Source organism: Streptomyces sp. NPDC093984, assembly GCF_044764595.1.
Classification (GTDB): domain Bacteria; phylum Actinomycetota; class Actinomycetes; order Streptomycetales; family Streptomycetaceae; genus Streptomyces; species Streptomyces cynarae.
The window spans coordinates 1-55,206 of sequence record NZ_JBIWIM010000021.1 but is presented as its reverse complement, the minus strand read 5'-3'; the positions used below and the strand labels follow the sequence as shown (position 1 = coordinate 55,206).

49 protein-coding genes and 15 pseudogenes (1 of these 64 only partly in view) are annotated in these 55,206 nt (G+C 69.0%); 34 read left to right on the top strand and 30 right to left on the bottom strand.

The genetic code is table 11. The features are described 5' to 3' along the window. The 4 genes from ACIRC0_RS36780 to ACIRC0_RS36765 all read left to right on the top strand — a co-directional run. A protein-coding gene (locus ACIRC0_RS36780) for a hypothetical protein (protein WP_403625581.1) crosses the window boundary here: on the top strand, positions 1-91 show its 3' portion. It extends 119 nt beyond the left edge of the window; 91 of the gene's 210 nt are visible here — the last part of the coding sequence; its start codon lies off the left edge, out of view; it ends in the stop codon at positions 89-91. Between the two features lie 10 nt (positions 92-101). After that, on the top strand, positions 102-794 hold the full coding sequence (locus ACIRC0_RS36775; protein WP_403625578.1) for a TetR/AcrR family transcriptional regulator: 693 nt from the start codon (positions 102-104) through the stop codon (positions 792-794). A gap of 210 nt (positions 795-1,004) precedes the next feature. Continuing rightward, positions 1,005-2,234, top strand: coding sequence for an acyl-CoA dehydrogenase family protein (locus tag ACIRC0_RS36770; RefSeq protein WP_403625575.1), 1,230 nt, complete (start codon positions 1,005-1,007; stop codon positions 2,232-2,234). A 1-nt stretch (position 2,235) separates the two neighbouring features. After that, the gene (locus ACIRC0_RS36765) at positions 2,236-3,018 is read left to right on the top strand and encodes an SDR family oxidoreductase (RefSeq protein WP_403625573.1); all 783 of its coding nucleotides are present in this window, start codon (positions 2,236-2,238) and stop codon (positions 3,016-3,018) included. Positions 3,019-3,166: 148 nt separating this feature from the next. Here the strand turns inward: ACIRC0_RS36765 and ACIRC0_RS36760 are convergent, their stop codons facing one another. Both ACIRC0_RS36760 and ACIRC0_RS36755 read right to left on the bottom strand, forming a co-directional pair. Next, positions 3,167-3,832, bottom strand: a complete 666-nt coding sequence (locus tag ACIRC0_RS36760) for a TetR/AcrR family transcriptional regulator (protein WP_403625570.1) — start codon at positions 3,830-3,832, stop codon at positions 3,167-3,169. Continuing rightward, positions 3,829-5,124 (bottom strand): PucR family transcriptional regulator, encoded by a 1,296-nt coding sequence (locus tag ACIRC0_RS36755; protein WP_403625567.1) that lies wholly within the window; start codon positions 5,122-5,124, stop codon positions 3,829-3,831. Before ACIRC0_RS36755 ends, ACIRC0_RS36760 begins: the two co-directional genes overlap by 4 nt. Positions 5,125-5,312: 188 nt before the next feature. Between ACIRC0_RS36755 and ACIRC0_RS36750 the strand changes: the two genes are divergently transcribed. The 6 genes from ACIRC0_RS36750 to ACIRC0_RS36725 all read left to right on the top strand — a co-directional run bounded on the left by ACIRC0_RS36750 (position 5,313) and on the right by ACIRC0_RS36725 (position 12,948). Beyond that, positions 5,313-6,071, top strand: a complete 759-nt coding sequence (locus ACIRC0_RS36750; protein WP_403625564.1) for an ABC transporter ATP-binding protein — start codon at positions 5,313-5,315, stop codon at positions 6,069-6,071. Beyond that, positions 6,068-6,856 (top strand): ABC transporter ATP-binding protein, encoded by a 789-nt coding sequence (locus ACIRC0_RS36745; RefSeq protein ID WP_403625562.1) that lies wholly within the window; start codon positions 6,068-6,070, stop codon positions 6,854-6,856. Before ACIRC0_RS36750 ends, ACIRC0_RS36745 begins: the two co-directional genes overlap by 4 nt. 5 nt (positions 6,857-6,861) lie before the next feature. Then, positions 6,862-7,743 (top strand): branched-chain amino acid ABC transporter permease, encoded by an 882-nt coding sequence (locus ACIRC0_RS36740; RefSeq protein ID WP_403625559.1) that lies wholly within the window; start codon positions 6,862-6,864, stop codon positions 7,741-7,743. Next, the gene (locus ACIRC0_RS36735) at positions 7,740-8,924 is read left to right on the top strand and encodes a branched-chain amino acid ABC transporter permease (protein WP_403625556.1); all 1,185 of its coding nucleotides are present in this window, start codon (positions 7,740-7,742) and stop codon (positions 8,922-8,924) included. The genes ACIRC0_RS36740 and ACIRC0_RS36735 overlap by 4 nt, the downstream gene beginning before the upstream one ends. A 5-nt stretch (positions 8,925-8,929) precedes the next feature. Further along, positions 8,930-10,207 carry an ABC transporter substrate-binding protein gene (locus tag ACIRC0_RS36730; protein ID WP_403625554.1) on the top strand — a complete coding sequence of 426 codons (1,278 nt, stop codon included), beginning with the start codon at positions 8,930-8,932 and terminating at the stop codon, positions 10,205-10,207. A gap of 308 nt (positions 10,208-10,515) precedes the next feature. Next, entirely contained in the window at positions 10,516-12,948 is a 2,433-nt protein-coding gene (locus ACIRC0_RS36725) for a SpoIIE family protein phosphatase (RefSeq protein ID WP_403625551.1), read from the top strand. A 76-nt stretch (positions 12,949-13,024) separates the two neighbouring features. Here the strand turns inward: ACIRC0_RS36725 and ACIRC0_RS36720 are convergent, their stop codons facing one another. From ACIRC0_RS36720 to ACIRC0_RS36710, 3 genes are all read right to left on the bottom strand, one after another. After that, positions 13,025-14,641, bottom strand: a complete 1,617-nt coding sequence (locus ACIRC0_RS36720; RefSeq protein WP_403625548.1) for a cation acetate symporter — start codon at positions 14,639-14,641, stop codon at positions 13,025-13,027. Beyond that, complete coding sequence (locus ACIRC0_RS36715) at positions 14,638-15,123, bottom strand: DUF485 domain-containing protein (RefSeq protein ID WP_403625545.1); 486 nt, start codon at positions 15,121-15,123, stop codon at positions 14,638-14,640. Before ACIRC0_RS36715 ends, ACIRC0_RS36720 begins: the two co-directional genes overlap by 4 nt. 152 nt (positions 15,124-15,275) lie before the next feature. Beyond that, positions 15,276-16,328, bottom strand: coding sequence for an alcohol dehydrogenase catalytic domain-containing protein (locus ACIRC0_RS36710; RefSeq protein WP_403625542.1), 1,053 nt, complete (start codon positions 16,326-16,328; stop codon positions 15,276-15,278). A 91-nt stretch (positions 16,329-16,419) separates the two neighbouring features. Between ACIRC0_RS36710 and ACIRC0_RS36705 the strand changes: the two genes are divergently transcribed. Together ACIRC0_RS36705 and ACIRC0_RS36700 are read left to right on the top strand one after the other, a co-directional pair. After that, on the top strand, positions 16,420-17,124 hold the full coding sequence (locus ACIRC0_RS36705; RefSeq protein WP_403625539.1) for a TetR/AcrR family transcriptional regulator: 705 nt from the start codon (positions 16,420-16,422) through the stop codon (positions 17,122-17,124). A 355-nt stretch (positions 17,125-17,479) separates the two neighbouring features. Beyond that, positions 17,480-18,299 (top strand): annotated as a pseudogene (locus ACIRC0_RS36700) (IS5 family transposase); the annotation flags it as partial. 108 nt (positions 18,300-18,407) lie between these two features. Here the strand turns inward: ACIRC0_RS36700 and ACIRC0_RS36695 are convergent. Both ACIRC0_RS36695 and ACIRC0_RS36690 read right to left on the bottom strand, forming a co-directional pair. Next, positions 18,408-18,794, bottom strand: a complete 387-nt coding sequence (locus tag ACIRC0_RS36695) for a VOC family protein (RefSeq protein WP_403625536.1) — start codon at positions 18,792-18,794, stop codon at positions 18,408-18,410. Then, entirely contained in the window at positions 18,791-19,084 is a 294-nt protein-coding gene (locus ACIRC0_RS36690; RefSeq protein WP_403625533.1) for an ArsR/SmtB family transcription factor, read from the bottom strand. Before ACIRC0_RS36690 ends, ACIRC0_RS36695 begins: the two co-directional genes overlap by 4 nt. Positions 19,085-19,136: 52 nt before the next feature. Here ACIRC0_RS36690 and ACIRC0_RS36685 point away from each other — a divergent pair, with 52 nt between their 5' ends. Continuing rightward, entirely contained in the window at positions 19,137-19,496 is a 360-nt protein-coding gene (locus ACIRC0_RS36685; protein ID WP_403625530.1) for an alpha/beta fold hydrolase, read from the top strand. Between the two features lie 671 nt (positions 19,497-20,167). On the opposite strand, the gene ACIRC0_RS36680 is transcribed toward ACIRC0_RS36685, so the two are convergent. Both ACIRC0_RS36680 and ACIRC0_RS36675 read right to left on the bottom strand, forming a co-directional pair. After that, positions 20,168-20,743 (bottom strand): hypothetical protein, encoded by a 576-nt coding sequence (locus ACIRC0_RS36680; protein WP_403625527.1) that lies wholly within the window; start codon positions 20,741-20,743, stop codon positions 20,168-20,170. Between the two features lie 278 nt (positions 20,744-21,021). Further along, the gene (locus ACIRC0_RS36675) at positions 21,022-22,215 is read right to left on the bottom strand and encodes a S8 family serine peptidase (RefSeq protein WP_403625524.1); all 1,194 of its coding nucleotides are present in this window, start codon (positions 22,213-22,215) and stop codon (positions 21,022-21,024) included. A 998-nt stretch (positions 22,216-23,213) separates the two neighbouring features. Here ACIRC0_RS36675 and ACIRC0_RS36670 point away from each other — a divergent pair. After that, positions 23,214-24,212 carry a hypothetical protein gene (locus ACIRC0_RS36670; protein ID WP_403625521.1) on the top strand — a complete coding sequence of 333 codons (999 nt, stop codon included), beginning with the start codon at positions 23,214-23,216 and terminating at the stop codon, positions 24,210-24,212. 77 nt (positions 24,213-24,289) lie between these two features. Then, positions 24,290-24,772 carry a hypothetical protein gene (locus ACIRC0_RS36665; RefSeq protein WP_403625519.1) on the top strand — a complete coding sequence of 161 codons (483 nt, stop codon included), beginning with the start codon at positions 24,290-24,292 and terminating at the stop codon, positions 24,770-24,772. Positions 24,773-25,453: 681 nt separating this feature from the next. Here the strand turns inward: ACIRC0_RS36665 and ACIRC0_RS36660 are convergent. Continuing rightward, positions 25,454-26,014, bottom strand: a pseudogene (locus tag ACIRC0_RS36660) (SAM-dependent methyltransferase); the annotation flags it as partial. Between the two features lie 149 nt (positions 26,015-26,163). Here ACIRC0_RS36660 and ACIRC0_RS36655 point away from each other — a divergent pair. After that, a complete protein-coding gene (locus ACIRC0_RS36655; protein ID WP_403625516.1) occupies positions 26,164-26,706 on the top strand; it encodes an SMI1/KNR4 family protein in 543 nt (180 codons plus the stop codon). A 141-nt stretch (positions 26,707-26,847) separates the two neighbouring features. Here the strand turns inward: ACIRC0_RS36655 and ACIRC0_RS36650 are convergent, their stop codons facing one another. Next, positions 26,848-27,282: a transposase family protein gene (locus ACIRC0_RS36650; RefSeq protein ID WP_403625513.1), complete on the bottom strand. Its 435-nt coding sequence runs from the start codon at positions 27,280-27,282 to the stop codon at positions 26,848-26,850. Between the two features lie 292 nt (positions 27,283-27,574). On the opposite strand from ACIRC0_RS36650, the gene ACIRC0_RS36645 reads away from it, so the two are divergent. Next, on the top strand, positions 27,575-28,696 hold the full coding sequence (locus tag ACIRC0_RS36645; protein ID WP_403625510.1) for an FAD-dependent oxidoreductase: 1,122 nt from the start codon (positions 27,575-27,577) through the stop codon (positions 28,694-28,696). Between the two features lie 789 nt (positions 28,697-29,485). On the opposite strand, the gene ACIRC0_RS36640 is transcribed toward ACIRC0_RS36645, so the two are convergent. After that, positions 29,486-29,656 (bottom strand): hypothetical protein, encoded by a 171-nt coding sequence (locus ACIRC0_RS36640; RefSeq protein ID WP_403625507.1) that lies wholly within the window; start codon positions 29,654-29,656, stop codon positions 29,486-29,488. A 306-nt stretch (positions 29,657-29,962) separates the two neighbouring features. Here ACIRC0_RS36640 and ACIRC0_RS36635 point away from each other — a divergent pair, with 306 nt between their 5' ends. Further along, positions 29,963-30,862 carry an NADP-dependent oxidoreductase gene (locus ACIRC0_RS36635; RefSeq protein WP_403625504.1) on the top strand — a complete coding sequence of 300 codons (900 nt, stop codon included), beginning with the start codon at positions 29,963-29,965 and terminating at the stop codon, positions 30,860-30,862. An 872-nt stretch (positions 30,863-31,734) separates the two neighbouring features. Then, complete coding sequence (locus tag ACIRC0_RS36630) at positions 31,735-31,938, top strand: cold-shock protein (protein WP_403625501.1); 204 nt, start codon at positions 31,735-31,737, stop codon at positions 31,936-31,938. A 326-nt stretch (positions 31,939-32,264) separates the two neighbouring features. On the opposite strand, the gene ACIRC0_RS36625 is transcribed toward ACIRC0_RS36630, so the two are convergent. Then, positions 32,265-33,098, bottom strand: a complete 834-nt coding sequence (locus ACIRC0_RS36625; RefSeq protein ID WP_403625499.1) for a helix-turn-helix domain-containing protein — start codon at positions 33,096-33,098, stop codon at positions 32,265-32,267. On the opposite strand from ACIRC0_RS36625, the pseudogene ACIRC0_RS36620 reads away from it, so the two are divergent. The 8 genes and pseudogenes from ACIRC0_RS36620 to ACIRC0_RS36585 form a co-directional block, all read left to right on the top strand. Then, positions 33,098-33,304: pseudogene (locus tag ACIRC0_RS36620) on the top strand (alpha/beta hydrolase fold domain-containing protein); the annotation flags it as partial. The gene ACIRC0_RS36625 and the pseudogene ACIRC0_RS36620 overlap by 1 nt on opposite strands. Before the next feature lie 104 nt (positions 33,305-33,408). Continuing rightward, positions 33,409-33,729, top strand: coding sequence for a GNAT family N-acetyltransferase (locus ACIRC0_RS36615; protein WP_403625496.1), 321 nt, complete (start codon positions 33,409-33,411; stop codon positions 33,727-33,729). Next, a pseudogene (locus ACIRC0_RS36610) lies at positions 33,729-34,174 on the top strand ((4Fe-4S)-binding protein). The gene ACIRC0_RS36615 and the pseudogene ACIRC0_RS36610 overlap by 1 nt, the downstream one beginning before the upstream one ends. 115 nt (positions 34,175-34,289) lie before the next feature. Beyond that, complete coding sequence (locus ACIRC0_RS36605; protein ID WP_403625493.1) at positions 34,290-34,706, top strand: MarR family winged helix-turn-helix transcriptional regulator; 417 nt, start codon at positions 34,290-34,292, stop codon at positions 34,704-34,706. A 64-nt stretch (positions 34,707-34,770) separates the two neighbouring features. Continuing rightward, positions 34,771-35,126, top strand: a pseudogene (locus ACIRC0_RS36600) (response regulator); the annotation flags it as partial. Next, a pseudogene (locus ACIRC0_RS36595) lies at positions 35,126-35,863 on the top strand (sensor histidine kinase); the annotation flags it as partial. The pseudogenes ACIRC0_RS36600 and ACIRC0_RS36595, both read left to right, overlap by 1 nt. A 37-nt stretch (positions 35,864-35,900) precedes the next feature. Then, positions 35,901-36,217 (top strand): annotated as a pseudogene (locus ACIRC0_RS36590) (UBP-type zinc finger domain-containing protein). 235 nt (positions 36,218-36,452) lie between these two features. Continuing rightward, positions 36,453-37,321 (top strand): annotated as a pseudogene (locus ACIRC0_RS36585) (IS5 family transposase). A 22-nt stretch (positions 37,322-37,343) separates the two neighbouring features. Here the strand turns inward: ACIRC0_RS36585 and ACIRC0_RS36580 are convergent. Next, on the bottom strand, positions 37,344-37,721 hold the full coding sequence (locus ACIRC0_RS36580; protein WP_403625490.1) for an ArsR/SmtB family transcription factor: 378 nt from the start codon (positions 37,719-37,721) through the stop codon (positions 37,344-37,346). A 97-nt stretch (positions 37,722-37,818) separates the two neighbouring features. Between ACIRC0_RS36580 and ACIRC0_RS36575 the strand changes: the two genes are divergently transcribed. Further along, a complete protein-coding gene (locus ACIRC0_RS36575) occupies positions 37,819-39,087 on the top strand; it encodes an MFS transporter (protein WP_403625487.1) in 1,269 nt (422 codons plus the stop codon). A gap of 37 nt (positions 39,088-39,124) precedes the next feature. On the opposite strand, the gene ACIRC0_RS36570 is transcribed toward ACIRC0_RS36575, so the two are convergent. The 8 genes and pseudogenes from ACIRC0_RS36570 to ACIRC0_RS36535 form a co-directional block, all read right to left on the bottom strand. Then, positions 39,125-39,256 (bottom strand): hypothetical protein, encoded by a 132-nt coding sequence (locus ACIRC0_RS36570; protein ID WP_403625484.1) that lies wholly within the window; start codon positions 39,254-39,256, stop codon positions 39,125-39,127. A gap of 291 nt (positions 39,257-39,547) precedes the next feature. Beyond that, positions 39,548-40,120 carry a dihydrofolate reductase family protein gene (locus ACIRC0_RS36565; RefSeq protein ID WP_403625481.1) on the bottom strand — a complete coding sequence of 191 codons (573 nt, stop codon included), beginning with the start codon at positions 40,118-40,120 and terminating at the stop codon, positions 39,548-39,550. 434 nt (positions 40,121-40,554) lie between these two features. Further along, positions 40,555-41,547, bottom strand: a complete 993-nt coding sequence (locus ACIRC0_RS36560; RefSeq protein WP_403625478.1) for a sigma-70 family RNA polymerase sigma factor — start codon at positions 41,545-41,547, stop codon at positions 40,555-40,557. Positions 41,548-42,504: 957 nt separating this feature from the next. Then, a complete protein-coding gene (locus tag ACIRC0_RS36555) occupies positions 42,505-43,101 on the bottom strand; it encodes a DUF5994 family protein (RefSeq protein ID WP_403625475.1) in 597 nt (198 codons plus the stop codon). 147 nt (positions 43,102-43,248) lie between these two features. Then, a pseudogene (locus tag ACIRC0_RS36550) lies at positions 43,249-43,578 on the bottom strand (hypothetical protein). A 172-nt stretch (positions 43,579-43,750) separates the two neighbouring features. Then, positions 43,751-44,322 (bottom strand): annotated as a pseudogene (locus ACIRC0_RS36545) (IS3 family transposase); the annotation flags it as partial. A gap of 208 nt (positions 44,323-44,530) precedes the next feature. Then, positions 44,531-45,082: a DUF5994 family protein gene (locus ACIRC0_RS36540; protein WP_403625472.1), complete on the bottom strand. Its 552-nt coding sequence runs from the start codon at positions 45,080-45,082 to the stop codon at positions 44,531-44,533. 157 nt (positions 45,083-45,239) lie between these two features. Next, a complete protein-coding gene (locus ACIRC0_RS36535; RefSeq protein WP_403625469.1) occupies positions 45,240-45,491 on the bottom strand; it encodes a hypothetical protein in 252 nt (83 codons plus the stop codon). 156 nt (positions 45,492-45,647) lie between these two features. Between ACIRC0_RS36535 and ACIRC0_RS36530 the strand changes: the two genes are divergently transcribed. Beyond that, positions 45,648-46,133 (top strand): DUF5994 family protein, encoded by a 486-nt coding sequence (locus ACIRC0_RS36530; RefSeq protein ID WP_403625466.1) that lies wholly within the window; start codon positions 45,648-45,650, stop codon positions 46,131-46,133. A gap of 6 nt (positions 46,134-46,139) precedes the next feature. On the opposite strand, the gene ACIRC0_RS36525 is transcribed toward ACIRC0_RS36530, so the two are convergent. After that, positions 46,140-46,271, bottom strand: a complete 132-nt coding sequence (locus ACIRC0_RS36525) for a hypothetical protein (RefSeq protein WP_403625463.1) — start codon at positions 46,269-46,271, stop codon at positions 46,140-46,142. A gap of 127 nt (positions 46,272-46,398) precedes the next feature. Here ACIRC0_RS36525 and ACIRC0_RS36520 point away from each other — a divergent pair. The 4 genes and pseudogenes from ACIRC0_RS36520 to ACIRC0_RS36505 form a co-directional block, all read left to right on the top strand. Beyond that, positions 46,399-46,626, top strand: a pseudogene (locus ACIRC0_RS36520) (DUF5994 family protein); the annotation flags it as partial. A gap of 85 nt (positions 46,627-46,711) precedes the next feature. Continuing rightward, positions 46,712-46,807, top strand: a pseudogene (locus ACIRC0_RS36515) (hypothetical protein); the annotation flags it as partial. A 271-nt stretch (positions 46,808-47,078) separates the two neighbouring features. Beyond that, a complete protein-coding gene (locus ACIRC0_RS36510; protein ID WP_403625460.1) occupies positions 47,079-47,312 on the top strand; it encodes a hypothetical protein in 234 nt (77 codons plus the stop codon). Positions 47,313-47,655: 343 nt separating this feature from the next. Next, positions 47,656-48,027, top strand: coding sequence for an STAS domain-containing protein (locus tag ACIRC0_RS36505; RefSeq protein WP_403625457.1), 372 nt, complete (start codon positions 47,656-47,658; stop codon positions 48,025-48,027). Positions 48,028-48,645: 618 nt separating this feature from the next. Here ACIRC0_RS36505 and ACIRC0_RS36500 read toward each other — a convergent pair. The 4 genes and pseudogenes from ACIRC0_RS36500 to ACIRC0_RS36485 form a co-directional block, all read right to left on the bottom strand. Beyond that, positions 48,646-49,167: pseudogene (locus ACIRC0_RS36500) on the bottom strand (transposase); the annotation flags it as partial. Then, positions 49,164-49,702 (bottom strand): annotated as a pseudogene (locus ACIRC0_RS36495) (winged helix-turn-helix domain-containing protein). The pseudogenes ACIRC0_RS36500 and ACIRC0_RS36495, both read right to left, overlap by 4 nt. 196 nt (positions 49,703-49,898) lie before the next feature. After that, a complete protein-coding gene (locus tag ACIRC0_RS36490) occupies positions 49,899-52,013 on the bottom strand; it encodes a GAF domain-containing SpoIIE family protein phosphatase (RefSeq protein WP_403625455.1) in 2,115 nt (704 codons plus the stop codon). Between the two features lie 972 nt (positions 52,014-52,985). Next, positions 52,986-53,141 (bottom strand): DUF6131 family protein, encoded by a 156-nt coding sequence (locus tag ACIRC0_RS36485; protein WP_403625452.1) that lies wholly within the window; start codon positions 53,139-53,141, stop codon positions 52,986-52,988. A 115-nt stretch (positions 53,142-53,256) separates the two neighbouring features. On the opposite strand from ACIRC0_RS36485, the pseudogene ACIRC0_RS36480 reads away from it, so the two are divergent. Further along, positions 53,257-53,687, top strand: a pseudogene (locus tag ACIRC0_RS36480) (IS5/IS1182 family transposase); the annotation flags it as partial. Here ACIRC0_RS36480 and ACIRC0_RS36475 read toward each other — a convergent pair. From ACIRC0_RS36475 to ACIRC0_RS36465, 3 genes are all read right to left on the bottom strand, one after another. Beyond that, a complete protein-coding gene (locus tag ACIRC0_RS36475; protein WP_403625594.1) occupies positions 53,600-53,806 on the bottom strand; it encodes a hypothetical protein in 207 nt (68 codons plus the stop codon). The pseudogene ACIRC0_RS36480 and the gene ACIRC0_RS36475 sit on opposite strands and share 88 nt — an antisense overlap. A 112-nt stretch (positions 53,807-53,918) precedes the next feature. Next, positions 53,919-54,092 (bottom strand): hypothetical protein, encoded by a 174-nt coding sequence (locus ACIRC0_RS36470; protein ID WP_403625449.1) that lies wholly within the window; start codon positions 54,090-54,092, stop codon positions 53,919-53,921. 126 nt (positions 54,093-54,218) lie between these two features. After that, on the bottom strand, positions 54,219-54,572 hold the full coding sequence (locus ACIRC0_RS36465; RefSeq protein WP_403625446.1) for a hypothetical protein: 354 nt from the start codon (positions 54,570-54,572) through the stop codon (positions 54,219-54,221). Between the last annotated feature and the right edge of the window lie 634 nt (positions 54,573-55,206).

Here is a 55,206-nt window from a genome sequence, read left to right as displayed (position 1 = left end):
CGCGGGCGCCTTGGCCGCCGCCGAAGCGGGACATCGAACCGTCGTTGGGCGCCCCTTGGGGGTTTGTGACTATGGCGTCGGTTTCAAGTAAAGTCCCGGGAATGGACACCACCGCGCCCGAGGAGATCGACAGCGAGACCGCACCGCCCATGGCGCCGCTCTCCCATCTTCGCGAGCCGCCCACGACGAAGCGCGGGGCGCGGACACGGGCGGCTCTGGTGAAGGCCGCGCGGAAGGTCTTCGAACGGGACGGCTACCTCGACACACGCCTGACCGACATCACCAAAGAGGCGCAGTGCGCGGCGGGGTCCTTCTACACCTACTTCGCCAACAAGGAAGAGGTGCTAGCCGCGGTCCTCCTGGAGGCGCAGGAGGACATGATGCACCCCGGCATGGGCCGGGTGCAGGACACTGACGATCCCTATGCGGTGCTCGAGGCGAGCAATCGCGCCTATCTCGAGGCGTACAGACGCAATGCGAAGCTGATGGCGCTGCTCGAGCAGGTCGCCCAGGTGGAGCCCGAGTTCCGGGACTTCCGCAGGCGGCGCGGGGACGCGTTCATCCGCCGCAATGCCCGCGGCATCGCCGAGCTGCAGGCGCGGGGGGTCGCAGACCGTGAGGTCGATCCGATGATGGCCTCCCGTGCGCTGTCGGGCATGGTCAGCGTCATGGCGTACAACGCATTCGTGGTCTGTGAAGAGCACGAAGAGGGTGCGCCGCCGGACTTCGAGGAGCTGGTGTCCACGGTCACCCGGCTCTGGGCGAACGCCCTGCGGTTCCCCGGTCACCGCTGAATCCGGGCCGCTTTGACCGCCTGCCTCCGCACGCCCGATACCCCGGGCGCCTTCACTCTGACGCTCGATCACTCCTGACGCTCGATCCCGTGAGCCGCTCACGCCCCTGGGTGTGGGCGGCTTCTCCGTGTGGGGCCGCACACCCATCTATTGAACCTGACGCCAGATTCAACTATACAGAGTGGGTCCCCCTACCTGTCAGGAGTCCGGATGTCCCTGTTCGACACGTCGGAGCGCGCCAAGAAGTACCAGGCGGATCTGCTCGAGTTCATGGATGCGCACGTCTACCCCGCTGAGGCGGTGTACCACGAGCAGATGCGCGCGTCGGGTGACCCGCACTTCCAGCCGCCGATCATCGAGGAACTCAAGGCGGAGGCGCGTCGGCGCGGGCTGTGGAACCTCTTCCACCCGCACCCGGAGTGGGGCCCCGGGCTGACGAACCTGGAGTACGCGCCGCTGGCGGAGATCATGGGGCGCAGTCACATCGCCTCGGAAGCCTGCAACTGCAACGCCCCCGACACCGGCAACATGGAGGTGCTCACGCTGTTCGGCAGCGACGAGCACAAGGAGAAGTACCTCAAGCCCCTGCTCGACGGGACGATGGCCTCGGCCTTCGCGATGACCGAGCCGCGGGTCGCCAGTTCCGACGCCACCAACATCGAGCTGCGGATGGAGCGCGACGGCGACGACTACGTGCTCAACGGCCGCAAGTGGTTCGCGTCCAACGCCCTGCACCGCAACTGCAAGGTGCTCATCGTCATGGGGAAGACGGACCCCACCGCCGCCCCGCACCGGCAGCAGTCGATGATGGTCGTCCCGATCGACGCCCCCGGGATCACGGTGCTGCGCGGCCTGCCGGTGTTCGGCTACCAGGACCGCGAGGGGCACGCCGAGATCGACTTCCGCGACGTACGGGTGCCGGCCAAGGACCTCCTCAAGGGTGAGGGAGAGGGGTTCGCGATCAGTCAGGCCCGGCTCGGTCCCGGTCGTATCCACCACTGCATGCGGGCCATCGGCGCGGCCGAACGGGCGCTGGAGCTGATGTGCCGGCGCGCGCAGTCACGCGTGACCTTCGGCAGTCCGCTCGCCGAGCGGTCCAACATCCAGGACTGGATCGCGGAAGCGCGGATCGACATCGAGATGGTCCGCCTGCTCACACTCAAGGCGGCGCACATGATGGACACGGTCGGGAACAAGGAAGCGCGCACCGAGATCGCCGCCATCAAGGTTGCCGCCCCGAACATCGCGTTGAAGATCGTCGACCGCGCGATCCAGGTGCACGGGGGAGCGGGAGTGACCGACGACTTCCCACTGGCCATGATGTACGCGGGGCTGCGGACGCTGCGGCTGGCGGACGGTCCCGACGAGGTCCACAAGCGGGCCATCGCCAAGCAGGAACTGCGGCAGTACCGCGACCAGGCCGCTGCGGCGGTGAGCTGAGATGGCGGGACTCGATCTCACCGGCCGAACCGCCGTGGTCACCGGAGCCTCACGCGGCATCGGGCTGGCCATCGCCCAGTCCATCGCCGCCGCCGGCGGAAACGTCGTCCTCACCTCCCGGTCCCAGGAGGCGGCGGAGGCCGCCGCGGCCCAGGTCGGGGGCACAGCGATCGGCATCGGTGCGCACGCGGTCGACGAAGAGGCGGCCCGGCGCTGCGTGGAATTGACGCTCGAACGCTTCGGAAGCCTGGACATCCTCGTCAACAACGCGGGCACCAACCCGGCCTTCGGACCCGTCATCGACCAGGACCACGGCCGGTTCGCCAAGATCTTCGACGTGAACCTGTGGGCTCCCGTCCTGTGGACGGGTCTGGCCACGCGGGCCTGGATGGGCGAACACGGCGGCGCGGTCGTGAACACCGCATCGGTCGGCGGCATGGCCTTCGAGGCGAACATCGGTTTGTACAACGCGTCCAAGGCCGCGCTCATCCACCTCACGAAGCAACTGGCCCTCGAGCTCTCGCCGACGGTCCGGGTGAACGCGGTGGCACCGGGTGTGGTGCGCACAAAGCTCGCCGAGGCTCTGTGGAAGGAGCACGAACAGGCCGTGTCCGCCGCGACGGCCCTGGGGCGCATAGGGGAGCCGGCCGACATCGCCTCGGCGGTCACCTTTCTCGTCTCGGACGCCGCGAGCTGGATCACCGGCGAGACGATGGTGATCGACGGCGGTCAACTGCTCGGTGACGCGCTCCCGTTCAGACAAGGAGCCGGTGCCGGCCTGTAGGGCGGACACCGTAGGAGTGACGCCGGAGCGGTGATCCGCTGGTCGAGACCCCGGCGTCGACTCGGCCCTTCCAGGCGCAGAAATCGGGGCGTGCGGAGTCGAGGGGGCCCGGACATGCGGCGCCCCGCCGGGGCATGCGCCGGGCGTTTCAGCCGGGCGGTGTCGACAGATGGATCAGGATGCCGCAGACCTCGTCCACGATCTCCCGGGCCTCCGCCTGGTCCTCGCAGTCCCCCAGCTCGCGCGCCGCCCCTCCGATGACGGTGGTCAGCACGCTCACCCGGACCCGGCCGGCGCGTCGCTGTTCGTCCACTTCCAGCAACCGGGCGTTGCGCCGTACCCAGGCGCGGTCCCACTGGCGGCGCAGCGCGTCGAAGCCGGCCGGGCCGTCGTCTTCCGCCAGGAGTCTGGCGAGCCGCCGGTTGTCCCAAGCTCCCCCCAGATAGGACCTGGCTCCGGCCACGAAGAGGGCGACGGGGTCGTCCACGCCACGGCTGCGCTCGGCGGTCAGCGTGGCCGCGGTCCGGCGCTCCTGCTCCTCCCGGAACTCCTCCCACAGGGCGAGGTAGAGCCCGCGCTTTCCGCCGTAGTGCTGGAAGAGGGTGCCCGCCGGGATACCGGAGCGCGCCGCGATCTCGGTGAGGCCGGCGTCGGTGTAACCGCGCTCGGTGAACACCTCCAGCGCGGCGTCCAGTAGCTCACGGCGGACGGTTCGGTCCTGCCCGGCGCGCCCCTCCGTCAGGCCCATGTTCCCCTGCCCGTACGGCAGTTGAGGTGCCGCCTCGGTCCCGGCGGACTCCACGATGCCGCTCATTGGTGATCCTCACCTTCTCCAGCCCCGTCGCGGATGGCCAGGGCGACCAGCAGTTCCAGGAGGTCGGCGATCCGGCGCGGATTGCGGCCGGTGCGTTCCTCGATCCGGCGCAACCGGTAGTGCGCCGTGTTGTGATGCACCCTCAACCGGTCGGCGGCCAGCCGCAGATTGAGGTCCGCCCCCGCGAACGCCCGTATGGTGGCGGCCAGCGTGTCGCCGCGTCTGCGGTCCTCCTCCAGCAGCACCCGCACACGGGGATCGACCAGCTGCCGGGCGAGGTCGTCGGCGCGCAGCGCCAGGTAGTCGAACGGCGACAGCCGCGGCAGCGCCGCCACCCCGCCCCCGCTCGGCACCAGGTCCAGGACGGCCCGCGCCTCCTCGTAGGCGCGCGGCAGTTCGGACGCGCCTTGCGCGACCGTGCTGATCCCCATGGAGAGCAGGGTGCCCTCCCGCGCGAGTCGCCGCTGCACGGCCTCGAAGTGGGCGCAGATGTCCTCGGCGTTCATGCCGGCCCGGACCACGGGCACGGCCACCACCTCGCCGTGGCGTACGACGACCAGGGTTCTGCCGGCCCATGGCCCGGCCACGATGATCGACGCGCTGGTCGCGTACCCGTTTTCGGCCGAGGTGACGTCCCCGGTGCGGGTGTCGCCGACGCACACCGCCACGACCGCCATCATCGGCGAGCGCGGTCCGATGCCGTACGCCTGCGCCGCGGCGGACAGCGGACCGTGCGTCGGTGCCACCCCGGCCAGGAGCCGGTCCAGGAGATCCCGTCGCTCCCGGTCCGCGTCCGCCACGACGTGCTGCTGGTACTCGACGTATGCCTGCGCGGCATGGGTGCTGGCGTAGTCGACGTACCGCATCAGCGGGGTGACGAGGGACAGCGCGGCCTGCTGGGCCTCGGCGGACGTGCCGGCGCACTCCAGCAGCGCGTCCCACATCACCTGCCGGCCGACCCGAAAGGCACTGATCCAGTCCTCCAGCGCGAATCCCGCGCGTGCCCGGCGCATGGCTGCCGCGCGACTGAAGAAGAGGTCCTCGGGAGCGATGTCACGGTCGCCGGCCAGCGCCGCCAACTGCATCCGGTAGTGCTCGAGCACCTGCTCCCGTACCTCGGCGAAGAACCGCTCGTCCTGCAGCGCGTACGACGGGATCTCGGCGCGCATCACCTCTACGGCGGTCCCCGCCACCTCCTCGACCCGGTCGTGGACGGCGTGCAGGATCCGCCGCCGCTCCCGGCGGAGCGGTTCGGAGAGTGGGGGAGTGCCCGGAGCGGGACCGCGAGGCATGGCGCCGATCGTCGCCGTCCGCCTCGTGTTCCGTCAACAGGCCCGGAGTGAGACATCCCGCCGTACCTGTGCGCGGCGCACAGTCCGGCGACCGGGAAGTTGGGTGCTCGCACCCAATGTGCGCCTCGAACGCCCCCACCTACTGTGACGCTCGCCCACCCCCCAGCACGTCGGAAAGGGCGTCACTCATGCTCACGGTCGACGGTATCACCGTGCGTTTCGGCGGGATCACGGCCTTGGACGGTGTCGCGTTCACCGTAGAGCCCGGCACCGCCGTAGGGCTCATCGGTCCGAACGGAGCCGGCAAGACCACCTTGTTCAACTGCCTCACCAGGCGCTGCACCCCGGATGCGGGAACGGTGCGGTTCGACGGCGAGGACCTGCTCGCCCTTCCGCCGCACGCCGTGGCCGGGCGTGGCATCGCCCGCACCTTCCAGAACCTCGGACTGTTCGCGCGGCTCACGGTCCGGGAGAACGTCATGGTCGGCGCCCACAGCCGGGGACGCACCGGCCACCTCGCCGCGGCCCTGCGGCTGCCCCGCGTCCGGCGAGAGGAGAGGGAACTACGTGACCAGGCGGACGACCTGCTACGACGGCTCGGCCTCGCGGACGTCGCCGACCACCCCGCCGCCGGGCTGCCGTTCGGCACCCTCAAACGTGTCGAACTCGCCCGGGCGCTCGCGGTACGGCCCCGGCTGTTGCTGCTCGACGAACCCGTCAACGGGCTCAGTCACGGAGAGGTCGACGAATTCGCGGATCTGGTCCGCTCGGTGCGCCAGGGCTTCGATCTCACGCTCGTGGTGGTCGAACACCACATGGGGTTCGTGATGGGCCTGTGCGACAAGGTGGTCTGCCTCGACTTCGGCCGCAAGATCGCCGAGGGCTCTCCGGCGGACATCCAGCGCGATCCCGCGGTCGTCGAGGCGTACCTGGGGGTGGCCGCATGAGCGAGTCCACCACCGACCGCAGGGAGCCGGACTTCCTCAAGGTCTCCGGCCTGCACGCCGGATACGGCCAGGCCCGCGTGCTCCAGGGCCTCGACTTCTCCGTCGCCCGCGGCGAGGTGTGCGCGATCCTCGGACCCAACGGCGCGGGCAAGACCACGACGCTGCGGGCGCTGTGCGGCATGGTCCGCGGCCGTGGCTCGGTCACCCTGAACGGCACGGAGCTGTTGGGCCGCTCGCCCGAGCAGGCCGCCCGGCTCGGCGTGGCCCATGTGCCCGAGGGCCGGGGCACCTTCAACGACCTGACCGTCGAGGAGAACCTGCGCATCGGCGCCCACCTGCGCACCGGTCTGCTGCCGCGGCGCCGTGCCGAGCGCGCGGCCGTGGCGGCCGACCTGGAGCGGATCCACGGCTACTTCCCCAAGCTGCGCCAGCGGTCGCGGCAGGCCGCCGGCAGCCTCAGCGGCGGGGAGCAGCAGATGCTCGCCATCGGCAGGGCGCTGATGCTGCGGCCCTCGCTGCTGCTCCTGGACGAGCCGTCCCTGGGGCTCGCGCCGCTGGTCACCCGCGAGCTGTTCGAGATCGTCCGTGCCGTCAACGAGGAGGAACGCACCACCGTGGTCGTCGTCGAGCAGAACGCCCAGCTCGCGCTGGACATCGCGCACCGGGCGCACGTACTGGAGGCCGGCCGCCTGGTGCTGTCCGGACCGGCCCAGCAGATCCGAGAGGACGGTCAGGTCGCCGAGGTGTACCTCGGTGTCTCCGTCCGCTCCCGGAAGGCCGGGTGAGCGCCGTGACCGATCTTCTCCAGCAAGTGGTGGAAGGACTGGGGGCCGGCGCGGTGTACGCCAGCCTGGCGCTGGCCCTGGTGCTGATCCACCGGTTCACCGGGATCGTCAACTTCGCGCAGGGCGAGCTGGCCATGCTCTCTACGTACGTCGCCTGGCAGCTGGTGGCGTCCGGGATGCCGTTCTGGCTGGCGCTGCCGGTCACCCTCGCGGTGTCCTTCGCCGGCGGCATGCTGGTCGAGCGGATCGTCATCCGCCCCGTGCGGGGCGCGCCCGAGCTGACGGTGGTCATCGTCACGGTCGGACTGTTCATCCTCGTCAACGCGCTGGCAGGCCTCATCTGGTCGTTCACCGTGAAGGACTTCCCGCAGCCGTTCCCCGACGGTGGGCTTGACCTGGCCGGGGTGCGCGTGGACTGGTCGACGCTCGGGATCCTCGGCGCCGTGGCCGTCGTGATGGGCCTGCTGTATCTGCTGTTCCAGCACACCCCCATCGGCCTGGTGATGCGGGCGGCCGCCTGCAACCCGGCCTCCGCCCGCCTGTCGGGCATCCGGGTGAGCCGGGTGCTGATGCTCGGCTGGGGGCTGGCGGCGACGGTCGGTGCGGTGTCGGGCGTGCTCGTCGCCCCGCTGCTGTTCCTGGAGCCCAACATGATGGGCGGAGTGCTGATCTACGCGTTCGCCGCGGCCACCCTCGGGGGCTTCGACAGCCCGGTCGGCGCGGTCGTCGGCGGCCTGTTCGTGGGCGTCGCCGAGACGCTGACCGGGGCGTACGTGGACGTCATCGGTGAGGACCTGAAGGTGGGCGTCCCCCTGGTGATCATCCTGGCGGTGCTGCTGGTGCGGCCCCAGGGCCTCTTCGGACGGGCGGCGGTGGAGCGCGCATGAGCACCGTCACAGCGGCACTCGGTACCGGCCGGGCCCGGCGCGTGCGGGCCGCACTCACCGCGCTGCTCGCGGCCGCAGTCGCCGGCTGCATACCGTTCTACTTCGCCCCCTTCCAGGTCTTCCAGCTGACCATGGTGCTCCTGTACGCCGTGGCGCTGGCCGGACTGAACCTGCTGGTCGGTTTCGGCGGGCAGATCTCGCTCGGGCACGGCGCGTTCTTCGCGGCGGGCGCCTATACGACGGCGGTCATGCTCGACCGGTACGACACCGGCCACCTGGCCACGCTGCCGGTCGCGGCCGCAGGATGCTTCCTCCTCGGCCTGGGGTTCGGAGTGCCCGCGCTGCGACTGCGCGGGCTGTACCTGGCCCTGGTCACCCTCTCGTTCGCGGTGTTCCTGCCGCCCCTGCTCAAGCGGCTCGAACCGGTGACGGGCGGCTCCATGGGCCTGACCGTGGACAAGCTGCAGCCGCCCGCATGGAGCGGGCTGGCCGAGGACCAGTGGATGTACTTCGTCGTCCTCGCCGTCACCGCGGTGGCGCTGCTGCTCGTCCGCAACCTGCTGCGGTCCCGGGTCGGCCGGGCCCTGCTCGCCGTGCGGGACAACGAGAGCGCCGCCGAGGTGATGGGCGTACGGCTGTCGCTGCACAAGACCCTCGCCTTCGCGTGGAGCGCGATGTTCGCGGGTGTCGCCGGGTGTCTGTACACCTGGGTGATCGGCTTCGTCTCGCCCGACTCCTTCAGCTTCGTGCTGTCCATCACGCTGCTGGCCGGCCTGGTGGTCGGGGGGCTGGCCTCGCTGTACGGCCCCCTGCTGGGGGCGGCGTTCGTGATGTACGTGCCGAGCGTGTCCCAGGACCTCAGCGAGGCGGCACCGGGCGTGGTGTTCGGCCTGCTGATCATCGCGGTGATGTTCGTGGCCCCGACGGGACTCGCCGGCCTGCCGGACCGTGTCCGGGCCGCTGTCGCCCGTCGCCGGCCCCACACCGCCGCGACCCTCGTCCGGACGCCCGAGGCCGTATCCGAGCCCGAGGCGGAGCCGAAGTCACCAGCCGGCTCCGCACCGGATGCGGAGCCGAAGTCCCAGGCCCCATCCGCACCCTCCGCGCCTCTCGACCCCGCGAACCCCGCCGTTGCCGACGCCGAACCCGTGGGCGCACCGCCCCGCACGGAAAAGGAATGACTCACATGCGCAAGACCACCGCTCTGCGGGCGGCCGCGGCCGCCACCGCCGCCCTGCTCACCGTCACCGCCTGCAGCAGCCGGCGAGGACAGGACGCCCAGGACACCGTCGCCGGTGGCGCGTGCAAGGGGCAGCAGACCACCGGCATCACCGACAAGACCATCAAGCTCGGCGGCATCTACCCGCTGTCGGGACCGGCCTCCGCGTACGGCACGATCAGCAAGGGCGTGGCCGCCTACTTCAAGTACGTCAACGACCAAGGCGGCATAGACGGCCGCAAGGTGCAGTTCATCGTCCGCGACGACGGCTACCAGCCGCCCAAGGCGGTCGAGGAGGCCCGCAGACTGGTCGAGCACGACAAGGTCTTCGCCGTGTTCCAGACCCTGGGCACGCCGTCCACCGCAGCGGTGTGGGACTACCTCGACAAGCAGAAGGTGCCGCAGCCCTTCGTCGCCACGGGCGCCTCCCTCTGGGGCACGGACCACAAGCACCCGTGGACCATCGGGTGGCAGCCCAACTACGTGGCAGAGGCACGGGTGTACGCCAAGTACCTCAAGGACGCGAGACCGAAGGCCAGGGTCGGGGTCCTCTACCAGAACGACGACTTCGGCAAGGACCTGCTCGGCGGGTTCGAGAAGGCCGTCGCCGGCAGCGGCGTCAAGGTGGTCGCCAAGGAGAGCTACGAGGTCACCGACCCCTCCGTCTCGGCGCAGATGGCGAACCTCGCCCGCTCCAAGGCGGACGTGCTGCTGGACGTCACCACCCCCAAGTTCGGCAGCCAGGCCCTCGCCGCCGATGCCAGGAACACCAGGTGGAACCCGCTGCACATCGTGAACAACGTGGCCTCGTCCGCCGCCGTGCTCCAGCCCGTCGGGTTCAAGAACGTCCAGGGCGTGGTCTCGGCGACGTACTTCAAGGACCCCGCCGACCCGCAGTGGGCGAACGACCCCGAGATGAAGACCTACACCAGCGCCCTGCACAAGTACGCCCCCGACGCCGACCCGGCCAACCAGTTCAACGCCTACGGCTGGGCCGTCGCCTCCAGCCTGCACAAGGCGCTGGACGCGATGAAGTGCCCGACCAGAGAAGGGCTGCGTGACGCGGTGCGCAATCTGAAGAATGTGAAGGTGGGCCTGCTGCTGCCCGGGGTCACCATGTCCACGGGGCCCGGCGACGCCTTCCCGCTCGAGACGATGCAGCTGATGCGGTTCAAGGGCCAGCGGTGGCAGCTGTTCGGCAAGCCGGTGGACACCCGGAAGGAGTTCGGCCCACTGGCGGAGTGAGCAGGCGGGGGCGGTCCCGGTCGATGCCCTGACCCCTCGGACCGCCCTTGCCCGTCACCGGCGCCGGCGAGGCCGTCGGCCGCTGAGGAGCGGCCGACGTGACTGCCGTACCCCCTCGTGCCCGCCACGCCGTGCCACGCGGCGGGCGGGATCGCGGCCCCCCGGTTCAATAGGCTTACATGGTCTGAGCAGGTCAGCGCGCATTGGGGAACGTCGAGCCACCGCCACGGACGCGGCCACGCCGGTCACCGGCCGGGGCCGGGGCCGTGGCAGAGCTTCGGTGACCGAGCACGAGGTGGTGTCCAGCGGTGGAGAAGCGGAAGACGGAGCTCAGCGAAAGCCACGACGATCCGTTCGCTCTGCACCTCGCCGCCCTGGCGGTGCTCGACGACCGGGGAACCGTGACCGGATGGAGCCGGCGGGCCGGGGAACTGCTCGGCTACCCGGACACAGCCGTGATCGGTCGTCAGGCGTACGAGGTCCTTGTCGATCCCCGCGATCTGCCGGCTGTCCGGGAGGCCGTGGCGAGCTGCAGGAGAACCGGCTGCTGGTTCGGGGCGTTGAAGGTGCGGCACCGCGACGGACGGCTCCTGGAGATGGGGGTCAGGGCCCACGCGGTCGCACGCGATGCCCGGGTCCGTGAGTGGTTGCTGGCCGGGGCACTCGCGGTTGACGTACTGGAGTGGCAAAGGGACCGGGCGGTGCTCGACGGGCTGTACCGCCGGTGCCCCATCGGCCTGGTCGTCCACGGCCCCGACCTGAGGCTTCTCCGGGTCAACCGGGCCATCGAACGCTTCAGCGGCGTCCCGGCAGCAGACTTCCGGGGGCTGCCCACCGGCTGTTTCCTCCTCCCCGACGACGCACGCAGGGCCGTGGACCGGGTGCGCCAGGTGATGGAGACCGGAAGGCCGACGGTCTACTCCGAGCAGCTCGTTCGCCTGGAGTGGGAACCGGCACGAGAGCGGGTCGCGATGGTCTCCTCCTTCCCGATGGAGGACCCCTCCGGCCGCATCCTGGGGGTGGCCGAGATGATCGAGGACATCACCGACCGCCATCGGGCCCAGCGTCGGCTCGCGCTCCTCGACCAGGCCGGCAGCCGTATCGGAACCACCCTCGACGTGGCGGAGACCGCCCGCGAACTCGCCGAGGTGATGGTGCCGCACCTCGCCGACCACTCCTCGGTGGATCTGCTGCAGTCGGTGACCCGCGGTGAGGAACCGGCACACGCCCTGGGCGGGCCCGTGGTGCGCGTGGGGGCCTGCGGCGTCGGTGCCCAGCAAGCCGGCCCGCCCCACCCCCAGGGCGAGCCCGTGCAGTTCGCGCCGGACACACCCCAGGCCGCCTGCCTGGCCGAGGGACGGCCCGTCCTGGAACCGGTGCTTCCGCCCGACTGGTTCTCGGCGGAAGGCCACCAGGGGACCCACGCTCCGGACCTGGGCGCCCACTCGCTGATCGTGGTACCCCTGGCCGCCCGTGGCCTGGTGCTGGGGGTGCTGACCCTGTGGCGCTCGCGCCGCCCCGATCCCTTCGAGGCGGACGATCTCACCCTCGCCCAGGAACTCGCCTCACGCGCCGCCGTCGCCATCGACAACGCCCGGCGCTTTACCCAGCAACAGCAGACCGCGTTCACCCTGCAGAGCAGCCTGCTGCCCCGGACGGTCCCGGACCAGTCGGCCGTCGAGGTGGCTCTGCGGTACCTGCCGGCCAGCGCGGCCCCCGGCCTGGGCGGCGACTGGTTCGACGTCATTCCCCTGTCCGGGGCCCGGGTCGCCCTCGTCGTCGGCGACGTGGTGGGACGTGGCATCCACGCTGCCGCCACCATGGGCCGGCTGCGCACCGCCGTACACACGCTCGCCAGCCTCGACCTGGAACCGGACGAGGTCCTTTCCCGGCTGGACGATCTGGTCCTGCTGCTGGCGGCCGAACAGGAAGCGGCCGGCGAGCGGCCCGTGGGCGAGCAGGTCGTCGGCGCCACCTGCCTGTACGCCGTGTACGACCCGGTCTCCGGGCGGTGCACCGCGGCCCGCGCCGGCCATCCGCCGCCGGTGGTGACCGCTCCCGGCGGACAGGTGGCGCTGCTCGACCTGCCCGCCGGCCCACCGCTCGGCCTGGGCGGCCTGCCGTTCGAGGCCCGGGACATCGAACTGACCGAGGGCAGCCTGCTCTGCCTGTACACCAACGGACTGATCGGCGAACGCCATATCGATGCCGACATCGGCCTGACCATGCTGTGCGCAGCGCTCACCCGCCCTGCGAACGCGCTGGAACAGACATGCCAAGCGGTCGTCGACTCACTCGTGCCCACGCGCCCCGCCGACGACGTCGCGTTGCTGATCGCCCGCACCCGCATGCTGTCACCGGCCGATGTCGCCTCCTGGCGTCTGCCGCCGGAGCCTGCCAGCGCGGCCCGAGCCCGGGCGCTGACCTCGGCCAAGCTGGCCGAATGGGGTCTGGAGCACTTGGCGTTCACCACCGAGTTGATCGCCAGTGAACTGGTCACCAACGTCTACCGGTACGCCAGCGGCCCCGCGACCCTGCGGCTGATCCGTGAACGGTCTCTGGTGTGCGAGGTCAGCGACAGCAGTCACACCTCACCACATCTGCGCCGCGCCCGTACCACCGACGAGGGCGGGCGCGGTCTGTTCCTGGTGGCCCAGATGGCCGAGCGCTGGGGCACCCGCTACAGCCGTGAGGGCAAGACCGTGTGGACCGAACAACCACTGGCAGGCGCGTTCACCTGACGCCGGCCCGGGTGGGCCGGCGGGCGGACCACAGCGGCGGCGAGGCCGCTCGCGCGGTCCGCCCGCGCAGCTGCTGTCACTCCGCTGCGGCGAGCAGCCGTGCCTCGCTCTCCTCGTACAGTCGCCGGGCCTCCGAGCTGTCCGCGGCGCGGCGCCGTTGGTCCAGACGGCTGCCGAGCCAGCCCGCAACGTAGCCGAACGGGACGGAGACCAGTCCGGTGGACTGCATGGGGAACAGATGGAAGTCGGTGTGCGGGAAGACGGCCGACGGCGTGCCGGACACGGCCTTGGAGAAGACCATCAGCAACAGCGCGCAGGCCGCGCCGCCGTAGAGGGTGGCGAGCAGGCCGGTGCGGGTGAACCCGCGCCAGAACAGCGAGTAGGTGAGCGCGGGGGCCACCGCCGATGCGCCGATGCAGATGGCCAGAGTGGTCAGCACGCCGACGTTCCACTCCTGGACCAGGGTGGCGAGCCCGATCGCGACGGTGCCCACGGCCACGCTCATCCACACCGCCACCGTCATCTCCGTACGCGGCTCCGGCTGCCCCCGCCGCGATGCATGGGCGAACAGGTCGTGGGCGAGTGACGAGGCTGCGGCCAGGGTCATACCGGCGACCGACGACAGCAGGGTGATGAACACCATGCCCGCGACGGCCGAGTAGAGAATCGTCGTGCCCGCGAAACCGCGTGCCCCGCCGAGCACCTGCGACAGCATCAGCACCGACGTCCTGCCCTGCGGGTCGGCCGCGGTGATGTACCGCGATCCGACCAGCGCCGCCGCGCCCGTGCCCATGATGATCACGAGCAGGCAGAACGTGGTGACCGTGGCGACCGCCCACGACATGGAGCGACGCACGGCCGGCACGTCCTGGGCCGAGTACAGACGCATCGTGATGTGGGGCAGGCAGGCCACGCCGAGGACCACGGTGATCTGGAGACCGGCGAAGTCCAGCCGGTCGACGGGCGAGGTGCCCAGCTCCAGGCCCTGTTGCAGGAAGGCCGGGCCGGCGCCGCTGCCTTGCTGGGCGGCCCTGAGCACGTTGCCGAGGCTCCAGCCGAAGCGGTTCAGCACCAAGGCGGCGATGAGGGCGCTGGTGCCCAGCAGGATGACGATCTTGATCATCTGGATGAGCGCGGTGCCCCTCATTCCGCCGAGCGCCGCGTAGATGATCATCAGGCTGCCGACGATGACGATGCACGCCGTCCTGGCGCCCGCCACGTGCGGGAGGTTCAGGATGAAGATGAGCAGCGAGCCGGCCCCGGAGAGCTGGACGACCAGGAAGGGGAGGGTCGCAGAAAGCGTCACCACGCAGGCGGCGACACGCACCGCCCGCCCGGGCATGTTGCGGGCCAGGACGTCGCCCATGGTGAACCTGCCGGCGTTGCGCAGCGGTTCGGCCAGCAGGAACATCAGCAGCACCAGAGACAAGGCGGTGCTGACCGCGAGGACGTAGCCGTCGTATCCGGTGAGCGCCACGATGCCGGTGGTGCTCAGCACCGTGGCCGCGGAGATGTAGTCGCCGGCGATGGCCAGACCGTTCTTGAGCGGGGTGAGCGAGAGGTAGCCGGTGTAGAAGTTCGTCAGGTCGTCGCGGTCCGGTCCGGCCATCACGCAGATCAGCAGCGTGAGGGTGACCAGGGCGGTGAACAGAACGAGGACGGTGGCCTGCGTCCCGGAGCTGAAGTCGTTCATCTCGCCGCCCTCGCGTCCCGGGCCGTGGGAACCGCCCGCTCCTTGACGGCGCGGGCCAGCGGATCCACCGAGCGTCGTGCGCTGCGGCCGTACCAGAAGACCGCCGCGAAGGTGACGACGAGTTGGAGGACCCCCAGGGCCATTCCCAGGCTCAGCTCCCCGGCGATCTTGGACCCCATCAGGCCCGGCGCCCAGCACGACAGCAGGACGTACACCACGAAGGAACCGAGCGCGGCGAGCGCGGAGGTTCGGCGGAGCAGCCGGTAGGCCGAGCGGAGGGCGGTGAGGTCGGCACCATGTCGATGAGCGTCGCGCGGGTAGGGCTCGGCCCAAGGGGCTTGCCCGTACGTGTCGTACCGAGGGGCTTGCCCGAACGCGTCGTACCGAGGGGCGTCGTGTCCGTACGACCGGGCATCGGTGTGCGGCTGGGGCCGTCCCGGGGGTGCTGAGGGCGGAAACCGGTTCTGGTCGGGGTATGTCATCGCCTGGCCTTCCACTGCGGCTCGGATCGTGGAGTGAACGTGGAGGAGTGGTTCAGGCGACGCACCATACCGACTGGTTGGGATGGCTGTACGCCTGCTGTGGGTCACGTTTCGGGGGCGATACGGCTCCCTGGGGGAGAACCACGTCGCGATCAACGGGTGGGGTCGAGAAGGATCTTGCGGACACCGGCGGCGCGGCTGTGGAACAGTTCGTACGCCGCGGGGCCCTGGGAGAGGGCGAAGCGGTGGGAGACCACGGCCTCCGGCGTGATCCGGCCGGCCTGGGCGAGGGGGATCAGGGCGGGAAGTTCGTAATGGATCGAGCACAGCCCGATGGCGAACTCCAGCTCCTTGATCTGGGCCAGCCCCATGTGGAAGGGGAAGGCCTTGCTCTGGCTGACGCCGATGACACTGGCCCGTCCTGCCTGCCGGACGGCTTTGAGGGCCAGATCGATCGTGGCGTCCGAGCCGACGGCCTCCACCACGGCGTCCGGTCCACGTCCTGCGGTCATCTCCCGTACGGCCTTTCGCGCGTCCTCGCCCTCGACCGGCTCGACGCCCAGGGTGGCGGCGAAGGCACGGCGCTCCGCGACCAGGTCCGCGCCCAGCACGCGCGCGGCACCCATGACGAAGGCGGACTGCGCGGCCATGAGGCCGACCGGGCCCAGGCCGATGACAAGTACCGTCTCGCCGGGCTGGATGCGGGCTCGGCGGCAGCCGTACCAGGCCGTGGGGGCGTTGTCCGTCAGGACGATGGCGGCCTCGTCGGAGATGCCTTCGGGCAGGCGTACCAGGTTGATGTCGGCATGAGGCACGGCCAGCGCCTGGGCCTGACTGCCCGGAAGGTGCGGGCTCACGCCGTAGCAGAGATCCGTCGGAGCCTTCGCTCGCTCGCACCTGGCGGTGAGTCCCTTCGCGCAGGTACCGCACCGGGTGCAGCCGACCGAGGCGGGAACCAGGACGCGGTCACCGGGCTTGAAGCGGGTGACCTGGGCGCCGGTGTCGGCGACCACGCCGACGCACTCGTGTCCCGGGGTGTAACCAGTCTCTGGGCTGAACCCGTTGCCGCCGTAGATGTGCAGGTCACTGCCGCAGATGCCGGCCGTGGTGACCTGGATGACCGCGTCGGTGGGGCTGGTGACGGCCGGGTCGGGGACATCCTCGTAGCGAATGTCATGGGGGCCGTGGTAGGTCAGTGCCTTCACTGGATCGCCTCCCGCAGCGCACCAAGGCGCTTTTATCAGTAATTAATGCAGCTGTATTACTCCGGGCGTCGCGACGCTAGCATGGGCGTCCGTGACAGCACATGAGACGCAGGCCACATCGCCGCGGAGCCGGAAGGCCGGCGACACGCGCGCCACACTCATCCGGGCCGCCGAGCGGTTGTTCGCGGCCAAGGGCGTCGACGGCGCGTCGCTCAACGAGATCAAGCGGGCCGCCGGCCAGCGCAACGCGATGGCCCTGCAGTACCACTTCGGTGACCGGACGGGCCTGCTGCGAGCCGTACTCGACAAGCACCTTCCTGCGGTGGACGCCCGCCGGGAGGTGCTGCTGCAGCAGTACGAGGACAGCGGTGCGGCCGATCTCCGGTCCCTCGCCGGCGCACTGGTGCTGCCCGCGGCCGCGAAACTCGCCGACCCCGACGGCGGCCGCGAGTTCCTGCAGATCGTGGCCGAACTGCTCAACCGCCCCGAACCCCTCGTCGAGGTCGTCGTGACGAAGGGGTCGAGCATCTATCCCTGGCGGCGCCTGGTGGAACCGCTGCTGACCCCCGAGTCGACCGCGGTGTTCCACACCCGCTTCACCGCCATGCGCTTCTGCCACGCCGAACTCGCCGCCCGGGCCGCCGGCCGCCCCCGCAGGGACGACCGGTTGTTCATCAGCCGACTGGTCGACCTGGTCACGGCGCTATTGGCCGCGCCGGTGTCCGAGCAGACCGCACGTCTGCTGCAGGAGCGAGACCGCAAGGGCCGGTCCGGGCGGCAGGCCTCGACCGGCTGACCGGCCCGGCCCCGCAGTCAAGTACGTCCGGGCATACTCCACCTCCAGTCCGGGCTGCCAGACCTGGGACGCGTTCAGATAAGGGCCGGGTTGCCTGAACGCCCACTCGAAACGGGCGAGCGCGTCAGCAACTGTGCCAGGCCACATCCGCTCATCCTCGACACGGCGGACAGCTGCACGAGTCCTCGCGGAAACGCCGCGGATCCGCCGAACTACAACGTGTCTGCGAGGCCGCCACCGCTCCGCACGGACGGCCTCCGGGCGCCTACGCGACATCGCCCTTTCTGATCAACATGCCGTCATCCTGCCGCGAACGGGGCTGGCTACGCACGCATGATCGAGCTCCCCGTGGGCGGTGCTGGAGTCGATACTGCCGGTGAACAACAGCCGGTGCGGGCGGTGGCGGGATCACCGGCAGGTGATCAACGGGATCATTCATCGGCTCAGTACCGGCTGCCAGTGGCGCAACCTGCCGGAGCGGTTCGGTCCGCGGCAGACCGTCCACAAGCGGCACCGGCTGTGGTCGGCAGACGGCACTGGGAGAGGCTGCTGCAGCACGTCCAGGCCGTCGCCGATGCCACGGGTGACATCGACTGGCACATCAACGTCGACTCCACGTCGGTACGTGTCCACCAGCACGCCGCCGGCGCTCCGCATGTCCCGCAGCCTGTCTCTTCAAAAGGGGCCGCCGGAAGATCAGTTCAGGTGCGGGCGCACCTCCTGTGGCGGCTGTTGGAGGAGGCGGTGCGGCAGGCGAGGCCATGGGCTGTTCCCGTGGCGGGCTGACGACCAAGCTGCACCTGGCGGCGGACGGAAGGTGCCGCCAGCTTGCGCTGGTCGTCACGGCGGGGCAGCGGGCTGACTGCACCCGGTTCGTGCTTGTCATGGACAGGATCCGGGTGCCCCGCCTCGGGCAGGGGCGGCCGCGCCGACGCCCGGATAGCGTCAGCGCGGACCGCGCCTACAGCAACGGCGTCATCCGCACCTATCTGCGGCGGCGCGGTATCCGGCACGTGATCCCGGAGAAGCGCGACAGCCGGGCCGCCCGCCGCCGCAAGGGCGCCCGCGGCGGACGGCCTCCGGGCTTGGATGCCGCCCGGTACAAGCAGCGCAACACCGTCGAGCGCGCGGTGAACAAACTCAAGCAGTTCCGCGCAGTGGCCACCCGCTACGACTAGCGTCGCTACGTCTACCTCGGAACCGTCACCGCCGCGGCCCTGCTGATCTGGGTCAGAGCATGACAGCGGGGAGGCAGGCCACGGCCGGCCACGGCGCCTGAGGGTTTAATTGGTGTGGGCGATCTGGATCAGGTTGCCGCAGGTGTCGTCCAGCACCGCGGTGGTGACCGGCCCCATCTCGGTCGGCTCCTGCGTGAACTGCACCCCCAGTTCGCGCAGGCGAGCGTACTCCGCGTGCACGTCTTCGACGGCGAAGGAGGTGACCGGGATACCGTCCTTGACCAGCGCCTCCTTGTACGGCTTCACCGCGGGGTGGCTGTCCGGCTCCAGCACCAGTTCGGTGCCCTCGGGGTCCTCGGGCGAGACCACGGTCAGCCACCGGTGCTCGCCGAGGGGGACCTCGTGCTTCTTCAGGAACCCCAGCGCCTCCGTGTAGAAGCGCAGGGCCTTGTCCTGGTCGTCGACGCAGACGCTCAACAGGTGGATCTTCATTTTCCGGTCTCCGGTGCATCGGGCTTGAGCCACCGTGCAACGATCTGCTCAAGCGGTTCGGTGGTGAGGTCGTGGAACTTGTAGCGGCCCTGGCGCCGGGTCTGGACCAGGCCCGCGGATTCCAGCACGGCGAGGTGCTGGCTGATCGCCTGGCGGGACGATCCCAGACCGTGCTTGGTCGTAAGACGCGCGCAGATCTCGAACAGGGTCTGACCGTTCCGCTTCGTCAGTTCGTCGAGGATCTTTCTGCGGGTGGGGTCGGCCAGGGCCTTGAAGACATCGTCCGGCACGACCCCACCATAGGCAAGCGGCGACTTGCCTATCAAGCCGGATGCCTTACGTGTGCCAGCCAAACCTGATCGAAGAGACAGGACCAAGTACCCGCGTCTCGGCATCGACTCCGCACCGTCGGGTCCCCCTGCCTGGCGCGAACTGCCCACGCACTACCTTGTCGCCGCCGACGACCGCGCCCTCCCCGCCGCCACTCAGAGGGAACTCGCCGCCCGCGCCGGCGCGACGACCACAGAGTGGGCGACCGGGCACGGACCCATGTACGCCCGCCCCAAGGAACTCGCCGCCTACCTGGCCAGTCGTGGTCCTCGCACCCCGACCGGAGGTGGTCGCGGCAGGCGCCCTCGGGTCCGCCGACTCGGCGCGGGCGACCAGCTTGTAGACCATCGATCAGCTCGTAGTGGTCGGTGAAGAGCGCCGTCGGGGGAACGTCCACCGGCAGCCCAAGGTCCGCTACGCCCACCAAAGCTCTCCGAGCCGACGACCGTCGGCCAGGCATGAGCGGACCCGGGAGAGCCCGTGCCCGCTCGCTCCATCAATCCGGGGGGATCGAGACGATCCGCGGCCGACGAGAGGCCCGGGTCGGCATGGAGAAAGGCGCACCACACATGACCTCAGCGCAGGTCGAGACCGGGTGGCCACCACGTGGCGGTACCCGGCGGGGGCCTGCCCGATCAGCTCGGTGATCGCGGCGGCCACATGGGCACCCCCGGCCACCGCGAGGCTGCCACCCTCACAGAAGTCGTTCTGCACCCGCGGCGTCTTCACGGTCGTTGGTTACGACGTTGAGCACGCCGTCGGGCAGCCTGGCCTCCCGCAAGGCTCCTGTGTGTCGGGGCCACGAACGCCTTCGGTGTCGCAGACATTCGTCGATCCGGACGATCACGGGAGAAGACTGGATCGCGGGTAACACCGAAGCCCTGACAGCCGCGCCGGACGGACCCCAGCGCTGGCGCATCTCGATCCTGCACCATCAGGACGAGCACGACCGCACAGAGCAGATCCGCCGCAGCGAGACCCACAGCCTGCAGCCGGGAACCTCCGCCTGGTCCGGGTTCACGACTCCGTGATCCGCCCTGGGCTCAGCCGGCACCATCGGCAGGACCGTCCTGACAGCCGGGCAACGCCAGCTCGTCGTCGCGAAGCGACCACACCGGCCGCTGCCCGGACGGCGGTCCGGCCAGGACCCGCAACTGCTGGGGGCGGTATCCGTCGCGCGCGTCCTCGACGCTGAAGCCCGCCGAGGCCAAGACCTGGGGGATTTCCTGCATCATCGCGGCCCCGACCACGCTGGAATGCCGCAGGACCGGCTCGTCCAGCTGCTTCAGCCGAAACGCGCGGCTCGCGCAGGCCCGCAGCCGCGGGCTTGCCTGCCAGGCCACGAACACACCGCCCGCTGCGTCGGCTCCGTCATCGATGTCCACCTCGGCGCCACCGGCCAGGACCGGGTCGAGTCCCGGCGCGACCACGGGCAGGCCCGCAGCCGCCAGCTCGCCGCGGACCTTCCACGCGAGCACCTCCAGGGCCGCGGACTCTTCAGCACCCACTCGTTCGAACACCCGCTCAATCCAGCCAACCGCACCGCAGGATCTCTTGGTGACCGACACCGCAACCGCCCGGCCCAGGCTCGCTGCCCCGGCCTCCGCCGTCGCAGCCACGACCGGCGCCACATTCGACGAGGCGATCGCCCTGAACGCGGCGCCTGAAGCTGCCTCACATCCGCCGGGGGAGAGGCGAGGAGTGCTGGGCCCCGTTCACCCAGGTTGCCTGCGACCTGCATCTGCCCTGGCCGACCGTGATGGGCGCCTTCCGTGCGCACACTCGTGAGGTCGTCGACGCGCCGCTGACTGAGACCCGTGCCGCTCGTAAACCGATCGGTGTACCCGGGCATCCCGCCACCGGCCGGGGCGGGATGCCCGGGGGCTGACCCTGCGGGTCAGCCTCCGTGCACGGCGCTGACGAGGTCGGGCAGGAGCTTCGCCGCGTTCGGTGTGCCCAGTCCGGTGACGGGGTCCCATCCTGGGGTGGCCGAGTAGCCCGGGACCGACGCCTCGGCGGCGTTGTTGCCCACAGTCACGTCGTTGAAGTCCGCCGAGTACGTGGCCGGGGCCGACGCGAGCTTGTACAGAGCCGGGTTGATCAGTCCGAGTCCGCCGTGATTGATCTGGTCGGCGATGGCAACCAGGCCCGCCCACTGCGGACACGCGAGCGACGTGCCGCCGATGTCGTACCAGCCCGTGCTGCACGGCGTGCTGCCGCACTTCAGCCCGCTCTGGCCGTCGGGCGGGAGAGACAGGTACACCAGTGCTCCGGTCGACGGGCTCGCCTGCAGGGAGACGTCCGGAACGCCGCGCATGGCGCCGATGGCCGTGCTGCCGGCCGGCAACGCGCCTGACTGGTAGCCCGGCTTGGCGAAGACACTGCTGAAGCCGCCGCCGGAACCGGTCCAGCCGATCTCCGACTGGCTGGGGGTGTTCTGGCAGGCCACTGGCGGGGAGGCGCTGTCGACGGCCCTGCCGCTGGTGGCGCCCGGGTCGGTGCAGAGGTCCGTGCCCCCGACTCCGGTGACCAGCGGGTCCGACGCGGGCCACTCGACGGCGGGGCCGGGGAGCGTCGATCCGCCCTGACCCACAGGTGTCTTGGCCGAGCCGGCGCTTCCGTCGTCACCCGACGAGCCGAGAACGGTGACGCCGTTCTGCGCCGCCGACTTGAACGCGTAGCGCAGGTTCTCCAACGACTGGGCGCTGCCGAAGGCGCCTTCCGCGGAGGCGAAGGACTGGGAGATGACGGTCGCGAGGTGATGCTCGACGACGTACTGCTCGGCAGCCATCATCTGAGGGAGGCCCTGCACCCCGAGGGTCTCGGCGGTCGGCGTGGTGACCAGCAGGATGTTGGCGCCGGGTGCCATGGCGTGGGCGGTCTCGACGTCGAGTGCCACCTCCAGGGCCCACGCGCTCCTGTCCTCCTGTCCTGGGCTGTTGCTCGTGGACGGCGGCGCCTTGGTGGCAGGGGACCCCTGCAGATGAAGCTCACCGAAGGTCGGCATGCCGGGCGCACAGCTCACGCCCTCTTCGCCGCACATGGGTGCGATGCCGAATGCCTGGTCGAAGACGTGCAGATCGTGGGCCATGGTGTCGCTCCCGTAGGAGTCGACGATTGCGATCGTCTGGCCGCGGCCATCCTCCCCGGCCGAGTGCAACGGGCCCACGTTGTATGCCGCCTGGATGGCCTGTGGAGTGAAGCAGCGGCGTCCCGCTGACGCGCATTGGGACTGGGTCGGCGGGGTCCGACCGGTCGTCAACTGCGTGAAGTCGGCCACGCTCGGTCGTACTTGCGGAAAGGCGGCCTGGTGGGCTGCGCTTGTCGCGGGGACGGCGCCCGCCGCTGCGAGGCTGAGGGTGCTCACCCCTGCGAGAAACCACCGTCTGATGGTGCGTGCCATACGAGTCCTCTCTTGGGTTCGAAAGGGGACTTGCGCGTCCGCCCCCTCAGGGTCTCGGGGGGTGGCAAAGGGGGATGCGGATGTGGGGAGGCTATCCCTCGGGGTTGTTCTCCGACAGGCTTGATCTGTCAACAGTGATCAAAGAAATGTGCTGCTGGACGGAACGTGAACTCCCGTGCGCAGGACGGCGCCTGGGTCCCGGTGGCCGGTGTCCGCGGTGACTCCCACTCCGTACAGACGGACGGACTCCCGGCAGCCCGTCGACCGCTCTTTACCGGGTCGTTCCGCTCATTTGACCGGGCAGGCGCTTACGGTGTCGTCCGCAGGGGAGTCGACCGCGTTCCGGAGTGCTCCGCGCGAAAAACAAGGGCTACGGCACAGGGAAAACCCTCTCCGGAGATTCCCGTTTCGCGACGAGCCTTTTACGGGTCATTTGCAACGGCGTCCGGGGCCTGACCCCCCTGCAGCGACGCGCTGGAAAAGGGTCGTTGAAGCCTTGAAGATCTGTTCTTGACCGCGATCCATCAAGCTCGCTACTTTCCTCTCGGCAGGTTGCATCCCAACCCCTATTCCCGCCGGGCAAGCCATTCCGTATTCCTGAAACGCTGCCGTCATATACAGAGGCATCGTTCCGGCCGGCGGGCCGCCCTGTCCCAGTCGGTTGACCACCTCTCATCGGAGGACCCATGATGCTGCGCAGATCGACCCTCGGCCGGGTCGCTGTCACCGCCGCGGCGCTCACCGCCGCCGCACTCCTCGGCTCCTCGCCCGCCGGTGCCCAGACACCCGAGACCTCTGGTCACGCCAAGCAGATGGCAGCGCGCGACGCGCGTCCCGCCGCGGCGGCCTCCACCAACCTCCTGTCGTACGGCGGAGGCGCAGTCGTCACCAGCCCCAAGGTCTACGTCGTCTACTGGGGCTCCCAGTGGGGCACCGGATCGACCGTCACCAACGACCCCTCCGGTGAGGCAGCTCTGCAACTGTCGTTCTTCCAGCACGCCTATGGCAGTGGTGACACCTGGTCCGCCTCGCAGACGCAGTACTGCGAGGGCGTCGTAGTCGGTACCACGCAGTGCAACGGCGCCGGAACTCCCGTCGGACACCCGGCGTCGAACCCGGTGGGCGGCACCTGGCTGGACAGTTCCGTCTCCGCGCCCAGCAAGCCGTCCAATGCCCAGATAGCGGCGGAAGCGGTGAAGGCCGCGGCGCACTTCGGCGTCTCCGGCGACAACGTGCAGATCATCGTGGACGCCCCGCACGGGGCCGTCCCCACCGGCTTCAAGACCCAGTACTGCGCCTGGCACGACCAGACGACGACCGGCAGCGGCGCCCCGCTGCCGTACACCAACTTCCCTTACATCACCGACGCCGGCAGTGCCTGCGGCGCCAACTTCGTGAGCACCGGTAGCACGGGAGTGAACGGGACCACCGAGGGCGTGACCATCGTGGGCGGGCATGAGTACGCCGAGACGCTCACCGACCCGACCGCGAGCACGGGGTGGCTCGACTCGACCGGCTACGAGACCGGTGACAAGTGCGCCTGGATCTCCAGCGGGCAGGGCGCTTCGACGATCGTCGCCATGAACGGCTCCGACTACGCCATCCAGTCACTGTGGAGCAACAACTTCAACAACGACGGCGGCGGCTGCGTCGTCTCCTACACCAGCCCCACCAACCAGCACTGACCTCGACGCCCTGGGGTCGCCCGGCCGCCAGCCGGACGGCCCCGGGGCTCCCGGTCGGCCCGTTCGAGAGGAAGCACATGGCTACGGCCCGCCGCACACCGCCACCGCGGCACTTCGCCGCGGGGCTCAGCGCCGCACTGGTGGCGACGGCACTCCTCACCGGATGTACCTCCGCCGCCGCCACCTCGGCCCCGCCCTCCGCGCCGCCGACCTCCTCCTCGCCGACGGGCGTGGCGGTGCGGTGCCACCAACTCCACCCCGCGACTCTGCCGCGTTCCGCGGGATCCCTCACTCAGGCGGACTCCGGGGCCTTCTGTCTGCGCATCGGCCAGCGGGTGGACGTGTTCCTCGCCGCCCCCGAGGGCGCCGTGCAGGGCATGAGTTGGCGCGCCATCGGCAGCTCCAACCCTCATGTTCTCGCGCCTGTCGGCACCGGGGTGATGACCGCCCCGCTGGGCGTCACACCGGGACTGTTCGTCGCGCGGTCGCCCGGTGCCTCCACACTGACCAGCACGCGCCCCGACGGTACATCGTGGCGGGTGACGCTGGTCGTCAGCTGAAGTGGTGAGCGGCCTGCCGGTCGCCGGGTCCCGGGACGTCTCCAGGCATCGGCGCGACGGACGGGCAGAGACTCTGCCTCGGTCAAGACGGACCAGGGCCCAGACCTGAAGGCCGGCACGGATGAGCGGCCCAAGTACCACCCGAACACGCTCACCTACCCCCATTCACCCAGGGCTCCGGAAGGTCCAACTGCCCGGGGACGGAAGAGCAGCCGTGGGGTGGAGCGCCGATCCTCATCAGCCTTCCAGCACACCGTTGAACAACGCCGGCGCTCGCAAGATTCCTCCTCGCAGACGAACCTCCGCACCCGCACGACACCCCGACGAACTTGCCCCCGTGTCGGCAGAGCACGAGGAAATCGCAGGTAGGAGCCGTGAGTCAGCCCCGACCAGCACCCGCACCCCCGGACAGGGCGCCTGTCCTGCGGTCGTACGGGCCTCGACCCGGACGACCGTGTCGATCACCTCGACCTAAAGACAGCAACACGTGCACCCGCGGGAGCACTTCCTCCACGGCGAATGACTGTCGACCACACCACCGTCCAGCCAGGCGGCTTCAGGGCGGACTTCAGTGGTCGTGGGCGGTCAGTGCGCGCATGACCGGCCGGCCGCGTATGAACCTGGCTCCACTCGTCAGGCCGGCCCCCTTGGGATCGATCATCTAGGGAACCGGGAGGCGGTCTACCGGCGGACCGCCGAGATCAGTCCGCCGGGCCGTTCCTCGCGCTGGGGCGGGGTGCTGACAGGGCGGCCGTAGGCGGCGGCGCGTTCGCGCAGGGTGTGGCAGCTGGCCTCCCAGCCGTGCCCGGCCAGCCAGCTCACCGGGTCGTCGGGTATCTCCGAGATCCACATGGACGCCGCCGATCCCGGCACGGCGTCCGCGCCGAAGCGCTCGATCACGCCGCGCGAGCCCAACGTCAGCCCCATCCGACTGCCGGCCGCCGACTGCGCGCTGATCCGGGCCAGCAGCAGCTCCACCGCGTCCTCGGGCAGATAGATCAGCAGTCCTTCGGCGATCCACACGGTCGGCAGCGCCGGGTCGTGCCCTGCGGCGGCCAGCGCGCTCGGCCAGTCCTCACGCAGATCCACCGCGACGGTGATCCGCTCGCAGCGTGGGACGGCACGGTCCTGGCGCAGCACCGAAGCCTTGAAGTCCAGTGGCGCGGCGGTGTCGACCTCGAACAGCCGGGTGCCCTCGGGCCAGTTGATCCGGAAGGCCCGGCTGTCCATGCCGGCGCCGAGGTGGCTCTGTCCACGAGAACGGACAGCACATGTTCACCACTTCGGGAGGCGTCGGCCTTCGGCTCTGTTCGATGTTCATGGCCGGGGGCGGGGCTGCCGGAGTGAGGCAGCCGCGATGGGCTGTCAGCCCTTTCTGTCAGCATGCTGCTGTGACAGACATACGTGATCAGCGTCCCGCCGAGGCCACTCTCGACTTCCTGCGCTCCGTCTTCCCGCCGGAGTGGCGCGAGCCGGCGCTCGGGCATGAAGCCGTCGCGGAGTGGGAGGAGGAGAACGGGGTGGTCCTGCCGGAGCCGTACAGGACCTTCATCGCGGAAGTCAGCAACGGGTCGAGCCTGGGCCCCGCCGGCGACGGTGGTCTCCAACCGCTCGGCTGGCTGCCCGACACCTGGCCCGACCTCGGCCCGCGTAGGCCAGGGGAACCGTTCCCCCTGGAGGCAGCTTGGGGCTGGGAGGACGATGAGAATGTCAGCCCCGAGGACCCGCGGATCGACGCCGTGTTCAACAAGGGGTCCGTTGTTCTCGGGTCCGAGGACGGGCAGTCGTTCTGGCTTCTGCTGACGACCGGCTCCCGTCGCGGAGAGGTGTGGATGGTCGCCGATGTCGGCGCCGTCCCGGCGCCCGGCGACCAGGCATGGGGCTTCGAGGAATGGGTGCGGCGTTGGCACACCGGCGACGACTGGTGGGACTGATCACTCCGTCCTGCAGAGCCGTAGGTCGCGGACTGTTCGAATCCTTGGTGCCTCCGGAAGTGGTGAACATGTGCTGTCCGTTCTCGTGGACAGGGCCAACCCCCAGCACCCGCGGGGCACGGTCCGACACCGATGGCGCCTTCAACAGCCTTGAGCAGTCGGGTCCGGGCCCGCGGCCAGCCGCAGGCGTTGGCACAGCCGGGCGGCCGGACGGCCGCCGAGCTCGATTGCGATCGACCGCAGCCAGCCCGTCAGCCGGGTGCCGGAGCGGCGGTGTCGCTCGGACAGGCCCGGCACCTGCTCGACGAACGTCTTGCGGGAACAGCTCTTCCGGTCGCAGAAGTACCGGCGGACCCGGAGCCGGGCTATGACCCGGCGCGGGCCCAACGGCTGCTCGTCAAGGGTGCGTTGGTACGTGCTGTGTACGCGCCTCGCCTGCTTCCGGCAGTTCGGGCACCGGCCTGGACGGGCCGTCGACACCACCTCCACCATCAGGATGTCGGAGGCGTCGCTCACCCGCTCCACCCGCACATCGATCCCGGGAAACAGCACGTCCTCAACCGTCTTGCTCGCCACGACAGAGGACACCCTGCCGAAACGATCCCTCGTTCCCGCCGCTGACCTGGGGTTCACGGAACTGCGGCCAGAGCCTTGAAAACGGCCACCACCGCTCGCCGTCCGCGCTTGGTACGGGCTCAACCAGGGGGCGTGTCCATCTGACAGCCAGCTGATCTGCGGTGTCGGTGCCATGTCGGAGCACTGTCGGGTGCTGTCGGTCGGATGTCGGTGGTTCGTAGGCGGGGGCTGGCACCTTTCCAGAGACGGCCGGCCGGAGCTCACCGGGCGGCCCGATCTCGAAGGAGCCACCATGCACACCCCAGTCACGATCATCGGCGCCGGACTCGGCGGACTCACGCTGGCCCGCGTCCTGCACGTCCACGGAATCCCGGTGACGGTCTACGAGGCGGAGTCCTCCGCCTCGGCGCGCGCGCAGGGCGGATTGCTCGACATCCACGACTACAACGGGCAGCTCGCCCTCAAGGCGGCCGGGCTGATGGACGAGTTCCACGCCATCATCCTGGAGGGCCGTCAGGCGCTGCGGGTCCTCGACCGGGACGGGACCGTCCTGCTGGACCAAGCCGACGACGGTACGGGCGGACGTCCCGAGGTGCAGCGCGGCGACCTGCGGCAGGTTCTGCTCGACTCACTCCCGGCCGGCACCGTGCGGTGGGGGCACAAGGTCAGCGGCACCCGTGCCCTCGGCGAGGGCCGCCATGAGGTGACGTTCGCCGACGGCGGCACCGTCGTCACCAGCCTGCTGGTCGGCGCGGACGGCGCGTGGTCACGGGTCCGGCCGCTGCTGTCCACTGCCACACCCGAGTACATCGGTAAATCGGTCGTCGAGACCTACCTGTTCGACGCCGATACCCGGCACCCGGCCGCCGCGAAAGCGGTCGGCGGCGGGATGCTGATCGCTCCTTCACCGGGCAGGGAGATCTTCGCTCACCGGGAAAAGGACGACACTCTGCACGCCTACGTGGGGCTGTCCGAGCCGCAGGACTGGTTCGCCGCCATCGATCTCACCGATCCCGACACGGCCACCGCGCGGATCGCGCAGGAATTCGACGGCTGGGCACCGGAGCTCACCGCGCTGATCACCGACAGCGACGTCGCGCCGGTCCTGCGCCCCCTCTACGCTCTGCCGACCGGGCACCGGTGGGACCGGGTGCCGGGGGTGACCCTGCTCGGCGACGCCGCCCACCTCGCGGCCCCCAACGGCGAGGGCGCCAACCTGGCCATGCTCGACGGCGCCGAACTCGGTGAAGCCCTCGCCGCGCACCCCGACGACATCGAGACGGCGCTCACTGAGTACGAGCAGGCCATGTTCCCCCGCAGCGCCGAGACCGTCACCGACGAGATGCCCGGGATCGACTCCCCCCACAACACAGCCCACGGCCTGATCAACTGGTTCACCGAGAAGGGCCAATGAGCCACTCAAGCCGCGAAACCGATGCCCTTCTTGCGGGTGCCGGTATCAGCAGCAACGGCAGACGATCGTTTGCGGACACTGAAGATCGGTCTGGTACATGACCGGATCAGCCTGGGCGTGTTCGGTGGTTGCTCAACTGTTCGTGTGTCGAGCGGGTGCTGCCTGTGGTGTTGGTGCTTGCGCCGGACGTGAGGCGGTCGTGTCGTCTCCTTCCTGGTGGGCCGGACGCCGGGGCAGCCGCGACGCGGGCAGCAGGCCGAGAGCGGCGAGTGCGGCCAGGATCAGCAGTCGCGCAGCCTCGGTTGGTCCGATGCCTGCGGCGCGCCGTCGAGCAGGTCGTGCCGGAACATCAGCTCGAACGTGCTGCTTTCCAGGACAACAGCGAGAAGATCCTGAACGCCTCACACACCGTCATCCTCACCACCAGGGCGGAGGGTTCGACCCGACCAGCGTCGACAAGGCATTCAAGATCCGCGAAACCGGACACACCACGACAGTGCTGCTGGCCCTCGGCTACCCCGACCCCACGAAGGCGTACAGCAGCCCGATTTCGCGCTTCGAAGCCGGCCGGCTGTTCACCTTCGGCTAGAGATCTCCGGCATCGGGAACGACTGCGGCCGAAGTCCGCAGGCCGCGGACACCTCAGTCCTCGATGTCGGCCCACCCCGGACAACCAGAGCGGCGGCAGGGGCCGCCGGTCATCACGGCCCGCGCGATGTCGGTGGCGGGTCGCCGGCCGGCGACCCAATCGTTGGTGGCCCGGATGACCCAACGGCGTCGGCGGACCTCTCACTCGCCCGGCATCTGGTTCTCGACCTGCACCGCGGGTTCGCCGAACGGGCTCGGCGAGGAACTGTTGGTGGTAGGCGTCGACGAGATCCAGACCGCGCCAAAGCGGGCCTCGATCTCGTCGACGCCGACCGGGTCGGGCAACACCTCTCGCAGCGCCTGGACGTCCACGGCCTACCGTTCGTCGAGCGCCGCGGCCTCCGTGGCACGCCCTTGACCACAACAGGTTCAAACAGGTGGTGGCGAGAGTGAAGGAGGCGCGGACTGATGGCGACCTGCCGTCGGCGGCAAGGCTGCTGTCCGAGGCACTGGGGATGTGGAACCTGTCGGTCGGACTGAGTGAGAGGACAAAGATCTACTGTGAAGGCGTGCGGAGTGTCCAGGTCGACACTGCTGCCTGCTTTGGGTTTCCGGCCCGTACCTCCTGGTCGGCCGGACTGAACGAGAGGACAAAGATCTGCTGTGAAGGCGTGCGGAGTGTCCGGGGTCGAGAACGAAGTCGTCCTGCTGGAGTTGCCCGAACCGTCATCTCCCGGGCCCGGTCAGATCCTGGTGGCGGTTGAGGCGGCCGGGGTCGGCCCGTGGGACCAACTGCTGAACGGCGCCGGCTGGGACGTGGGGCTGCGCCCCCCGGCGGCGCTGGGGATGGAGGGCGCGGGCGAGGTGCTGGCCGTCGGCGCGGGTGTCACCGGGTTTGCCGTAGGTGACCGGGTGCTCGCACACGAGGCCCCGCTGCCCGGGGGAAGCGGCTTCTGGGCCGAACGCGTTCTGATCAACGCGGATCACGCGGCAGCGTGCCCACCCGGGCTGGACGCCGTGCACGCGGCGGCGCTGCCGGTCAACGGGCTCACGGCGTTGCAGGCCCTGGAGAAGCTGGACCTCAGCCGAGGTCAGCGGCTTCTGATCACCAACGGAGGCGGGGCCACCGGAGCCCTGGCCATCCAGCTCGCTGCGGCCAAGGGCATCGAGGTGACCGCCACCGCCTCCGCTGCAGCTGCCGAGCGCCTGCTCGGTCTGGGAGCGACGGAGGTCGTCGACTACCACGACCCGAACTGGTCGGCCAAGGTACGCGGCGGGTTCGACGCCGCCCTCATCATCGCCACCGGCACGGCGGACGCCGCCCTGCCTTTGGTGCGGGACGGCGGCCGACTGTGCTCCCTGACCTCGGACGCGCCTCCGGAGGAACGAGGCATCACAAGTTGGGACCTCTACGTGGAACCCAATGCCGCGCAGCTTGTCCAGCTGGCGGAGCAGGTCGCCGCGGGCATCTTGAAGCTCGCCCCGGAACCCCTGCCGCTGAGCGAGGGACCGGCTGCGTTCGACCGGGTGGTTACCGGCCGGGCCGGCGGTAAGAAGATCGTGCTCGCCGGAGCATGACCTAACCGGGCACCGCCCGATCCCGATGCTGGGCCACGGTGCCCGCCAGGCGTGATCGAGAAGTCGTCCGGCTGAGATTTGCCCATCCCGCAGACAGAGCCGGGTCAGGCACCGGTGGCAGCGAGCATCGCCTCCGGCAGCTTCTACGTCACAGCGCCATGCCCTCCACGATCCCGGCAGCATCCTGGACGACGACCAGTGGATCGAGTGGCGCGGCGGAGGCGCCCACCAGTGGAGCGTTGCCTGACGCCGCTCTTGGCCGGACGGCCGGTGAGGCGGTCGGCTCCCTGGCCGCTGCCCGGCCCGAGACCACAGGGAGCAGTGGTCCTGTGCACCCCAACATGCGCCGCCCACGGCGCTACTGCCGTCGCCTTATGCGGGTCTTCTACATGGTCGCCGCCCGCTCCTGCCCCGTCTCCCAAGCGTCCCATGAACGCAAAAGAGCTGAGGGAAAGAGCCACAGACAGGCAATCATCGCGCTCGCGCGACGCCGTCTGAACGTCCTGTGGGCCCTGATACGCGACGGTCGAACCTTCGAGGCCACCGCACCGCCGCCTCCGGCTGCACTCGGCTGAGACGCTCACAGAGCCTGTCACCGACACCAGTTGACAACCCCATTGGGAATCAGTAGGTGGGCGGATGGCACTCGTCTGGCACGTCAGGGCGGGTGCCGCGGTGACCGGATACTTGTGGCCGAGCGCCACCAACCGGTGTAGCGTCGTGATCAGCAGTCGTGGTTCCGAAGTCCCGTTCGCCCGTGATCGCAATCGCGGGCGTTTTTGCTTTTCAACGCCTCTCCGGACCAGGGCGATCACCTCCGGATCCCGCACGGTGCGGGACCCGATACAAGTCCCCTAGAAGGAGACAGGAACATGGCTCAAGGCACTGTGAAGTGGTTCAACGCGGAAAAGGGCTTCGGCTTCATCGAGCAGGAAGGCGGCGGCCCGGACGTCTTTGCCCACTACTCGAACATCGCCGCCCAGGGCTACCGCGAGCTCCACGAGGGTCAGAAGGTCGAGTTCGACGTCACGCAGGGCCAGAAGGGCCCGCAGGCGGAGAACATTCGCCCCCTGTAACGCCGAACAAGAGAGCCCCGACCGGGCATCGGCTACCGGTCGGGGCTCTCTGTCCGTCCGCCCTTCGAGGGGTGGTAGCGCAGGGTGGCCGCCGTGACACCCACCGTCGCGGCCACCCTTCCCGGCGAGCCGGGCGAGCAGGCCGACACGTCGGGGGCCTATCCGCGGACGGCGCGCCCCGCCGGATCGACCGCATCATTCGCATCGCCGCCCTCGTCGAGGCCGCTCGATGCGCGCCATCGGGCCGGGTGACTGCCACCGTCAGCGATGCGGCGACCGCTGCCCCCCACCGCCCAGCGAGAGACCGCACATATGGGGACGCGACGTTATAGGGGTGCACCCACTGCGACCCCGGATATGCCTTGCGGGAGAGCGGTGGGGGCCTGCTTGCGGGACTCTCTGCGGTAGCTGCCCGGTGCAGTGCCGAGCTCGCGTTTGAAGGCGAGCGCGAACGCCGCCTCGGATCCGTAGCCGACGGCATCGGCGATGGTGGCGACGGTCTGGTCGGTCGCGGTCAGTCGATGTGCTCCCAGTTCCAGGCGCCACCGCCTGAGGTACTCCAGGGGACCTTGGCCGACGACGGTCTTGAAGCGTGCGGCGAGTGTCGAACGAGAGACGTGCGCGACGTCCGCCAGCAGCCGTACCGTCCAGCGTCGGGCCGGATCGGCATGGATGGCATGGAGGGCGGCGGAGACCACGGGGTCGCTCAGGCCTTGCAGCCAACCGGTTCTGTCCGGCTGATGGCTGAGGTGGTAGCGGACGACGTCGATGAGCAGGACGACGGCGAGGTGCTCGGTGATCACGTTCGAGGCGAGGCCGCCTGTGCGGGCCTCTTGGTCGATCCTGCTCAACAAATGCGGGAGCATTGCCGCGCCCTGCGCATGGGCGGGGAGATGAATCAATGGCGGAAGAGCGTCGAGCAGGAGTTGGCGGGCGCGCCGGCCGAAGGTGAAGCTGCCGCCGACCAGGCGGGCGGTCACCGGCTCGTCAAGGGGTCCGGCCTCTGCACTGGCCCCGCCTGTCGCACGAAAGAGGGGGGAGGCCGGCTGCACGCTGCTGTGTGGTGAGCTGCCGAGGACGAACTCCTGAGGCCGGGTGAGGAGGAAGGAATCCCCCGCGAGGAGCGTGACCGGGTGGTGCAGTCCGTCCGTGTCGATCATCCGCCGAGGCCGACGTGCTGCGCGACGAGGGCGAGGCCTATGCCGCCCGGCTGCGCCAGGCCGGCGTCGCCGCCACCAACGCCCGCTTCGGCGGCATCGTCCACGACTTCGTCATGGTCAACGCCTTGCACGACACCGAAGCCGCCAAGCACGCCGTCCTCCTGGCCGTCGCCAGCCTGAAGGAAGCCCTCGCCACCACCGCCTGACCCCCCCGACGGCGGCCGCCCACCCCCCCCAAGCGGCCGCCCGGAAACAACAACCCCACAGCACACCCGCAAGGCCAGGACCCAACACCCCGGGAGCGGACCAGATGAGCGACGCGCAAACGCCTACTGTGCAGATCGTCGACAACGCGGCAGCGAACAGGTACGAGGCCATCATCGGCAGTGAATTGGCGGGCTTCGCCGAGTACATCCGTACGAAGCAACTCATCGCCTTCGTGCACACCGAGGTCAACCCCGGCTACGAGGGGCAGGGGATCGGCGCAGCCCTTGTCCGCTCCTCGCTGAACGAGGCGCGCGCTGCCGGTCTCGCCGTCCTGCCCGTCTGCCCGTTCTACGCAGGTTGGATCGCACGCCATCCCGAGTACCAGGCGCTCGTCTACTCGGGCAAGAGCAAGGTCAGTGACTGATGACCACGACACCTCCCGCTGGTGGGGACCGCACGATGCGGCCCGGCGTCAAACGCTACGAGGGTGCTGACATCACTGTCAGCTACGAATCCCGGATCTGCCTCCATCAGGTGGAATGCCTGCGAGGGCTGCCAAGGGTCTTCGACGTCGATCGCAGGCCGTGGATCGACGCCGGCGCCGAGCCCGCCCGTGCAATAGCCGAAGTAGTAAGGCGTTGCCCGAGTGGCGCCTTCAGTATCACATGCGGGCAGAGCGCGATGAAGAACCGCAGCGGCCCACGCAACTGCAGCGGCATTGGGATGGAACACTGCATATCCGTGGGGATCTGCACATAGAGACAGCAGCAGGAATTCGCCACGAAACGCGAGTCATGCTGTGCGGATGCGGCCGATCCGGGAATCAGCCATTCTGTGACCATTCCGGACCCTGCGGGCATCAGGTTTGAAAATCTCCGACTAGCGGGGCCGTGTGGAACCGTCGTCTCGTATGGTGGACACATGGAAAATAGACCGCCTTCGCTGTCAGCGACTGAAATGCGGGCGTGATGTGGCCTGTTGCAAATGAGCGCACTTCTGGTCAGTCGAACGGCACGGCCTGTCCAGGTCGAATTCGGTCTCTCCGAAGCCGATTGCGCCGTCTTGACGGAGCTGTCGCAGACTGCGGCAGCCGACGGCTGGATACGCATCTCGGAGTTGGTCGCCTGCCTGGGCTGGGAGAAGAGCCGACTGTCTCACCATTTGAGCCGCATGGAGAAACGAGGTTTGGTCGTCAGAAAGGAGTACGCCGATGACAGACGCACGGCTCTCGTTGCCGCCACCCGTGAAGGCCGATCGGCCATTGTCGAAGCAAGCCCTCGGCAGGCCGAGGAAATTCGACGACTCTTCTTCGATCATCTATCTTCTGTTCAAATAGTTTGGTTCACAGAGATTGCGGAGCGCATCATAGAGAAAGTGCGTGCCGCTCCCGAAGCTCCTTGAGTGCTTTGCCTGAATATTTGGGGGACACGTGCCACAGAACACCGAGACGGCGCGGACCATCATCATGACCGTGGACGATGACCCGGGAGTATCCCGGGCCATCGCACGGGATCTGCGGCGACGCTATTGCGCCTCGCACCTGATCGCGGAATCTGGGGAATCGGTGCTCGAAGCGCTTAACGAGTTGAAGCTGCGCGGCGACCAGTAGCCGTGATTCTTGCCGACTACCGCATGCCGAAGATGAACGGCATCGCATTCCTTGAGCAGGCCATGGACGTGTTTCCCGGCGCCCGCCGAGTCCTGCTGACCGCATACGTGGACACCAGCGCGGCGATCGACGCGATCAACGTCGTCGACCTCGACCACTATGTGCTCAAGCCGTGGGACCCGCCGGAAGAGAAGTTCTACCCGGTCTTGGACTCACCCCGCTGGAAGCCGCCGACCGGGAAGACGCGCTCACCGACTGGCTCGATGACCACGCCATCCGGCACAGCTGGCAGATAGCGCCAGCCCTCGTCCAAGCCGGCCTGGGCGACACGTGGCTGGACCGCATCGCCGCAACGGTCGACCAGGCCACCCTGCCAACAGCGATCAGATGGCTCAGCCAGACGGTCGAGAACGAACTGCTGATGAACGAGATCACGGAATCCACCGCACGCATCTCGCACCTGTTGGACGGCGCCAAGCAATACGCGCAGCTGGACCGAGCGCCCTACCGCCCGGTCGATGTGCATGAACTGCTCGACAGCACCCTGCTGATGCTGGCCAGCAAAATCGGCTCACACATCGAGGTGATCAAGCAGTACGACCTCACGCTGCCAGCCATCCCTGCCTACGCAGCCGAGCTCAATCAGGTCTGGACCCACCTGATCGACAATGCGATCGCCGCCATGAGCGACACCGACGCGCGGGGATCGCTGACCATACGCACCGCACGCGCCCAGGACCGGCTGCTCATAGAGATTCGCGACACCGGCACCGGAGTCGACCCGGAGATCCAGGACCGGATCTTCGACCCCTTCTTCACCACCAAACCCGTAATCGAAGGCACCGGGCTCGGCCTCGACATCGCCTGGCGCATCGTGGTCAACAAACACCACGGCAACCTCCAGGTCGAGTCCGCACCCGTCGACACCCGCTTCCAGATACTGCTCCCCCCTCGCCACTCCATCCCCCTGATTCGAAGGAGCCCCGATGACCCGCGACCTCGGCATCGACCCCGCCATCCCACCCAGCGGCACCGGCTGCGTCGAATGCGTGGCGACAAACGGCTGGTGGTTCCACCTCAGGCGTTGCGTCACATGCGGCCACATCGGCTGCTGCGACAGCTCCCCGTCCCAACACGCAACAGCCCACTACCACACCACCGGACACCCCATCGTGCAAAGCTTCGAGCCAGGATCGAGGTCGGACCGGACCTCGCACCGCCTACCAGTCACCCCGAGGAACAGCCAGCCCCGGGACCGGCAGGCCGAGTGCCGCAAGACTGGATCAGCAAGCTGCGACGCTAAGAGGTCGTTTTCATCTGTACTGCTTGTTTTTGAGATGATTCTCGGAGTGCGGGATTGCGGTGCGGAAGTGATGGCAGGTGTGGTTGGGAGCCTGCGGGCCGGACGAGGTGGCAGTTGGGGCGGGAAGTAACTTGCCCCTGTCTCATCCCAGGACGCCCGGCTTCCGCGGTCGTGTGCTTCCGGCGCCGTCGCCGTGCGCCTGGGCGCACTCGGTCAGCGGCGGTACGCCGGAAGCATGACTGCGCGACGTCCGTATCCGAGTGATCTGTCCGATGCCCGCTGGGAGTTGATCGAGCCGGTGCTCTCAGCCTGGCGTTTCGAACGCCGCGGCAGGGCCCTGGACTTCGGCCGGCCTCCCGAGCACGAGCTGCGCGACATCATGGACGCGATCTTGACGTTGACCGGACCGGGGTGCAGTGGCGTTACCTTCCGCACGACTTCCCGCACTGGAACACGGTCTACGGCTACTTCGTGAAGTGGCAGCGGGAAGGTGTGTTTACCCAGCTCAACGGCCTGCTCAGGCAACTCCTGCGGCAGAAGGAAGGCAGGGACGCCGAGCCTTCAGCCTGTGTGATCGACGCGCAGAGCGTCAAGACCTCCACCAGTGTTCACGTCTCCAGCCAGGGTGTCGACGCAGGCAAGAAGATCGTGGGCAGGAAGCGGAACATCGTCAATGACACCATCGGCCTCCTGCTTGCTGTGCTGGTCACCGCGGCGAGCGTGCAGGACTCCGCTGCCGGCAGCCGGCTCATCGACCAGGTCGCCGCCGAACACCCCAGCGTCCGCAAGGTCTGGGTCGACGGCGGCTACCGCCAGCACCTCGTCGATCACGCAGCCACCCTTGGCATTGACATGGAAATCACCGCCCGAAAGCCCGGGGCCAGGGGATTCACCCCGATCCCGAAGCGGTCGGCAGTCGAGCGGACCTACGGCTGGCTCATGCTCCACCGCCGCCTCGCCCGCGACTACGAAACCCTGCCCGCCCGCTCCGAAGCCATGATCCACGTCGCCATGACCGACCTCATGGCCCGCCGCCTCACCGGCGAGAACACCATCTCCTGGCGCGACTCGACATCACAGACCAAACAACAGATTCCGGGATGAAACACTGGGAGAAAACGACCTCTTAGCTGTCCGGCGTCCAGGCCGCCACCAGGTCGAGCAGGCCGGGGAAGCGGGTGTCGAGGTCGTCGACGCGGACGTGGCTGCGGCGTTCCAGGCCGTACTGGCGCTGGCGGATGATGCCGGCCTCGCGCAGCGCCTTGAAGTGGTGCGTCAGCGAGGACTTGGGGCGGTCGAGACCGAACCAGCCGCAGGGGTGGTCGAACTTCTCCGCTTCCAGAAGGAGTTTGCGCACGATGAACAGGCGCAGCGGCTCGCTGAGCGCACCCAGCACCGTCTCCAGGCGAAGCTCCTCCACCGCCGGTTCGGGCAGCGGTTCGGGCAGGTCGGCAGGTTCCGGCAGCACCCTGATGGCCGGCACCGCACGCACCGTAGAAGGCATACGCGACTCTCCATACCCCCGGTCCTATGTACGACTTCAATCGTACTGGATGCTAAGTTCGACTCAACTCGTACTGAGCTCGCTGGAAGGAGCGGCCATGTCGGAGAGTCGAATGGTGCCCGCGAAGGCGGTGGGTGAACAGCACCGTCCCGTGGTGAGTGAGCTGGCCGAGGTGCGCGGCGCGGCGGCGCCCACCTGGTGGGTGTGGCTGGCGGCGTGGCCGGTGACCGCGGTGTTCATTCTGTCCAACGCGGCGACCCCGCTGTACGTGCTGTGGCAGCGCGACATCGGCTTCACCAAGGGCACGCTGACCGTGGTCTTCGCCTTCTACATCGTCGGACTGCTGGGGTCCCTGCTCGTCTCCGGCGTCGCCTCCGACCGCCTCGGCCGCAAGCCGGTCCTGCTGCCCGCGCTGGGCCTGGCTTTGGCCGCCTGCCTGATCTTCGTCACCGCGGGCGACGTGGCTGCGCTGATCGTGGCCCGGCTCTTCACCGGCATTGCCGTCGGCGCCGTGGTCTCCGCCGGCATGGCCGCCGTCACCGACGTGGCTGGCCCCGAGCGCCAGCGACTCGCGGCCCTGCTCGCTTCCTGTGCAATGGTCTTCGGCGCCGGCGTCGGCCCGCTGCTGGCGGGCATCCTGTCCGAGATGCTGCCCGCCCCGACCGTCACGGTCTTCATCGTCGAGATGGCCCTGCTGGTCACGGCGGTGATCGCCGTGCTGCGCATGCCTGTCCAGCGCCCGACCGCCCCGACCCAGGGCGCCTGGATCCGCGTACCCGGCGTCCCGCACGGAAACGGCCTGCAGCTCACCTTGGGCATCGCGGTGTTCGCGCCCGGCATCACCGCCACGTCCTTCGTGCTCTCGCTCGGGCCCTCGCTGCTGGCCGGCCTACTGAACACCACCAGCCGGATCGTCTCCGGAGCCATGGCCTTCGTCATGTTCCTCGCCGCCACTGGCGTGCAGTTCGCGGTCCGGGAGCTGCGTCGGAGCACCATCCTGGCCGCCGGAGCGGCCAGCACCACCCTCAGCATGACCGCGCTCATCACCGCCGTGCACACCTCGTCCGTCCCCGTCCTCATCGCCGCCGCGCTGCTGGCTGGCGCCGGCCAGGGTCTGGGCCAGCTCGGCGGTCTGTCGCTGCTCAACTCCACCGTGCCCCCGCAGCGACTGGCCGAGGCCAACGCGGCACTGAACGTGGGCGGTTACATCCCCGCAGGCCTGCTGCCGGTGTCCGCCGGCTACCTCAGCGACGCCGTGGGCCTGACGACCGGAGCGACCGTCTTCGCCACCACCCTGCTCAGCCTCGCCGTCATCGGCGGGCTCGTGGTCCTTGCCAGTCGTCGCCGACTGCCGACACCTGCGTGAGCGAGTCGGCGACGGAGCCTCCATCCCTGACGGAGCGTCAAGAAGCGCACCACGACATCGGTCGTGGTGCGCCGTCGTACATGAGCACCGGGGCGCCGCGCGGGCACAGCAGGCCCCGGCGGGCGGCGGTGTCAGCGTCCTGCAGCGCGTAGAACAGCAGCTCGCTCACCTCGGCCCAGCGTTCCGCGACATCCGTCCTGCCGTGCAGTACGTCCGAAATGTGCTGGGCCCCGAAGAACGCGGAGACCAGGGACCGTGCCGCCGCCTGGGGCGAGACCTCTCCCGCAGCTCCCCCGTCTCCGGGCCGAGAAGAGCAGGGTCGCCCAGGAGCCCGGTCCAGGGCACGTACGGCGTCGGCAGTTCGGCGTCTATCTGCCGATGTTCCTAGTGATCTTGCTTGCGTGCTTCCAGCGGGTGTCACGTGCGGAGACGCGAGGGCGGGGCGAGTGCCGGAGTCGTGTCAGCGGACGACGTCGAATACGTTTTTCTGCAGGCCGTTGGCGTACGCCTCGTGCTCGACCAGCTTCAGCTTCTGGGTGTCCTTGTCCGTGGCGCTGAACAGACGCTTTCCCGCGCCGAGCAGGAGCGGGAAGACGAGCAGGTGGTAGCGGTCGATCAGGCCGGCGTCCGAGAGGCTCTGGTTCAGGGCGGCGCTGCCGTGGACGATGATCGGGCCGCCCTCGGTCTCCTTCAGCGCGGCGACCTGCTCGAGCGAGCGCAGGATCGTGGTCTTGCCCCAATTCGACACCAGGTCGTCCTCGGTGAGCGTGGTGGAGACGACGTACTTGGGCATCACCTTGTAGTCGGCGAAATCCTCCATGTCCGGCCATACCGGGCTGAACGCCTTGTAGCTGGTCCGGCCCATCAACATCGCGGTGGCTTCCTTCTGCTCCCGGCCCTTGATGTCGAACGCTTCGGGGAGGAACTCGACGTCCTTGAAGGTCCACCCGGCGTTCCGGTAACCGCTCTCGCCGCCCGGGGCCTCCACGACGCCGTCGAGCGAGATGAAGGCAGTGCTGATCAGGGTACGCATCTATGTTCCTCCGAACTTGTGGTTGCTTCACCGGGTCAGACGGGGCATCGCGACGAAACTCATCGCCATCGGACGGAGATTTCCAAAAAAACTTTCGGCGGGCTGCGCAGCAGGCGCTCGCGCAGCCGATGAGTCCCCGCCCGGTCGGCGGTCTGAGCCGGTAGGGAGACTGTGGAGATCACCTTCGGCCCGCTCCCTCCCGGGCTGAGCCGGGCCTCTGCGACCAGCTGTTACTGACGAACTTTCCGGCGCGGCGGTCGTCGTCTGCGACGTCTTTGCCATCCAGCGGCACGCCGGCCGACCTCGACCACCTCGCCCAGCTGCGGCCGGCCGCGCGGAGCCGGCCGGACCTGGTGCCGCACGGCGTCGGGCCTGGGCTGCAGCTGCTGCTGACCGGGCTGGACGAGGTGTTTGGAGGCGAGGCCGGCGAGCCGTCAGGTCTCCGCGGCGTTGGCGGTGAGTCGCATGGGCAGCCCCCATAGCGGGAACAGCCGCTCGGTGTCCATGTGGTTGGTCATGGTGCTGATCCGGCCGTCGGTGATCTCCAGCAGCGTGATGCCCCAGGGGGTCCAGCCGTTGCCGTCCTCGGCCGGCCGGTACTGGGCGAACGCGGGCGTTCCGTTCGCCTTCACGGGGAGCATCCGCGATCCCCGGCAGCCGCAGCCGGCGCCGAGCCACCACTCGCCCAGCTCCACCACTCCCCGCACCCACATCTGGTAGGGAGGCATGTTGAGGACGGCGTCCTGGTGCAGGAGCCTCTTCAGCCCGTCGATGTCCCATGCCTCGAATGCCCTGACATACCTCGCCAATAGGGCCTGCTGTGTCTCGTCCAGCGGTTTGAAGGTGTCGGTGTCCGGTACGCCGCCGTAGTCGGCGAGCGTGGCCCGCGCGCGCTGCAGGGCGCTGTTCACCGAGGCGAGGGAAGTCTCCAGGAGCTCGGCGGTCTCGGCCGCCGACCAGGCCAGCACCTCACGCAGGATCAGAACCGCGCGCTGGCGGGCCGGCAGCTTCTGCAGCGCCGAGATGAAGGCCAGCCGGATCGTCTCCCGGCCCACCGCGACCTCGGCGGGATCCTGCGAGAGCACCCGCTCGTCGGGGATCGGCCCCACCCAGACGCTCCGCTCGAGCTGGGCGAAGTCTGGCGCGGTGGCCGAGCCCGGCGAGAACAGGTCCATCGGCCGGGCCCGGCGCTGGGCGGCCGGGGACATGTCCAGGCAGACGTTGGTGGCGATCCGGTACAGCCAGGTGCGCAGCGCCGCGCGGCCCTCAAAGCCGTCGAATTTCGACCAGGCGCGGACCAGGGTTTCCTGGACGGCGTCCTCGGCCTCGAAAGCCGAGCCGAGCATGCGGTAGCAGAAGGCCGTCAGCTCCCGGCGGAACGGTTCCAGCTGTTCGGCCACGTCGACACGGCCTTTGGTCACAGACATGCCAACACCCTAGCCGTCAGATCCGACCAAGATCTGCACTCCAGTGGCTCGGGGCTACGCCCTGAAGCCGCATGAGCACAACCGCTGCCTGCTGGTGCTGTCCGCACCCGTGAACTTATCGATTCCCGGCGCACGCCGCATACCTCCCTAACCCGTGGACAAGCGCTGTCCGTTCTCGTGAACGGAGCCAGGCACCGGGGGAGATGACGCTGGGCGGCCGTGCGTCAGGCATGCCTGCCGTGTCAGCGCCGTGCTGAGACTGCGCTGGGGGCTCCGAGAAAAGGCGATGGGGTTCGCCGGTCAGATCACGGCAAACCCCATCGCTTGAGCGTCCTGCGCCAACAGCACGCTCACCTCGCATCGCGGTGCATCAAGCACCATCTCGGCCTCGCCGGCCGCAGCGATCAGGCAGGACGACCGGGCTGTCGCACGTCAGCCGAACCCGACATCACCCATTCAAGTTCAGTGGGGGGCAATCTTGGCCTTGTCGAGGTGCCCGTACATCGTGGACCTCGGGACGCTGAACATGTCCGTGATCTACTGGACGCTCCTCTCCCGCCCGGCGTAGAGCCGTTGGGGATCAGAGCCGTTGGGGATCAGGAGCTGGGCTGCTCGTCGCCGTGGCCGTCGTTCTTGTAAGCGTTCACGTGTGCCAGCCGGGCAGTCCACCTCAGCGCCCGCTGGTGTCGAAGAGGCGCGTGTCACCGAGGACCTGGTGCGTGGCGAGGGTGCCTCAGGCGCCGGCCGCTGGGGCCTGAGACACGGCCAGCCTGAGGCCGGGTTCCATCGGGGGTAGTGGCGTGCCGCGTCCGCGGCGGCCGGGCAGGGGGGGCGCTGTAGCGGTGCACGGCGATTCTTTCGGCGTGCTCGATGTTGAGCCGGTGGATCACGTATGCCGCCGCTGTGATGAGGACGATGAAGGCGGCGGCCGTCAGGAAGGCGTTCATGGCGGCCGCCTCACATACCGACGATCAGGCTACTGGCCCGACTGGGCGGACCGGGCTGGTGCGGGACGGCCGCGGACACCGCAGAGGCGCCGCCCTCGTATTCCCATGTCTCGTCCGGGTCCAGTGGCTCGTCGGTCTCGGCGACGCCGTGCCGGGCCTCGTCCGCGGCGATGAGCGCGCTCGCGGTCAGGGGCGGGCCGTCGTAGTCGGACGCCGCAGCCATCAGCCGGGCCGCCGACTCCGCTCCGGTTTCGGGCGGGATGATCAGCAGGTCCCAGCGGCCGGTGCCGTAGGAGAGCAGCAGCAGCTTGTGCGGGTCGATTTCCGGGGTGAACCAGCCGATCTTGACGTTGTGGCCGTCCACGGGAACCTGGCGCGGGATGACCGGCCAGTACTTCGGGTTGACGGCGATACGGGTGATGCGGCCCCACAAGGGGTCCAACACGTCGGCCAGCGCAGGCAGTTCGCTCAGCAGGTCTCGGGAGCGGGGCCACCAGGCACCGTCCAGGAGGCCACGGGAGGTGCCGTCCCTCTTCAGTGCGAGACGCGCGGCCGGGGTTGCGACGGGCTCGGGGTGCGGCAGGGTTGGGTTCAAGGTCGCCGACATGATGCGGACCCGTCTCCGGGCCGCCTCTGCGGCGGCCCGGGTTTCATCTTTCGCCGAGAACGACCCGGCGTGGAAGCCGGTGTGCGAAATGCCCTCGGTACTGTCGACACTACTCCGCGCTCGGCCGCGATGCGGAGTAGTGGCCGCCTAGATGTGGAGCAGTCTCCGGGTGATCTCCCGGTACTGCCTCAGTGCGTGCCGAAGTTCGTCGGAGGGTGCGTCGGGGTTCTGGTCCTGCCAGCCGGCGCGCAGGAGACGCCGTCGTTCCGCGAGGGCGTTCACGAGCTGGGCGGTGGCTTCGTCATAGGCGCTCTCGGCCTCTTCCAGGGCCTCGAGCGGGGTATCGGCGAAGGTGTTGAGGGCGTGCCGGAGGCCGTTCGTCCGACGGGAGCAGCGGCTCCGGGCTCGGGCTGCGGCGTCCGGCCGGGCCCGGAGTCTGGCCGCGGATTGCCGGGCGCGTGTCTGGTCGTACATCATCGGGGGCCGCTTCCGTTCCGCCTGAAGGCGTCCTTGGTCTTCTCGACGGCCTGATTCAGGCTTCCGGAGACGTGGTCGTTCCTGCCTCGGCGTTGCAGTCGCCTGTTGCGGGTGACCCGGCCGAGCTCTTCCGTGATCCTGCCGGGCCTTGACCCTGAATCCTGGACACGGGTTATGCGGCTGGTGCCAGCGTAGTTGATGTTGTTTCGGACGCTGTCTCGAAAGCGATCGGGCTGCGGTGTCCGAGGCGGGAGTGACGGCGTCGGGTGTTGTAGCGGTGCAGCCAGCGGAACGCGTCGAGGCGGGCTTCGCGCTCGCTGGACCAGTGCTTGCGGTCCTGGAGCGTCTCGCGTTTGAACGTCGCGTTGAAGGACTCGGCGAGTGCGTTGTCCGCCGAGCTGCCGATCGCGCTCATGGACTGACGGACGCCGGCTTGGCGGCAGGCGTCGGCGAACGCCCGGCTGGTGTACTGGGCGCCGTGATCGGTGTGCATGACCGCTCCGGCGAGGCTGCCGCGGGTGCGTTCGGCGGCGGCCAGGGCGTCGATGACGAGATCAGTGCGCATGTGATCCGCGATCGCCCAACCGGTAAGGCGGCGTGAGGCGAGTCGATGACGGTGGCCAGGTAGAGGAACTTGCCGCCGTCCACGGGGAGATAGGTGATGTCGCCGACGTACTTCGTGTTCGGCTCGTTCGCGGTGAAGTCGCGGCCGATCAGATCCGGGGTTAAGCCCCGCCCTTCATCGTCTGCGCCTGGTTCCTGATGCTCCGTGCAACGGTCATGGTCGGCCTCGCTGTTGTCCCGTGGGTGGGTTCTCGCGGGACTGGGCGAGGCGGAATGGCAGAATGCTTCGCCGTGTGTTCCGGAGTTGCATGGCCCGGCACCGTGCGGACTTTCCGCGTCCGGCGACGGTCCGTGTCAACGCGGTGGCCACGCGATCCGGGCCGCCTCGTTACGGCTGGGGCGGTGGCGCATAGGGCCGCATCTCCGCCGCCAGCGGGTCGGGCCGTCCGGTGTCGGCGTCGGCCGATGTGGAGGGGGCGTCGACCTGTTCCGCCGTCATGAGAGCGGTCGCGGTCGACTGCGGGGCGGTGCTGGCGCTCGCGGCGGCCATCAGCCGGGCGGCCGACGGGGCGGTGGCCTGCGGAGGTATCACCAGGAGGTCCCAGCGGCCCGACGTTCCGGACAGGAGCAGGATCTTGTGCGGGTCCAGCTCCGTGGTGAACCAACCGACCTTCACCACGTGGCCGTTGACGAAAATCCGTTGCGGGATGATCGGCCAGTAGCGGGGGTTGACGGCGATACGGGTGATCCGTCCCCACAGCGGGTCCAGTACGTCGGCCAGCGCGGGGAGTTCGTCGCTCAGGTCACGGGAGCGGGGCCACCAGGCGCCGTCCAGCTCGACCTGTCCCGGGGAGGGGCTCACGGGTTTGAGGGCGAGGCGTGCGGTCGGGGCCCTGAAGGGCACGGCGCGCGGCGAGGGATGGTCGGTGGTCGCGGACATCGTGCGAACCCGTCTCCGAACCCCTGCGCGTAAGCAGTTGCCCGGTGCCGTTGCTCACCAGGAACGACACCGGTATCGGGGCCGGTGCGCGAAGTGCTCCCAATGGAGTTCACGCTACTCCCCGAAGCGGCCGAACGGACCGCTCCCGGAGATACCCTCACTTCCGGCGGCCGTCCTTGCCCGAGGAGCGGCTGGTCTCCAGCCAGGACCGCGCCGGTTCTGCCGCGCTGGTGGTGTCCACAGTGAGCTCGAGGCGGGTCCCTCCCTCGGCGTCCGCGGGATAGCTGCGCTGTTCTGTGGAGGCGAAGCAGTGACGGAGAACCTCCGCGACCCGACGGGCGACCTCGGGGGAGGCGGCGACGATACGTACGTCGGCGTGTCCGCCGGGGGGAGTTTCCTTGGGCTGCATGACGACCTCGTTGTTCCCGCATGGGCATGGATCCGTGGACTAGATCTTTCACCCTACTCCTGCCCGTGTGACCAGCGAGCTTTCCGACTGCTGCGGGTCGCGGAGTACCGTGAAACGAGTACGTCACTCCATATCTCTCGCAGACAGGCGAGTGTCATGTCCGGCTCCGGCACCTCGCGTGTGACCAGGCTCCTGCCGGACGCCGTCCACCAGGCGGTGAAGCCGGGGACGGCTGTCGTACGGTTACAGACCACGCATGACCGGCGGGGCGTTCTCGACGGGGCGTGGTGGCCGTGCTCCCGTGATATCGCAGCCGAGCTTCCCGCCCTGATCTCCGCACTGACCGAGTACCTCGGGCCGGTCACGCGCGTCGGCCTGGACGCCGGAGCCTGGGACGCGCTGCCGACGCGACTGCTCGTCGACGACCGCGTCGTCCATATCGACTCCTTCCCGGTCGGCGACGACACCGTCCTCGTCACCAGGAGCGATCAGGACTACTTCTCCCTCCTCGTCATCCCGCCGCACGCGACGCCCGAGGCGGCACGCACCGCGATGGCCGAAGCCGTCCGCGCCGACAACATCACGCAAGCCGAACAGATCCTCATCAACACCGGTACCGACCGGGCAGCGCCGAAGACTTGACGCCGGTCAGCCGAGGCGGCCGTCGTGCCAGTCCGGTACCGGCGCCGGGATGACCGTGCTGTCGAAGGCGCCGGAGATGATCTTTGCCGCGAGCTCGGACAGGCGCAGGTGAGCCAAGGCAGTGACCACGGCGGTCACATCCCCACGATGCTCTGCGGTTCCGGGCAGGGACGCATGGGGCTGTTCCGCCGTTGACCGTACGGTCCGTTCGGCCTGCCCGGGAAGTACGCGTTAACTACCGAAGATATTTCGCGCACCGGCTTCCATGCCGTGTCGTTTTCGGCGATCGAATATGCCGGGCCGGTTGCGGCCGGCCCGGGGCAGGGTCCGCGTCATGACCGCGACCATCTCCTCCTCGCCGACGCTCGAAGCCGTTGACCGGTCCTCCTCGTCCTCGCCCCGTCTGTCGCTGGCTCCCGTGGGTTCCGCATCGGCCCTGCTGGACGGCGCATGGTGGCCCCGCTGCCGCGATCTCGAGGCGGAACTCCCCTCCCTGACCGCCGTGCTGGACCCGTTGTGGGGGCGGATCACCCGGGTCACGAATCAATCCCACCCACTGGCCGGTCGTCCCGGGCAAGGTGCCCGTCGCCGGGCACGCGGTGAAGGTGGGCTGGTTCTTGTCCGAGCAGGAGCCGCACGAACTGCTGCTGTCCTACCGCATGGGTCGCTGGAACCTCGTGGTGGTCCCGCCGCAGACCACTCCCGTCACAGCTGCCTGGCTGATGGCCACCGCGAGCGACCCACTGGGTACGTCGACCGCGAGTTGGTTGATGGAGGAGGCGGCGCGTCTGCCGATGGTGTCCGAGACCGACCGGGCCGTGGAAGCGGTCTGGGACTCCGAAGGAGGACATGAAGCCCGCGGGCCGGCCACAGGTCACGGATCCCGGCTGTCACCGCCCCGCTGCCGCATCAGCCGATGGGGTGGTGAGGACCGTGGAGATGTTCGTGATCGTGGTCGTTATCCTGGCGCTGATCGCTCTTGGGGTGCTCCTCATCCACCTGCTCAACGCCCAGCACAGCGATCGCATGGCAGCCTTCCACTACGGCCGCTTCGGAATGCCTGCCCCGGGACCGGCTCGGTCGGTTCCCCGCAGGACGCCATGGCCGGACGGGGACGAGCGGCACCGGCGACGCGGGCGGCTCCGCACCCAGCGCCGCACCCAGCAGGGAGCGGGGTGAGCCATTGCTCCGGCAGGCTTTTTCGGACCGTCACTGAACTGGCCACACGGACCGAACCGACAGCACAGCCCGCAGGCCGAGACGCGGGTCGCAGCACCGCACAGGACAGGACGTGGTTTCCGCGTGTCCTGTGCCCGAATCACCCGGGCTGCTCCGGCCCGGGGACCGCGCCCCTCCAGGACACGATGCCCGCCGGGCACGGGACCTTCCGTCCGATCGCATGGCGCATCCCCGGATCACCGATCACCCACCACCGCGCACCCCGTATCGGCGGAACGCCGCGAAGACCGGGCCCGTCCCTGCCACGCGGCACTCTCCGACAGGCACTCCGAACCGAGGAGCCATGACCCTTCCCCGGCTGAACGTCTACCGGCACGACCACAACACCCGCGCCCTGATCACCCTCGCAGGAGAGATCGACCTGAACACCGCCCCGCTCCTCAGCGCAGCACTGGCCACGTGCGCGCGCGACGGCATCCGCACCGCCGACGTCGATCTCACGGCGGTCACCTTCTGCGACGTCAGCGGACTCAACGCATTCCTCGCGGCGTCCCGGCACGCCACCGAGGCCGGAACGAGCCTCCAACTGCACTATCCGCCGGCGGTCATGGCCCGCATCATCGAGATCACCGGCTCCGGCTTTCTGCTCCACGAACTCCACGCCACTCGGCCACCATCACGTCGGGTCCTCGCCGTCGCGGGCGGTGCGCCGTGACGGCCCCGCTCTCCCAGGAGCCGCCGGGTGAGGGAAGCACCCGGACTCCCGCCCACGCGGTTCGTCTGCCCCGGCTGAACCGCTGGCAGACCGAAACCCTGCGAGAGGACCTGGCAGATCTGTACGTGGAGTCCACTCGGGCACAACCAGGCCAGGAGTACCGAGGCCGGGAGGCGTTTCTGCAGTGGCTCACCCGCGGCATCCGGACGGCCGGCCTGCTCGGCATGGAGCAGGCCCTCGAGCGACTCCACGCTGCCTCTTCGACGTCGGCCTAACCGCTGCCGAGCGTGGAACTGCTGCAGCGGGGCCGGGCAAGCCTGACCGTGCCCGCTGCCCGCCGGTACGCCGTTACGTTCAGCGCATGCCGATCGCGGACTAGGGTGTTCGAAACGGCCGGAAACTGCTCAAGGTGCTCATGGCGGCGCGTGCCCACCAAGACCGCCCGTGAGGCCCCCGGGTCAGGCAGCAACCCACCGACCGCCACCCAAGAGACCCGCTACAGGGAAAGGCTCTCGCGCGCTTCTTGTGCGGCCCGCTCCGGTCGCCGCGCGCCCTTCCGGCCGCGCCCTGTACGACGACGTCTGTGGCGTACCACTGACGTTGTTCACGTGATGTCGTCAAGGTGAGGCCGGTTTCGGCGAGGCATCCGTTGATGAGGTTGCTGCGGTACTGGATCTGGCGGAGGCCGTGTCGGAGCGTGTTGATGAGGTGGTCGGGGTCGGTGAAGGCGGTGTTGACCTGGCTGCTGCGCCGCAGCAGGGACCAGATGCCCTCGACGGGGTTGAGGTCGGGTGCGTAGGCCGGGAGGAAGTAGCAGGTGATCCAGTCGTGGGTGTCGATGAACTCCCGCAGTCGGCGGTCCTTGTGGACGTTGAGGTTGTCCCACACGAGCACAATGGGTGCGCGGAGCTGCTGGTGCGCGGCGATGAGCAGGTCGCGGTAGTCGGTCCAGGTAAAACTTCGTCTGCCGCCGCGTTTGTGATCGAGATGTCGCTTGGGCCGGTAGATCAGTCGTGAGCGTTCGCCGTGCTTGTAGCAGGCCAGAGCGGCGATGGAGAAGCGGCGCTGGGAGCGTCCCCGGACCCGGATGAGGGGTGTGCGTCCGCGCCGGGCCCAGGTCCGTGCGGTGGGCGGCGTCATCGAGAAGCCGGCTTCGTCTTCGAAGCACAGCCAGGCGTCGAGCGCCGCCATGGACCTTCCACCTGCGGCCAGGTCTCCTTCACCCAGCCCGCCACGGCCTCCTCGTCGCGCTCGATGGCTCGGCGGGCCGGGACCTGGTGGCTGAAGCCGTGCCGGTGCAGCGTCCGGGCGATCGCCGACAGCGTCATGCTCTTGTGGAACAGGCGCCCGATCAGCGTCTTGATCCGCGACGGCGTCCACGTCTGGTCCGGCCAGCCATGCGCGACCGGCCCCTTGGCGAGTTCCTGCTCGAGCACGGTGAACAGGGCCTCACTCAGCTTGGGCCGTGAGACGGGCCCGGCAGACCGCAGTCCCTCGGTCCGGCGTCGTGCCAGGCCCGGCGCCAGCGCCGCACCGAGCGCACACTCACCCGTAAGTCCTTGGCGACCTCGGCGTTGGAGGCACCCGCAGCGAATCGCTGCGCGGCCTCCAGCCGGATCCGCTCGCGAAACGCCTGCCGTTCAGGCGTCAGCCCACCACCCTGCGGATATCTCACACCACAGGCATACCGCGACGATCACACATCGGCAGCCCCCAACGACACCACGCCGCAAAGGTCAGTACCCCACCCACGTCGCAGCCGGGGCCGCCATCGGCCTGGCCAGCGCATGACTCACCCACCGCGCTCCCCGTCTGATCCTGCGGCACTGGCCTGACTAGCACGACGGTTCAGGTGCCGGCCTGTGATGCGCTCAGCCCGGGAGTATCCGCAGCAGCAGGAGGGCCGTGTCGTCGGTCAGGCCGCCGTTCGGCTGCGCCCTGAGGAGAAGCGAGTCTGCGATGTCGTCCAGGGAACGGCCGGTCTGCGACAGTGCGGGGGCCAGGTGCGTGAGCTCGCAGCCGTGGCGGATGCCGGGGGCTTCGGTGAGCCCGTCCGTGTAGAACACCAGGATGGTGTCTGGCGGCAGGGCGACCTCGGTGGTGGGGTAGGCGGCCGAGGGGTCCACGCCCAGCAGTGGTCCCGGCCTGATGGGAAGGAACCCGGTGCTCAGGTCGGGTCGGCGCAGCAGCGGCGGACAGTGGCCGGCGGTGGCCAGGTGGGCGCTGCGGTGGGCGAGGTCGAGGTGTGCGTACAGGCAGCTGGTGAGCAGATCGGAGTCCAGGTGGGTGAGCAGCCGGTTGGTACGGGCGAGGATCTCGCCCGGCGTCGCGCCGGCCACCGCGTAGGCGTGGACGGCCGTGCGTACCTGGCCCATCAGTCCGGCGGCGTGCACGTTGTGGCCCTGGACATCACCGATGACGGCCGCGGCCTGTCCGGCACCGAGCCGGATGAGGTCGTAGAAGTCCCCGCCGATGTCCATGCCCTGGTGGGCGGGAAGGTAGCGGGCGGCCACCTCCAGGCCGGGAATCTTCGGCACGTTGCGCGGCAGCAGGCTGGCCTGGAGGCCACGCGCGAGCCGATGCTCGGCGTCATACAGCCGTGCCCTGTCCAGTGCCTGGGCGATCAGGGCGCTGAAGGAGGTGAGGGTGATGCGCTCCTCGGCGGAGAACGGGTGAGGGCGGTCGTAGGCGAGTACGCACACTCCGACCGGCTGCCCGGAAGCAATCAGCGGGAGGAACGCCCATGCGGCCATGTCCTCATCGAGCCCCGCCCGGTCCGGATAGGCCCGGGTGAATTCCTGGCGCGAGGCGAAGAACGACGGCACTCCGATGGTCAGACCCAGCACGCTGGGCGTGTCCTCGGTCAACGGCATGCGGTCCACCCGGCTGAGCAGGGCGGTGTCAAACCGCCGGTGGCCGAGGACACGCACCCTGCCGTCCTCTGCGACCAACAGGGCGAAGGCCTGCGCCTGGAAGGCGACCAGGAACCGGTCTGCCACCAGCTCCACCACGTCCCGTACGGTCACCGCTTCTGCCAGGGCGCCGGCCAGATGCATCAGGTGGTGGATTGCGCCCAGCCGGATGGGACCGGACGGAAGCTCGGTGAGCACGGGGACCGGGTCGTGGCGTGGGTGCCCGTGTGCGGCCGGGGTGATGAGCACGCTGACACCCGTGGGGTCCGGATAGAGCTGGAACAGCAGGCAGTCGCCACAGGGACGCCGTGCCGTGAAGCAGGTCGGCTGCTGGCTGTACATCGCATCCCGGTGCCGGTGCTCGTAGAGAGGATCGTCCATCCAGGGAGCTGTCTCCCACAGCTTGGCGCCGAAAAGGTCCTGGATGCCACCACCCAGCAACTCGGCTGCGGTGGCATCCAGGAAGGTGATCGTGCCATCCGGGCCGAGGGAGCAGCAGCCCCCCGGGAGGCGAGTGATGAAGTCCGTTGCTCCACGGTGCTCGCTGGAACCGGCCGGGGCATGGCGGTCAAGGGGCAGAGAACGGGCTTCGGGCAGCAGCCGGTGTCCGGTCTGTGCGGCATCCCTGAGCAGGCAACCCAACCGGTCACCCACCGTGTCGATCGTGTGACGCTCGTAGTCACTCAGCTCTGATGCCCTGTCCGGCGGCCAGACCAGCACGACGGCACCCCAGACCGTACAGCCGGTGACCATCGGAGCGACGGCCATGGTGAACGGATAGGGGAAGACCCGGGCGGGGTGCGGATAGCGGCGCGTGTAGTCCTCGCCGGAACTGATCCACACCAGGTGCCGTTCGCGTATCGCCTCCACCACCGGATCCGCGGTCACCGAGGTCAGTTTCAAGCGCAGCAGCGGCCTGGCGTAATCCAGCGGCACTCCGACGCCCACCTCGGCCGCGGCGACCTCGCCGTTCGGGTCTGTCAGGTAGATCGCGCCCACATGCGCACCCAGTTCCACCATGGCCTGGGTGAGCGTTCGGTCCAGCTGGCGTCGTACAGCCACTGACTGCCGCATCTCATCAGTGTGATCCAGCATGGGGACTCCGGCGGATCAAGACGCTTCATACACAGAAGGACAAAGGTAACAGATAGAGAATTGTCAGATCTTATCGATGGCTGACCGAGGCCCCATCCGTCAGGGCCAGGCATGGCCTGGACAGCGGGCGGTCACTTCCACGCTCGGCCGTGGTAGCGGGGAGTGGGCTTGTATACCGCTGGCGGACGCAGGCGCCTGAGGTCGGCGTACACGCATGGTGCTGGGGCGATGCGTAGTGCTGGGACGGCCGAAGAGCATCCGGCCTCCGGGCCGCCCACCCACCGCGGCTGATGACGCCCTACATCTTTCCCGGGTCGATCGAGCCACTCGTAAGGTTCTGCCACCAGGGGTGCCGAGTATGGCTTTGATGACGCTGCCGTTCCTGGGGCTGAAAGAGCTTGGCCGCTTGGTGCCCCGCGACGACTCGACCGCTGATTGGGATGTGCGAGCAGATCGCTGAGTAGGGCCACGACGGCGAGGTCGTCCGCGGGACAACGTACGGAACGAAGCTCGCGGAGGAGCCTGTGCTCAAGATCTGGGCTGTGCTGTGGACGCCGGCAAGACGCACCACCACAAAAAAGGCGCTGCCCGACAGTGCGGCATGACCGGCGAGTACCCGATCGCACTGGATTCACGGACCGCCCATGGCGGCGGTGTGCCCGGAGGGAAGGAAGACGGTTCGGATCGGTCATCGACCTCGTCGCCGGGGGACCACTCCTTCGGCGGCCGGGGTTGGTCGGCCACTGAGCCTTCACCGCCGCCGTGGCACTCACGTGGCCGGCCGCCGACGCAGCGTGCGCGGTGCCGGTCGCCATCGTGGCGCTCGAGCGGGTGCAAAGCGGCGCCCACTCCCCGACCGATGTCGCTGCCGGAGCCGCCCATCGGCCTGGCCGGCGCCTGGCTCACCCGCCGCGCTCCGCGCTTGGTCCTACGCCTTTGGTAGAAAGCAGGTCACCAGTAGTGTCGGCGGCCAGCGACCGCGTGTCCCATGGAGCCCATGATCCACAAGACCGCGCCGATGACCGCCAGGATGATCCCGATCGTCCACAGGATCGATATGCCGAAGATGAAACCGATCACCAGCAGGATGATGCCAAGGAGGAGCATGATGGCCTCCTGTTTGCAGTAGTGCTGCTCTCACTGTGGACCTCATCGGCTCATTGCGGAAGTACCGGTATACGCTGCCCGGTCTCAGTGGGCGGTTCGTGAGTCTTTGAGTTAGCGCGGTCTGGCCGTGGACGTGCTCGGCCTGGTCATCGCGGTCGTCGTCCTCGCCGCGAACACCCACGACAACGCCGCCGGCATCATCCTGCTGGACCAGGTCGCCGAGCACGCGGCGGAAGCGTCCGCAAAGCCCTGGTCGACCAGGGTTTCAGGAACAAGGTCGTCTCGCATGGCGCCGGCCTCGGCATCGACGTCGAGATCGTCCAACGCAACCCGCAGGACAAGGGCTTCGTACCGCAGCCGAAGTGGTGGAGGGTCGAGCAGACCTACGGGGTTCTGATACTGCACCGGCGCCTGGCCCGCGACTACGAGCACCGCCCCTCCTCCTCCGCCTCCCGTGTCTACTGGGCGATGACCCACGTCATGACCCGACGCCTCACCGGCGCGAGCGCCCCCACCTGGCGCGACACGCAGGCGGTGACAGCATGAACATCCAGCCCCTGATCGACGCCCTGGACCTCCAGGAAGACGCCGCCCGGGCCCTGGCCGACGACCTCCGCGCACAGATCGACGACCTGCAGACCCGGCTGCGGGAGGCCGAGACGCACCTGGAGCACCTCGCGATCACCCGCAAGACCGTCACCAGTCTCGCCGACCGGCCTCCCGCCACCACGCCGGACCTGCCAGAACACCCGGACTACCCCCGCATCCTCGCAGCCTTCAACCACGCGACCGGGCGGTGTTGTCGTCCCGGCGATGGGCTTGCGGGGGCGGGTTATGTCCGGTCAGCAGTTCCGCTGCCTGGTGCTGCGTGTGTTCGGCCGCCAGTTGGGCTTCGGCGACGGCGTCACCGCGTTCGCGTACCAGGTCCTCGTAGATGGGCAGGTGATCCATTTCAGTGAAAGTGTGTGTCACAGTCGGCCCTTTCGGCTGCCGTGCCTGTTCCCTGCGCTGGTCCGGCGGAGTCGGAGGGCGCTGGCGGCAGCGGTTTGTGGCGATCGGTAAGAAGCGGGTCCGCTGTCAGGCCCGGTTGATGCGGGCAGCGATCCCGTGGCCGATCAGCAGATACATGACGGCCGGGAGACCATAATTGAGGACCACGCGTAGACCTTCTGTGTCCATCGTGAATATGTCCTGCGACCACCAGGCCAGCCGGTCCGCCGTTCCCCGTACGAAATCGACGAACACATTCGACCGGTTCGCGTCGAGCAGGAACAACAAGATCCACAGGCCGAGCAGACCTGCTGCAATGTCGGCGATGGTGCAGATGGTGAGAGCCGTGCGCCGTGTGGCGGCCTGACGGCGCACGGAGCGGTCCGGGGTCGGGGGCTCGGTGTATGCCTGATATCCGGAACCCGGGTCGATGCTGCTCATGAAGAATCCGATCTGACGTAGTGCCGTGTTGGCGCGCTTGCACCAGGTGCCGAAATTCGGCCAGGGGCGTCGCCCCGCTTCTTCCTGCTTCTGCGTTCAGTTTGCGCTGCCGTGTTACACCGGCGTCCGCGATGCACCAAACATGGCTGCCTATTCGCGCACTTACCCAAATGTCTGCGCGCCAGGGCACTTTTCCGGACGGAATGGAGAGGCTGGACGGGTGCTGTCACGGCTCCCGGCGCCCGGCGTGTGCATGATTCGTGACTAAGTCGCAATTGCAGCGGGCATGCTTCTACATAAGGGTGTCGGTCTCGCGACCATCTCCGTCCACCCGTGACACTCCTGACGTGCGGAACGCTGTTGGTAGTGACCCCGGGCGGGGTCGCGGCGCCCAACCTCCGGGGGGAGGTATGCAGGCGCCGAGAAACAGGGGCAGGCTCGGTTTCCCCCCGTGACCGGGTCTGCCCCTGCTCACAGTTCGCCATCTCACCGCCGAATCGTCCATCTGGCGGCAGGCATCCGCTGCCGGCCGACGCCGACGCATCTGGCGCACCGACGAGAACAGCGGCTCCGTCGGTGCCTCGGGCGGCACGTACTCCGCGGCCTGGCACAAGTACGCGCTGCCGCAGATCGA

Coding starts and splice junctions, on each gene's coding strand:
- ACIRC0_RS36760 (WP_403625570.1), bottom strand. CDS start 3,832: ATGAGCGGCATCGTGGAGTCCGCCGGGACCGAGGCGGCACCTCAACTG.
- ACIRC0_RS36565 (WP_403625481.1), bottom strand. CDS start 40,120: ATGCGTACCCTGATCAGCACTGCCTTCATCTCGCTCGACGGCGTCGTG.
- ACIRC0_RS36645 (WP_403625510.1), top strand. CDS start 27,575: ATGCACACCCCAGTCACGATCATCGGCGCCGGACTCGGCGGACTCACG.
- ACIRC0_RS36505 (WP_403625457.1), top strand. CDS start 47,656: ATGACCCTTCCCCGGCTGAACGTCTACCGGCACGACCACAACACCCGC.
- ACIRC0_RS36470 (WP_403625449.1), bottom strand. CDS start 54,092: ATGGATCACCTGCCCATCTACGAGGACCTGGTACGCGAACGCGGTGAC.
- ACIRC0_RS36615 (WP_403625496.1), top strand. CDS start 33,409: ATGAGCGACGCGCAAACGCCTACTGTGCAGATCGTCGACAACGCGGCA.
- ACIRC0_RS36490 (WP_403625455.1), bottom strand. CDS start 52,013: ATGCGGCAGTCAGTGGCTGTACGACGCCAGCTGGACCGAACGCTCACC.
- ACIRC0_RS36770 (WP_403625575.1), top strand. CDS start 1,005: ATGTCCCTGTTCGACACGTCGGAGCGCGCCAAGAAGTACCAGGCGGAT.
- ACIRC0_RS36675 (WP_403625524.1), bottom strand. CDS start 22,215: ATGGCCCACGATCTGCACGTCTTCGACCAGGCATTCGGCATCGCACCC.
- ACIRC0_RS36605 (WP_403625493.1), top strand. CDS start 34,290: ATGAGCGCACTTCTGGTCAGTCGAACGGCACGGCCTGTCCAGGTCGAA.
- ACIRC0_RS36735 (WP_403625556.1), top strand. CDS start 7,740: ATGAGCACCGTCACAGCGGCACTCGGTACCGGCCGGGCCCGGCGCGTG.
- ACIRC0_RS36630 (WP_403625501.1), top strand. CDS start 31,735: ATGGCTCAAGGCACTGTGAAGTGGTTCAACGCGGAAAAGGGCTTCGGC.
- ACIRC0_RS36625 (WP_403625499.1), bottom strand. CDS start 33,098: ATGATCGACACGGACGGACTGCACCACCCGGTCACGCTCCTCGCGGGG.
- ACIRC0_RS36580 (WP_403625490.1), bottom strand. CDS start 37,721: ATGCCTTCTACGGTGCGTGCGGTGCCGGCCATCAGGGTGCTGCCGGAA.
- ACIRC0_RS36540 (WP_403625472.1), bottom strand. CDS start 45,082: ATGTCCGCGACCACCGACCATCCCTCGCCGCGCGCCGTGCCCTTCAGG.
- ACIRC0_RS36555 (WP_403625475.1), bottom strand. CDS start 43,101: ATGTCGGCGACCTTGAACCCAACCCTGCCGCACCCCGAGCCCGTCGCA.
- ACIRC0_RS36750 (WP_403625564.1), top strand. CDS start 5,313: ATGCTCACGGTCGACGGTATCACCGTGCGTTTCGGCGGGATCACGGCC.
- ACIRC0_RS36765 (WP_403625573.1), top strand. CDS start 2,236: ATGGCGGGACTCGATCTCACCGGCCGAACCGCCGTGGTCACCGGAGCC.
- ACIRC0_RS36485 (WP_403625452.1), bottom strand. CDS start 53,141: ATGCTCCTCCTTGGCATCATCCTGCTGGTGATCGGTTTCATCTTCGGC.
- ACIRC0_RS36560 (WP_403625478.1), bottom strand. CDS start 41,547: ATGTCTGTGACCAAAGGCCGTGTCGACGTGGCCGAACAGCTGGAACCG.
- ACIRC0_RS36745 (WP_403625562.1), top strand. CDS start 6,068: ATGAGCGAGTCCACCACCGACCGCAGGGAGCCGGACTTCCTCAAGGTC.
- ACIRC0_RS36720 (WP_403625548.1), bottom strand. CDS start 14,641: ATGAACGACTTCAGCTCCGGGACGCAGGCCACCGTCCTCGTTCTGTTC.
- ACIRC0_RS36775 (WP_403625578.1), top strand. CDS start 102: ATGGACACCACCGCGCCCGAGGAGATCGACAGCGAGACCGCACCGCCC.
- ACIRC0_RS36575 (WP_403625487.1), top strand. CDS start 37,819: ATGTCGGAGAGTCGAATGGTGCCCGCGAAGGCGGTGGGTGAACAGCAC.
- ACIRC0_RS36665 (WP_403625519.1), top strand. CDS start 24,290: ATGGCTACGGCCCGCCGCACACCGCCACCGCGGCACTTCGCCGCGGGG.
- ACIRC0_RS36755 (WP_403625567.1), bottom strand. CDS start 5,124: ATGCCTCGCGGTCCCGCTCCGGGCACTCCCCCACTCTCCGAACCGCTC.
- ACIRC0_RS36695 (WP_403625536.1), bottom strand. CDS start 18,794: ATGAAGATCCACCTGTTGAGCGTCTGCGTCGACGACCAGGACAAGGCC.
- ACIRC0_RS36465 (WP_403625446.1), bottom strand. CDS start 54,572: ATGAGCAGCATCGACCCGGGTTCCGGATATCAGGCATACACCGAGCCC.
- ACIRC0_RS36670 (WP_403625521.1), top strand. CDS start 23,214: ATGATGCTGCGCAGATCGACCCTCGGCCGGGTCGCTGTCACCGCCGCG.
- ACIRC0_RS36530 (WP_403625466.1), top strand. CDS start 45,648: ATGTCCGGCTCCGGCACCTCGCGTGTGACCAGGCTCCTGCCGGACGCC.
- ACIRC0_RS36535 (WP_403625469.1), bottom strand. CDS start 45,491: ATGCAGCCCAAGGAAACTCCCCCCGGCGGACACGCCGACGTACGTATC.
- ACIRC0_RS36730 (WP_403625554.1), top strand. CDS start 8,930: ATGCGCAAGACCACCGCTCTGCGGGCGGCCGCGGCCGCCACCGCCGCC.
- ACIRC0_RS36715 (WP_403625545.1), bottom strand. CDS start 15,123: ATGACATACCCCGACCAGAACCGGTTTCCGCCCTCAGCACCCCCGGGA.